Origin of the sequence: Metabacillus mangrovi (assembly GCF_009711125.1) — a bacterium.
GTDB lineage: Bacteria > Bacillota > Bacilli > Bacillales > Bacillaceae > Metabacillus_B > Metabacillus_B mangrovi.
Genome location: NZ_WMIB01000019.1, coordinates 1 through 56,544 on the forward strand (window position 1 = coordinate 1; position 56,544 = coordinate 56,544).

The 56,544-nt window shown below is 43.5% G+C and carries 63 protein-coding genes, 2 pseudogenes and 1 riboswitch (1 of these 66 only partly in view); of the genes and pseudogenes, 28 read left to right on the forward strand and 37 right to left on the reverse strand.

Going from position 1 to position 56,544, the window contains the following annotated elements:
- From GKZ89_RS15545 to GKZ89_RS15565, 5 genes and pseudogenes are all read left to right on the forward strand, one after another.
- Positions 1–213 (forward strand): annotated as a pseudogene (locus GKZ89_RS15545) (hypothetical protein); the annotation flags it as partial.
- An 83-nt stretch (positions 214–296) separates the two neighbouring features.
- A complete protein-coding gene (locus GKZ89_RS15550; RefSeq protein WP_155113331.1) occupies positions 297–467 on the forward strand; it encodes a hypothetical protein in 171 nt (56 codons plus the stop codon).
- A gap of 198 nt (positions 468–665) precedes the next feature.
- Entirely contained in the window at positions 666–1,172 is a 507-nt protein-coding gene (locus GKZ89_RS15555) for a GNAT family N-acetyltransferase (protein WP_155113332.1), read from the forward strand.
- Positions 1,173–1,219: 47 nt separating this feature from the next.
- A complete protein-coding gene (locus GKZ89_RS15560) occupies positions 1,220–1,459 on the forward strand; it encodes a hypothetical protein (protein ID WP_155113333.1) in 240 nt (79 codons plus the stop codon).
- Positions 1,460–1,490: 31 nt separating this feature from the next.
- Positions 1,491–2,048, forward strand: a complete 558-nt coding sequence (locus GKZ89_RS15565) for a DUF5412 family protein (protein ID WP_155113334.1) — start codon at positions 1,491–1,493, stop codon at positions 2,046–2,048.
- Positions 2,049–2,309: 261 nt separating this feature from the next.
- On the opposite strand, the gene GKZ89_RS15570 is transcribed toward GKZ89_RS15565, so the two are convergent.
- A complete protein-coding gene (locus GKZ89_RS15570; protein ID WP_241680289.1) occupies positions 2,310–4,073 on the reverse strand; it encodes a sensor histidine kinase in 1,764 nt (587 codons plus the stop codon).
- Complete coding sequence (locus tag GKZ89_RS15575) at positions 4,073–4,783, reverse strand: winged helix-turn-helix domain-containing protein (RefSeq protein ID WP_162356951.1); 711 nt, start codon at positions 4,781–4,783, stop codon at positions 4,073–4,075. The genes GKZ89_RS15570 and GKZ89_RS15575 overlap by 1 nt, the downstream gene beginning before the upstream one ends.
- Before the next feature lie 194 nt (positions 4,784–4,977).
- Between GKZ89_RS15575 and GKZ89_RS15580 the strand changes: the two genes are divergently transcribed.
- The 3 genes from GKZ89_RS15580 to GKZ89_RS15590 all read left to right on the forward strand — a co-directional run bounded on the left by GKZ89_RS15580 (position 4,978) and on the right by GKZ89_RS15590 (position 8,010).
- Entirely contained in the window at positions 4,978–5,940 is a 963-nt protein-coding gene (locus tag GKZ89_RS15580; RefSeq protein ID WP_155113336.1) for a CPBP family intramembrane glutamic endopeptidase, read from the forward strand.
- Positions 5,941–6,198: 258 nt separating this feature from the next.
- A complete protein-coding gene (locus GKZ89_RS15585) occupies positions 6,199–6,912 on the forward strand; it encodes a CPBP family intramembrane glutamic endopeptidase (RefSeq protein ID WP_155113337.1) in 714 nt (237 codons plus the stop codon).
- Between the two features lie 39 nt (positions 6,913–6,951).
- Entirely contained in the window at positions 6,952–8,010 is a 1,059-nt protein-coding gene (locus tag GKZ89_RS15590; RefSeq protein WP_155113338.1) for a DUF418 domain-containing protein, read from the forward strand.
- A 179-nt stretch (positions 8,011–8,189) separates the two neighbouring features.
- Here the strand turns inward: GKZ89_RS15590 and GKZ89_RS15595 are convergent, their stop codons facing one another.
- Genes GKZ89_RS15595 through GKZ89_RS15605 form a run of 3 tightly spaced genes read right to left on the reverse strand, consistent with a single transcriptional unit; the run spans position 8,190 to position 11,495 of the window.
- Complete coding sequence (locus GKZ89_RS15595) at positions 8,190–9,038, reverse strand: sialate O-acetylesterase (protein ID WP_155113400.1); 849 nt, start codon at positions 9,036–9,038, stop codon at positions 8,190–8,192.
- A 23-nt stretch (positions 9,039–9,061) separates the two neighbouring features.
- On the reverse strand, positions 9,062–10,654 hold the full coding sequence (locus GKZ89_RS15600) for a HEAT repeat domain-containing protein (protein WP_155113339.1): 1,593 nt from the start codon (positions 10,652–10,654) through the stop codon (positions 9,062–9,064).
- A 43-nt stretch (positions 10,655–10,697) separates the two neighbouring features.
- A complete protein-coding gene (locus GKZ89_RS15605) occupies positions 10,698–11,495 on the reverse strand; it encodes a phosphotransferase (protein WP_155113340.1) in 798 nt (265 codons plus the stop codon).
- 193 nt (positions 11,496–11,688) lie between these two features.
- Between GKZ89_RS15605 and GKZ89_RS15610 the strand changes: the two genes are divergently transcribed.
- Genes GKZ89_RS15610 through GKZ89_RS15635 form a run of 6 tightly spaced genes read left to right on the forward strand, consistent with a single transcriptional unit; the run spans position 11,689 to position 16,863 of the window.
- Positions 11,689–12,594, forward strand: a complete 906-nt coding sequence (locus GKZ89_RS15610; protein WP_155113341.1) for an efflux RND transporter periplasmic adaptor subunit — start codon at positions 11,689–11,691, stop codon at positions 12,592–12,594.
- Positions 12,595–13,287, forward strand: a complete 693-nt coding sequence (locus GKZ89_RS15615; RefSeq protein ID WP_155113342.1) for an ABC transporter ATP-binding protein — start codon at positions 12,595–12,597, stop codon at positions 13,285–13,287.
- On the forward strand, positions 13,277–14,449 hold the full coding sequence (locus GKZ89_RS15620) for an ABC transporter permease (protein WP_155113343.1): 1,173 nt from the start codon (positions 13,277–13,279) through the stop codon (positions 14,447–14,449). The genes GKZ89_RS15615 and GKZ89_RS15620 overlap by 11 nt, the downstream gene beginning before the upstream one ends.
- 13 nt (positions 14,450–14,462) lie before the next feature.
- Positions 14,463–14,849 (forward strand): hypothetical protein, encoded by a 387-nt coding sequence (locus GKZ89_RS15625; protein ID WP_155113344.1) that lies wholly within the window; start codon positions 14,463–14,465, stop codon positions 14,847–14,849.
- An 11-nt stretch (positions 14,850–14,860) separates the two neighbouring features.
- Positions 14,861–15,541, forward strand: coding sequence for a response regulator transcription factor (locus tag GKZ89_RS15630; RefSeq protein ID WP_155113345.1), 681 nt, complete (start codon positions 14,861–14,863; stop codon positions 15,539–15,541).
- A complete protein-coding gene (locus GKZ89_RS15635; RefSeq protein WP_155113346.1) occupies positions 15,538–16,863 on the forward strand; it encodes an ATP-binding protein in 1,326 nt (441 codons plus the stop codon). The genes GKZ89_RS15630 and GKZ89_RS15635 overlap by 4 nt, the downstream gene beginning before the upstream one ends.
- A 55-nt stretch (positions 16,864–16,918) precedes the next feature.
- On the opposite strand, the gene GKZ89_RS15640 is transcribed toward GKZ89_RS15635, so the two are convergent.
- Both GKZ89_RS15640 and GKZ89_RS15645 read right to left on the reverse strand, forming a co-directional pair.
- Entirely contained in the window at positions 16,919–17,773 is an 855-nt protein-coding gene (locus GKZ89_RS15640; protein WP_155113347.1) for a polysaccharide deacetylase family protein, read from the reverse strand.
- Between the two features lie 137 nt (positions 17,774–17,910).
- Entirely contained in the window at positions 17,911–18,567 is a 657-nt protein-coding gene (locus GKZ89_RS15645) for an LbetaH domain-containing protein (protein WP_155113348.1), read from the reverse strand.
- A 150-nt stretch (positions 18,568–18,717) separates the two neighbouring features.
- Here GKZ89_RS15645 and GKZ89_RS15650 point away from each other — a divergent pair, with 150 nt between their 5' ends.
- The 4 genes from GKZ89_RS15650 to GKZ89_RS15665 all read left to right on the forward strand — a co-directional run bounded on the left by GKZ89_RS15650 (position 18,718) and on the right by GKZ89_RS15665 (position 23,208).
- Positions 18,718–19,059, forward strand: a complete 342-nt coding sequence (locus GKZ89_RS15650) for a DUF2834 domain-containing protein (RefSeq protein WP_155113349.1) — start codon at positions 18,718–18,720, stop codon at positions 19,057–19,059.
- A gap of 124 nt (positions 19,060–19,183) precedes the next feature.
- Entirely contained in the window at positions 19,184–19,648 is a 465-nt protein-coding gene (locus tag GKZ89_RS15655; RefSeq protein WP_155113350.1) for a YehS family protein, read from the forward strand.
- 8 nt (positions 19,649–19,656) lie between these two features.
- Complete coding sequence (locus GKZ89_RS15660) at positions 19,657–20,364, forward strand: M48 family metallopeptidase (RefSeq protein ID WP_155113351.1); 708 nt, start codon at positions 19,657–19,659, stop codon at positions 20,362–20,364.
- A 301-nt stretch (positions 20,365–20,665) separates the two neighbouring features.
- Positions 20,666–20,772: riboswitch (SAM riboswitch) on the forward strand.
- 81 nt (positions 20,773–20,853) lie between these two features.
- Positions 20,854–23,208 (forward strand): M14 family zinc carboxypeptidase, encoded by a 2,355-nt coding sequence (locus tag GKZ89_RS15665; RefSeq protein WP_155113352.1) that lies wholly within the window; start codon positions 20,854–20,856, stop codon positions 23,206–23,208.
- A gap of 323 nt (positions 23,209–23,531) precedes the next feature.
- On the opposite strand, the gene GKZ89_RS15670 is transcribed toward GKZ89_RS15665, so the two are convergent.
- The 8 genes from GKZ89_RS15670 to GKZ89_RS15705 form a co-directional block, all read right to left on the reverse strand.
- Positions 23,532–24,044: a DinB family protein gene (locus tag GKZ89_RS15670; protein WP_155113353.1), complete on the reverse strand. Its 513-nt coding sequence runs from the start codon at positions 24,042–24,044 to the stop codon at positions 23,532–23,534.
- Between the two features lie 74 nt (positions 24,045–24,118).
- Complete coding sequence (locus GKZ89_RS15675) at positions 24,119–24,466, reverse strand: hypothetical protein (RefSeq protein ID WP_162356953.1); 348 nt, start codon at positions 24,464–24,466, stop codon at positions 24,119–24,121.
- Positions 24,467–24,600: 134 nt separating this feature from the next.
- A complete protein-coding gene (gene rluF / locus GKZ89_RS15680; RefSeq protein WP_155113354.1) occupies positions 24,601–25,308 on the reverse strand; it encodes a 23S rRNA pseudouridine(2604) synthase RluF in 708 nt (235 codons plus the stop codon).
- 71 nt (positions 25,309–25,379) lie between these two features.
- Complete coding sequence (gene map / locus GKZ89_RS15685) at positions 25,380–26,120, reverse strand: type I methionyl aminopeptidase (protein ID WP_155113355.1); 741 nt, start codon at positions 26,118–26,120, stop codon at positions 25,380–25,382.
- Positions 26,121–26,377: 257 nt separating this feature from the next.
- Positions 26,378–27,286 carry a Gfo/Idh/MocA family protein gene (locus tag GKZ89_RS15690; protein WP_155113356.1) on the reverse strand — a complete coding sequence of 303 codons (909 nt, stop codon included), beginning with the start codon at positions 27,284–27,286 and terminating at the stop codon, positions 26,378–26,380.
- 109 nt (positions 27,287–27,395) lie between these two features.
- Positions 27,396–28,364, reverse strand: a complete 969-nt coding sequence (locus tag GKZ89_RS15695) for a tRNA dihydrouridine synthase (protein WP_155113357.1) — start codon at positions 28,362–28,364, stop codon at positions 27,396–27,398.
- 170 nt (positions 28,365–28,534) lie between these two features.
- Positions 28,535–28,978 carry a hypothetical protein gene (locus GKZ89_RS15700; protein WP_155113358.1) on the reverse strand — a complete coding sequence of 148 codons (444 nt, stop codon included), beginning with the start codon at positions 28,976–28,978 and terminating at the stop codon, positions 28,535–28,537.
- A 130-nt stretch (positions 28,979–29,108) separates the two neighbouring features.
- A complete protein-coding gene (locus GKZ89_RS15705; RefSeq protein ID WP_155113359.1) occupies positions 29,109–30,206 on the reverse strand; it encodes a hypothetical protein in 1,098 nt (365 codons plus the stop codon).
- Between the two features lie 188 nt (positions 30,207–30,394).
- Here GKZ89_RS15705 and GKZ89_RS15710 point away from each other — a divergent pair.
- Positions 30,395–30,652, forward strand: a pseudogene (locus GKZ89_RS15710) (DMT family transporter); the annotation flags it as partial.
- Positions 30,653–30,865: 213 nt separating this feature from the next.
- On the opposite strand, the gene GKZ89_RS15715 reads toward GKZ89_RS15710, so the two are convergent.
- The 6 genes from GKZ89_RS15715 to GKZ89_RS15740 form a co-directional block, all read right to left on the reverse strand.
- Positions 30,866–31,432 carry a DNA-3-methyladenine glycosylase I gene (locus GKZ89_RS15715; protein WP_155113360.1) on the reverse strand — a complete coding sequence of 189 codons (567 nt, stop codon included), beginning with the start codon at positions 31,430–31,432 and terminating at the stop codon, positions 30,866–30,868.
- 35 nt (positions 31,433–31,467) lie between these two features.
- Positions 31,468–31,758 carry a Dabb family protein gene (locus GKZ89_RS15720; protein WP_155113361.1) on the reverse strand — a complete coding sequence of 97 codons (291 nt, stop codon included), beginning with the start codon at positions 31,756–31,758 and terminating at the stop codon, positions 31,468–31,470.
- A gap of 23 nt (positions 31,759–31,781) precedes the next feature.
- Positions 31,782–32,138 (reverse strand): nuclear transport factor 2 family protein, encoded by a 357-nt coding sequence (locus GKZ89_RS15725; protein WP_162356955.1) that lies wholly within the window; start codon positions 32,136–32,138, stop codon positions 31,782–31,784.
- Between the two features lie 118 nt (positions 32,139–32,256).
- Positions 32,257–33,168, reverse strand: coding sequence for a WYL domain-containing protein (locus tag GKZ89_RS15730; protein WP_162356957.1), 912 nt, complete (start codon positions 33,166–33,168; stop codon positions 32,257–32,259).
- A gap of 234 nt (positions 33,169–33,402) precedes the next feature.
- Positions 33,403–33,777: a YciI family protein gene (locus tag GKZ89_RS15735; protein WP_155113363.1), complete on the reverse strand. Its 375-nt coding sequence runs from the start codon at positions 33,775–33,777 to the stop codon at positions 33,403–33,405.
- A gap of 128 nt (positions 33,778–33,905) precedes the next feature.
- Positions 33,906–34,484 carry a LysE family translocator gene (locus GKZ89_RS15740; protein ID WP_155113364.1) on the reverse strand — a complete coding sequence of 193 codons (579 nt, stop codon included), beginning with the start codon at positions 34,482–34,484 and terminating at the stop codon, positions 33,906–33,908.
- A gap of 133 nt (positions 34,485–34,617) precedes the next feature.
- Between GKZ89_RS15740 and GKZ89_RS15745 the strand changes: the two genes are divergently transcribed.
- Positions 34,618–35,520, forward strand: a complete 903-nt coding sequence (locus GKZ89_RS15745) for a LysR family transcriptional regulator (RefSeq protein WP_155113365.1) — start codon at positions 34,618–34,620, stop codon at positions 35,518–35,520.
- A gap of 75 nt (positions 35,521–35,595) precedes the next feature.
- Here GKZ89_RS15745 and GKZ89_RS15750 read toward each other — a convergent pair whose 3' ends face one another.
- The 10 genes from GKZ89_RS15750 to GKZ89_RS15795 form a co-directional block, all read right to left on the reverse strand.
- Positions 35,596–35,970, reverse strand: coding sequence for a hypothetical protein (locus tag GKZ89_RS15750; RefSeq protein ID WP_155113366.1), 375 nt, complete (start codon positions 35,968–35,970; stop codon positions 35,596–35,598).
- A gap of 98 nt (positions 35,971–36,068) precedes the next feature.
- Positions 36,069–37,184: an Ig-like domain-containing protein gene (locus tag GKZ89_RS15755; RefSeq protein ID WP_155113367.1), complete on the reverse strand. Its 1,116-nt coding sequence runs from the start codon at positions 37,182–37,184 to the stop codon at positions 36,069–36,071.
- A 201-nt stretch (positions 37,185–37,385) separates the two neighbouring features.
- Positions 37,386–37,760 carry a YciI family protein gene (locus tag GKZ89_RS15760; RefSeq protein WP_155113368.1) on the reverse strand — a complete coding sequence of 125 codons (375 nt, stop codon included), beginning with the start codon at positions 37,758–37,760 and terminating at the stop codon, positions 37,386–37,388.
- A gap of 51 nt (positions 37,761–37,811) precedes the next feature.
- Positions 37,812–39,149 (reverse strand): NosD domain-containing protein, encoded by a 1,338-nt coding sequence (locus GKZ89_RS15765; protein WP_155113369.1) that lies wholly within the window; start codon positions 39,147–39,149, stop codon positions 37,812–37,814.
- A 423-nt stretch (positions 39,150–39,572) separates the two neighbouring features.
- Complete coding sequence (locus tag GKZ89_RS15770) at positions 39,573–40,193, reverse strand: DUF6037 family protein (protein WP_155113370.1); 621 nt, start codon at positions 40,191–40,193, stop codon at positions 39,573–39,575.
- A 221-nt stretch (positions 40,194–40,414) separates the two neighbouring features.
- The gene (locus GKZ89_RS15775; RefSeq protein ID WP_155113371.1) at positions 40,415–42,169 is read right to left on the reverse strand and encodes a UvrD-helicase domain-containing protein; all 1,755 of its coding nucleotides are present in this window, start codon (positions 42,167–42,169) and stop codon (positions 40,415–40,417) included.
- A complete protein-coding gene (locus GKZ89_RS15780) occupies positions 42,166–44,214 on the reverse strand; it encodes an ATP-dependent nuclease (RefSeq protein WP_155113372.1) in 2,049 nt (682 codons plus the stop codon). The genes GKZ89_RS15775 and GKZ89_RS15780 overlap by 4 nt, the downstream gene beginning before the upstream one ends.
- A gap of 507 nt (positions 44,215–44,721) precedes the next feature.
- Positions 44,722–46,131 (reverse strand): 23S rRNA (uracil(1939)-C(5))-methyltransferase RlmD, encoded by a 1,410-nt coding sequence (gene rlmD / locus GKZ89_RS15785; RefSeq protein ID WP_155113373.1) that lies wholly within the window; start codon positions 46,129–46,131, stop codon positions 44,722–44,724.
- Between the two features lies 1 nt (position 46,132).
- A complete protein-coding gene (locus GKZ89_RS15790; protein WP_155113374.1) occupies positions 46,133–47,017 on the reverse strand; it encodes a DNA-3-methyladenine glycosylase family protein in 885 nt (294 codons plus the stop codon).
- Between the two features lie 246 nt (positions 47,018–47,263).
- A complete protein-coding gene (locus GKZ89_RS15795) occupies positions 47,264–47,926 on the reverse strand; it encodes an HAD family hydrolase (protein WP_155113375.1) in 663 nt (220 codons plus the stop codon).
- Positions 47,927–48,308: 382 nt separating this feature from the next.
- Between GKZ89_RS15795 and GKZ89_RS15800 the strand changes: the two genes are divergently transcribed.
- A complete protein-coding gene (locus tag GKZ89_RS15800) occupies positions 48,309–48,764 on the forward strand; it encodes a DnaD domain protein (RefSeq protein ID WP_155113376.1) in 456 nt (151 codons plus the stop codon).
- A gap of 144 nt (positions 48,765–48,908) precedes the next feature.
- On the opposite strand, the gene GKZ89_RS15805 is transcribed toward GKZ89_RS15800, so the two are convergent.
- Positions 48,909–49,217 (reverse strand): hypothetical protein, encoded by a 309-nt coding sequence (locus GKZ89_RS15805; protein ID WP_155113377.1) that lies wholly within the window; start codon positions 49,215–49,217, stop codon positions 48,909–48,911.
- Positions 49,218–49,291: 74 nt separating this feature from the next.
- On the reverse strand, positions 49,292–49,873 hold the full coding sequence (locus tag GKZ89_RS15810; protein WP_155113402.1) for a LysE family transporter: 582 nt from the start codon (positions 49,871–49,873) through the stop codon (positions 49,292–49,294).
- Between the two features lie 115 nt (positions 49,874–49,988).
- Between GKZ89_RS15810 and GKZ89_RS15815 the strand changes: the two genes are divergently transcribed.
- Positions 49,989–50,543 carry a helix-turn-helix domain-containing protein gene (locus GKZ89_RS15815; protein ID WP_162356960.1) on the forward strand — a complete coding sequence of 185 codons (555 nt, stop codon included), beginning with the start codon at positions 49,989–49,991 and terminating at the stop codon, positions 50,541–50,543.
- Between the two features lie 53 nt (positions 50,544–50,596).
- Here GKZ89_RS15815 and GKZ89_RS15820 read toward each other — a convergent pair whose 3' ends face one another.
- Positions 50,597–51,043, reverse strand: a complete 447-nt coding sequence (locus GKZ89_RS15820; RefSeq protein WP_241680290.1) for a GNAT family N-acetyltransferase — start codon at positions 51,041–51,043, stop codon at positions 50,597–50,599.
- 94 nt (positions 51,044–51,137) lie between these two features.
- Between GKZ89_RS15820 and GKZ89_RS15825 the strand changes: the two genes are divergently transcribed.
- Entirely contained in the window at positions 51,138–51,275 is a 138-nt protein-coding gene (locus GKZ89_RS15825; protein WP_155113378.1) for a hypothetical protein, read from the forward strand.
- 163 nt (positions 51,276–51,438) lie between these two features.
- On the opposite strand, the gene GKZ89_RS15830 is transcribed toward GKZ89_RS15825, so the two are convergent.
- Both GKZ89_RS15830 and GKZ89_RS15835 read right to left on the reverse strand, forming a co-directional pair.
- Positions 51,439–52,539 carry a serine hydrolase domain-containing protein gene (locus GKZ89_RS15830; protein ID WP_155113379.1) on the reverse strand — a complete coding sequence of 367 codons (1,101 nt, stop codon included), beginning with the start codon at positions 52,537–52,539 and terminating at the stop codon, positions 51,439–51,441.
- Between the two features lie 3 nt (positions 52,540–52,542).
- Positions 52,543–52,869 (reverse strand): winged helix-turn-helix transcriptional regulator, encoded by a 327-nt coding sequence (locus tag GKZ89_RS15835; protein WP_155113380.1) that lies wholly within the window; start codon positions 52,867–52,869, stop codon positions 52,543–52,545.
- A gap of 110 nt (positions 52,870–52,979) precedes the next feature.
- Between GKZ89_RS15835 and GKZ89_RS15840 the strand changes: the two genes are divergently transcribed.
- The 4 genes from GKZ89_RS15840 to GKZ89_RS15855 all read left to right on the forward strand — a co-directional run bounded on the left by GKZ89_RS15840 (position 52,980) and on the right by GKZ89_RS15855 (position 55,072).
- The gene (locus GKZ89_RS15840) at positions 52,980–53,474 is read left to right on the forward strand and encodes a lactoylglutathione lyase family protein (protein WP_155113381.1); all 495 of its coding nucleotides are present in this window, start codon (positions 52,980–52,982) and stop codon (positions 53,472–53,474) included.
- Between the two features lie 89 nt (positions 53,475–53,563).
- The gene (locus GKZ89_RS15845; protein ID WP_155113382.1) at positions 53,564–54,040 is read left to right on the forward strand and encodes an AraC family transcriptional regulator; all 477 of its coding nucleotides are present in this window, start codon (positions 53,564–53,566) and stop codon (positions 54,038–54,040) included.
- A gap of 13 nt (positions 54,041–54,053) precedes the next feature.
- Positions 54,054–54,650, forward strand: coding sequence for a hypothetical protein (locus tag GKZ89_RS15850; protein WP_155113383.1), 597 nt, complete (start codon positions 54,054–54,056; stop codon positions 54,648–54,650).
- An 80-nt stretch (positions 54,651–54,730) separates the two neighbouring features.
- Complete coding sequence (locus tag GKZ89_RS15855; RefSeq protein WP_241680291.1) at positions 54,731–55,072, forward strand: GNAT family N-acetyltransferase; 342 nt, start codon at positions 54,731–54,733, stop codon at positions 55,070–55,072.
- 268 nt (positions 55,073–55,340) lie between these two features.
- Here GKZ89_RS15855 and pdaA read toward each other — a convergent pair whose 3' ends face one another.
- The gene (gene pdaA, locus GKZ89_RS15860) at positions 55,341–56,120 is read right to left on the reverse strand and encodes a delta-lactam-biosynthetic de-N-acetylase (RefSeq protein WP_155113385.1); all 780 of its coding nucleotides are present in this window, start codon (positions 56,118–56,120) and stop codon (positions 55,341–55,343) included.
- Between the two features lie 156 nt (positions 56,121–56,276).
- Here pdaA and GKZ89_RS15865 point away from each other — a divergent pair, with 156 nt between their 5' ends.
- Positions 56,277–56,544: the 5' portion of a hypothetical protein gene (locus tag GKZ89_RS15865; RefSeq protein ID WP_155113386.1), read on the forward strand. It continues 23 nt past the right edge of the window; the window shows 268 of its 291 coding nt (coding positions 1–268); it begins with the start codon at positions 56,277–56,279; its stop codon lies off the right edge, out of view.

Sequence of the window (56,544 nt, forward strand, 5' to 3'; positions counted from 1 at the left end):
GAAGAAGTTATCCGAACGTATCAGCTTAGAGAGAAATATCTATTGGACCTTAATACTCAGGTTAATGGAGCAAGAAATGCTGGAAGAACCGATGCAAAGTTTGAAATAGCCAAAAACATGCTCCAGTCTCAGAGTCTGTCTGTACAAGATGTTGCTAAATTCACTGGACTGCCCTTGGATAAAGTAATTCAGCTTGAAAAAGAAGTGCGTTAAGTGTCCAAAGCAGAGAGAAACTCCGCCGGCTGAGTGCTGATGAAGAAGTTATCCGAACGTATCAGCTTAGAGAGAAATATCTATTGGACCTTAATACTCAGGTTAATGGAGCAAGAAATGCTGGAAGAACCGATGCAAAGTTTGAAATAGCCAAAAACATGCTCCAGTCTCAGAGTCTGTCTGTACAAGATGTTGCTAAATTCACTGGACTGCCCTTGGATAAAGTAATTGAGCTTGAAAAGGAAGTTCGCTAATTAAATGGACAGCACAACTGGCAGCAGGAGAAAATCCTGCTGCCTTTTTTAACGTTGGTTTTCACTATTTACCGCTAACACCTACAAGCACTTTAAATGCTTTCCGGCTTTTCTTAACATTTAGAAAAATTTTAGTAGTAGAAAAATAATTCCTATGATAAATTAATTTTATCATATTTTTCCAAAAGGGGAATTCCTTTGATAACAGTAAAAAAAGCAGAGCAACGGCATGTGAATGGAATTGTTAAGGTTTGCTCAGAAGGAAACCGCGATACATATGGCATCACCCATTCAACGGAGTACATTGAAAGGGTAATTCAGGAATTCTATAACCCGGAGCGGGTTCTTCACGAGGTCACTCATACAGACAGCGGATGGGACGGATATTATGTCGCTCTTGAAGAAGATACGGTCGTTGGCGCAATCGGCGGCGGAATGATTGAGGAGGACAAAAGTGAAATTTATGTCCTTTACCTCAATCCGAATCGCCGCGGTGAAGGCATTGGCACCAAGCTCCTTCAAGCCTTTACTAATGTCCAGAAAAGCAAGGGCGCCAGGCAGCAATGGCTTTCTGTTTCAAAAGGAAATGAGAAAGGCATCCCTTTTTACGAAGCAAGAGGATTTCAATTTGTAAGTGAGCAGAAAAGCTATGCAAGCGAAGAGGATGAGAGCTACGTGTCTTTGAGGTATTGCAGGAAGATATAAGGACATATTGTGATTCTTACTTTTGGTGCATCTTGGAGGTGTAGATCGTGGACGAAACGAAGAATAGAAAACAAAATCCGTCGGGTGCTGCTGTTGGTTTTATTGTCTTCATCCCACTTTTGCTTGCCATCTTCATCCCAACTTTTGCATGGGCTTATATAACAGGAACTGTATTATATGGGTATAGCATCTATTTAAACAGATACTCGAAAACTGTGGTGTTAAGAGAACTTGCCCTTTTGTCCATGTTTTTTCTTTTTGTTTTCTTGCTGGATCGATTCATATAAAAGGCCTTCACGGCGGGAGGACACTCCAATTATGATTATTGCCATTCTCGGTCTACTAATCGCTTTGCTGACTGTTCTGTTATTCATCACCTTCTGTGTTAAAATAATTGGCTTCCTTCTAAAAAAGAACCCTTTTCCGAAAAAATTGCTTATCACTGCTTCAACAGGTGTTATCCTAGTATTTTCTCTACTATTTTACCAAACCTATTTCTTCACATTCAGCTCCATCGACCGGAGCAATATGGAGCAAGGCCCGGGACCCGTTCCGTCGCCAAGCGGCAACTATTCAGCCCATGCGTTTTATGAACCTTATGGCGGTGCGGCGGGCGGAGTGAATGTGTGGGTGGAGATTACACACCATCAGGAGAAAGAAAAGGTAAAAACCATCTATTTTGCTGATGCAAAAATCGATTTTTCGATGAAATGGATCGATGATGACCAGCTTTCCATTGTGAACAACGATCCGGATTATCCGGATGAGGACCGGAGCATTGTATTAAAGCCAGATAAAGAGATTTATGATGAAAGCGGGCTGGCCTGCCAGAGCCTGCTGATGAAGGATGAGTATGAGAGGTGCTATCAGGATTAATCTTATTCGAAAAAAACCCATGCAGAGTCACTTTCCGCTTGGGTTTTTCATCATTTTTGCTCCTTAATAAAAACACCCGCAAACGTCACAACCAACCCGACCACAAAAATAACCTGAGCAGTCATCGCGATTCCTCCGTCGTAATCCGCTAGGTTTTGGACAAACAGCCCCAGCAACAGAATGAATCTCCTTTTTCATGACTTGTCTATAAAAACGAACCTGCTGCGGAATTTCATGCTTACATTTCAACTCAGAGTCTGTCTATGACTTCCTCAGATGTCTTTCTCCCCGCTCCCCTCCCAAAGGAAATTCAAGCCGAAATACAGTGCCCTTATCTTTTACAGAAGACACATGAATGGTGCCGCCGTGAAGTTCGGCTATGGCGCGGGCAATGCTCATGCCGAGACCGGCGCCTTCTGTCTGCTCATCTGTGCTTGTGCCGCGGAAGTAGCGGTCGAAGAGGTACCGGACCGTTTCTTCGTCCATTCCGGCACCGTTGTCAGAGATCGTGACAATGGCTGATTCGCCGTGTCTGCTGACTGAGGCGGTGATGCTTGTTCCCTTTGGGTTATGCTTGATGCCGTTATAGATCAGGTTATCGAGCATCCGCTCAAACCAGCGCCGGTCTGCATGGATGTATAGATTTGAATCTGTGCCTTTAAAGGTAAATGGAACATCCTCAAGGGTTAGGTCGTTAGCAAACTTCAGCATGATGTCCCGTATAAGTTCATTCAGTTCCGCAGGCTTCAGCTGATGGGGGAGTGACTGGTTTTTGAGCTGGAAGGCAAGGGAGAAATCCTCGATCAGCGCCGTCATATAATCTCCTTTTTCCCTGATCATCTTTCCCATGTCCAGGAGCTCTTCATCGGTCCAGCGGTATTGTCCGCTTTCGAGCAGATGGGCATAGCCTTGGATCGTGGAAAGAGGTGTCCTGAGATCGTGGGAAATGCCAGTCATCCACTCTTCACGCGTTTTTTCCAGCCGGTCTCTTTCCTTCTCTGTTGCAGAAAGCTTTTCGGCCATTTCGTAGAAAGCACCGATCACTTCTTGATAAAGCTTGTACCTCAGGCGCAATTTTCCATTTCTCTTGAAAACCTTTTTCCGCTCTTTTTCTGTGAGTACTTCCCCGTACTTTCCGTGGCCCATTCTTTCAAGCCAGCTGGTGAAGAGAAGGAGGGGCTGGCTGTACCTGAAGCCCTGCCAGAAGGAAATGCCTAACGTTAAGGTGAGCAGGACAACTGCTGCGATAATGATGAGCTTTATCATTTCGGAAAAAATGGAGAAGGCCACTGGCTCTGCACCTTGCTTCGGTGTATTTAGAATCCAAGTAAGACCGGATTTCGGATCAATGAAGATCGTTGAGTGGGTATCGAATTTTCCCGGTGACGTTGTCCTGACTAGCACGTCCAGCGGCTTGTAGACCTCTTTCATCTTATCAGAGGTCGACTGGACCACTTTCCCCTCCTGGTTTATTACCTGGATGGACCCTTCCACCTTCTTTAATTCCTCTTTCAGCTGTTTAAGGTTATCACCGGAAATCCTGCCGTTGCTTGAATACAGTGAAAACCAGCGCTGAAGGCTTTCCCGCTCCTTGTTTTCATATCCGAGCATATAAAAATACGGATCTTTGAAGGTAGTGTCAACCTGAGAGTATACGTAGAATCCTTCATAATAGTTCGTTTTTTCAATCTGGAGAATCTCGGTGACTGAGTAGGAGTCAGGCAGGAGTTCAGGTGTATTTTCTGACCCGATGACGTCTCCTTCCATATCAACTACCTGCACCCATAGATTTCGGTCTTGCAGCTGTTGTTTCCACGTATCGCTGATGGTGGCCTTATTTTTCTCGATCTGCGTATCGATCGCAATGTTTTCAAGGGCACCGGCAGGGAAGTTTTGCTTCATTGCTTCTCTATTTAAATGCGTCAGAAGCACAAATAGAAGCACGAGAGAAATAATCGCAACAAATACAATGATGGAAATAAACTGAAGAGAGAAGTGAAAAGCCAGCCTACGCCTTAGTGACATCAGCCCTTTTTCCCCTTGACCAGCTTGTAGCCCAGACCACGTACGGTCACGAGCAGTTCAGGATGGCTCGGGTCTTTCTCGATTCTTTCCCGGATTCTTCGAATGTGTACAGTGACGGTATTGTCATCCACAAAGCTGTCAAAGCCCCATACCGCTTCAAGCATCTTCGTCTTAGACAGGACGGTATTGGGATGCTGGCACAGATACTGCAGCAGGAGAAATACCTGGGCAGGCGTCTGCACGGCCTCGCCATCGACAATCAGTTCCCCTGCCTCCTCATCCAGGATAAAGCGTCCGAAATCATGCTTCCTGCCCGTCTCTTTTAAGGAATGGGAAGGAGCTTGGTTCCGCCGGAGCCTCGCCTTAATTCTCGCTGCGATTTCAAGCGGATTGAAGGGCTTGGTTATGTAATCATCCCCGCCAATCGCAAATCCTGTCAGCACATCAAGGTCGGAGACGCGTGCTGTCAAAAAGAGAATATAAGCATCGGAGATTTCCCTGATTTTCGGGCAGATCGCAAAACCGCTCTGTCCGGGAAGCGTCACATCAAGAACTACAATATCAATGGGATTTCGGGAAACGCACTCAAGCGCCTCTTCTGCAGTAAAAGCTGAATGTATATGGGTAAATCCTTCTTTTCTAAGAACGGTTTCCATTAACTTCACGATTGATCTCTCATCGTCTACTAACAAAATTTCCGCATTCTCCACTTTTATCCACCTCGATGAATATCGTAGCACACAAACCTTACGAGCATATTAACAACTTTCCTTAAAGTTTATCAGCTAGTAAACTCCTGTTTCTTTAAGAGAAATAGAGGCAGTCTATACTGAGTAATAGAATTTAAATTTCCTGAGGGATCCCTAGAAGATTACTGAAAAAAATAAATCGGAGGATGAACCCTATGTCACAAGAAAAAAGAAATGAAGAGGAAAACAATGCGGCTGGAGGTACAGTTTTGAAGAATGCCCGGCCGGCCTATGATCGCACCAGACCATTCGGTGCCCACATCCGTATGAGCTGGTGGAAACCACTCGCAATCATCGTTGTCCCGTCGGTGCTGCTGATTGTCGTGCAAGTCTTGTTCCGAATGGCCGTTGGCCTAATTGAGGGCAGCGACGAACCGCTGTCAGCGGCCTATACACCGTTGAGGTTTCTATCCGACAGCTTGAGTATAGGGGTCACAGGAGTACTGGCGGTCTTGCTCCTGGCATGGTTGGCCAAAGTACCTTGGCGCAGCCTGCTCAGCTCACCGCGGGCATTCGACAGACGGCGCTTAGTTCAGTACCTGATCGGCGGGGCGCTGCTTGTGGGCGCTGGGATAGGTGTGATCGCGCTCGTCGCACCCGAAGCCCCGGGATGGACGGCCTTCGGTTTCACTGGCACAACAATGGCTATGCTTGTCGTCACCTTCTTCTTCACTCCGATACAGTCCATAGGTGAAGAACTGATGTATCGAAGCGCCGTCATGCCTGCAGCTGCGTCATGGGTCCGTCCAGTTCTCCCTGCCTTAGCCGTCGGGCTCTTGGTTTCCAGCTTTCACTTCGCGGTCATGCACGGTTCGACTGACCCCTGGCTGTTCGGGTACTTCTTCGTTGTCGGTACCTCGACAGCGCTAATAGCGATCATCAGCCGAGGCATTGAGGCATCGATCGCGTTCCACGTCGCCAACAACGTCATGATGTCAACCGTTAACTCGCTTATGGCGGGTGGCAAAGTATACGCCTTGGACCGTTCCACGGAAACCGGAGATCCATCCCTGCTTATTCTCGCCGCGGTAAACATCGCCATGGTCGCCTTTGTCTGGATGCGCGAACAGCGGGCGGGCACTGCCACGCATCAGGGCTTGACGAATGATCATTCTTAAAGTGACACATATTACGGGTCACCTATTAATGGAGCAGGTGAGGTTGCCATAACTGCAAATGGGGAATTAAAAATAATAAACATCCGGTGCCCTTTGTCCTCATTTGTATACACTTGACTGAGATTTCAAATAAGTGGATCCCCAAGGAGGTGTTGACAGTCTTTACGTTCTATAGAGTGTAACCGTATTAAGAAAATAATTCTAAAAATGGAATTGTTCACACACACGTTTTTTAATTCTTTCAAAGGGTGATGATTTATGTTGAATTCTCCCCAGTTAAATACATCAGGAAAAACGGTAAGGAACGACAAGGAGCCTGGATGGCCTGAGATTGGAATAATGGGCCTCGCCTATATTGTTCTTGTGCTTGGGATCGCCCAAATCATTAATATGACCACGGAGGATGCTTCGGTTATAAGCGGAATCAGTTTTGCTGCATTATCCGGTTTAGCCGGATTAGGTGCTTTCCTTGCGGCTTATGTTTTGCGGATTCGCTCATGGGAAGCTTTTGGCATACGGGGGACATCTGGAAGGTGGCTGCTGGCTGGCCTTGGTTTCGGGATCGGTGTTTTGTTGTTTACTCGTGGTTTTGCTTTGATTATGTACTATTTAGGGTTTAGCGGCAGCACCCAGGCGTCTTATGAATCTGCAGCGAGTGGAGGCACTCTTGCTTTCATCGCACAATTTTTAATGATTGCTGTATTGACGCCGATCGGTGAAGAATTTGCTTTCCGCGCCGTTTTAACCAATGCGCTGAAAAAGTATGGTCCATGGATCAGCATCATTGGCAGTGCTCTTATTTTTGCCACGGTTCACGGTTTGAATGAAGTATGGGTAGCTGCTTTCGTGACCGGTCTGGCTGCCGGTTATTTGTTTTACCGGACGGGATCAGTGTGGCCCGGAGTTATTGTCCATGCAACCTACAATGGATCAATCACCATACTGACTGCAGTTGTGGCGAATTATCTTTAACTTCTATCGTTGGAGAAATGAAAAAAGGGGTCAGTAATAATGGAACCAACTATAAATAAGGAACGAATGGATGTTATTGACTTAATTAGAGGATTTGCCTTGATGGGGCTTCCTTTTGTTAATGTGCTTGCTCTTTGGAGAACAAACGTTAATTTATCAGGAACACAACTGGATATTTGGGTTCAGCGTTTTCTGTATTTGTTTGTTGAAGGACGTTTTTACGCAATATTTTCCTTTTTGTTCGGATTGGGACTTTGGATTTTCTTATCCAGGGCAAAAGAAAAAAGGGACCATCCAACTGCCCTTTTTATTCGGCGTATGCTGTTTTTGTTTGCAGCAGGAGTAGTGCATCAGCTCATAAACCCTGGTGAAGCCTTGCTAGTCTATGCAATCATGAGTCTTCCTGTTTTTTTCCTTCATAGGATCCCAAAGTGGATTAACTTAGTGGCAGGTATAGCAGGGGTGATTATATTGAGTTACCTGGGGAACAAACTGCTGACAACCTTGCCCTTAATGGTGCTGGGTCTCGCATTCGGGCAATATCGTGTATTTGAATATTTATTAAAAAATCGTAAAATGTGGACGATAGCTGCTATTCTTTCATTTGCTGCCACTTGTATTCTATCCGTTTTTCTTTGGCAAGAAGCTCCTGACGATGGATCCGTAAAACGTCTGGAAGGAATTGAGTTATCTGAAGCACAAGTCGACTCGAACGTTGCCTTTTATGCCTACACAGAGTTGTCCTTAGCATTTGCTCCGTTTTTCTCTGTTTTTTATGTCAGTTTTCTTGTTTTGCTCTACCCTCTTGCAGGGAAATGGTTATCTCCTTTACATGCATTCGGACGAATGGCGTTTACAAACTACATTGGTCAATCCGTTATCCTGATTCTCCTTGCTCTGTTTATTCCAGTTAATTCGGTTGTACCATACACAACTGCAACAATTACGTGTCTCCTTGTAGTAATCGTGCAAATCATAGCTTCTTCGTACTGGCTTGCGTTTTTTAAATATGGGCCGTTAGAATGGCTGTGGAGATGTGGAACTTATGGTAGATGGCTTTCAATCCGAAGAAAAAGAGCGGCAGCCAATGCGAATTAAGAAACAATGGACGCAACTGTAAAGTGAATATTCTTTACCTTAATTAGCTATCGGGTCGCGTACGTTCAAAAAGAAAAAATAAGTCAAACAGAACTTCCGGTTTTATGGAAGTTCCGTTTTTCGATCAATATCAACAACTTTAACTGGTTTATGCTTTATAAGCTATTATCCACTTTACCTTACTTACTTTCATTTACATTAGAAAGATTAATAGAAAACTCCTCAAAGCTCAATTGCCCTAAGGCAAACTTCGTACTCTGGACAAAAATCTTTTCATTTTTAGTCAGCTCTCGGTTCGCTGCCTTTTCCATCCATTCATGCTCGTTGTCTAAAACATCAAAAACATGCTTTTGTTTTGAAAAAGCTTCATAGTATCGCAATCCAAATCTTCTTTGAGAGAGGGCATCAATATGAATGCCATCCGGATTTGCTGTTAAGCCCTTTGAGGTTACAAAGTAGCAATTCCCTTCAGTACGGGCAACTTCAGATATTACCTGATTGATTTGTTTATACTCAACGGCACTTTTTCCAAAACCGGTCTCTCCAAGAAAATGTCCCAGCTCCCCGATCATGATAGGGACATCCGGAGCCTTCAATTCTTCTCTCAAGTGTTTAAACAATGTAAGCAATTTATCTTTATACGTTTTATAACGTTCTCCGTAGCTGTCGCTTTCCCCTTGATGCCACAGAATTCCCGCTAGTTCACTTGTTTCCATAGCGAATTTTGCTTCTGAGATTGCATGTCTTGTTAAGAACCCATCCATTGACCACTCATCAATCGAGCTTCCACCCTCGGCACATGGTATGAGCCCAATGGACTCGCCTGGATGATCCTCTGTCCAAGCCTGGGCAAAAGAGGCTGCCGGACCGACACCAGATACGTGACGGTCCGGATTTATTGGTTCCGCCATCATTTGCCATCTTCCGTTTCTCAGCATATGTATTTGTTCATTATAAATTGGAGATACATCCTCAATAAATCCTCTGCCTGCCATATTTGACTGTCCGATTAACAATATTGATTTCATAGAAAAACCTCTTTCTGCTTTATTTAATACCCCTTCAAACAAAACTCAAGCTGCTCCCTCTCCCACTCCCTTAGTCCGCTTCCATATTTGCTTAGCGCGGTTCGGACGGAGGCCGCCTGCTCTTTGCTTGGAACGGTGAAGGATCGGTTGTAGCCCGCAAGCCACTTTGCTGCTTGCTGCTGGCCTAACCTGCTGATTGCAGGGTTGTCCTCGTTTACATAAAGCTCAAGAATATACCGGATAGACGCCCATTTTGATAGCGAGCACAGTAAGACAGCCGCCTGGTATCTGCTGTGAGGAGCGTCGGCCTCCTTGTAGATTCTGTATAGTTCTTCCGCTTTGTCCTCATAAAGTGCTGCCTGCAAGGACCGTCTCGCTTCCTTTGAAACTCCCGGATGATCATGGCTCAACAGGCTGATGAAGGCCTCCCGATTGGAGTCTGGATCGAGCATAGCGAGCGCACGGGCCGCTGCTTTGGTGATTCCCGCTTCATCCGACTTTACTAGCGGCAGAACCAGCACTGCATGTTCTTTGCGGCCAGTCTCTCCGATCCCTAACAGGGCTTCCCGGAGGTTTGCGCCGGACTGCTTCATAATAGCCTCCGTATAATAGGATGCAAAATCCGATATGTTCCGTTTACTTAGCAGATATCTTGCAAGAGACCTAACCGTTCCGCTTTTATCAAAGAGAGCTGCTTCAAGCTCTGTGAGGCTATGATTTGGAAAAATTTCAACAGCTTTCTGCAAAACCGCAGCCCGGATTCTTGGAAACTTATCTTTTTTAAATTCGGTGTAAAAACGCTGGAACACTGATTCACTGATTTCATTCATGATCTCCCCGAATAAAATCAGCCTTCCATGAGGTTCCGTTTCCCGCCTGAAGTAATCCATCAGATTCTCTTTATTGGCCTGTCCCGAACGAATGATCATGTCATAATAGACCAACCTTATTCTATGTTCTTTAGATTGTGTTCCTTCATGCAAAAACGGAAGCGCCTCCGGCCGGGAAAGCAGACCTGTTATTTTTTCAAAAAGCACATCATGATCCGCGCGATTGGCGTTCTTCAGCTTGAATATGACCGGTAAATTCGCAGTAAAAGCCTCGATCTGGCTGCCTTCAATCCGATCCTCTGTCAGCCGCCTGGCAAGGCTCCTAATCTCTGAAACCCAATCATTGCACCGTATAAGCAGGAATGGAAGCTCTTTTCCTGTATGGAATGAAGCCAAGAGGTTCATGGCTTCTTCCCGAACATATCCGTTTGGATGAAACGTACATAGCCCTGAAATTGAGATTTTCTCTTCCTCCGGCCAATCAGCAAGATGTAAATCTCCGGGGTACTCATTTCTCCAGCTGTCATGTTTATCGAAATACATCTCCCGAAAAAGCGGATCCAGCAGCAGTAACTCCTTATTTGTCAGGTTGGATACACATGTATGGATCGCCTCTACTGTTCTTGTCCTGTAGTCAGCGGAGCTCGTCAGGAGCATCGGGAACGCAGCAGGAAGCTTGGTATAATCACGTTCTATGAGAAGTGAATGCAGCAGAGCTTCCTTATCCTGATGGGAGAGGTGATCACCTGGCAACGTGCTGTTTTTTCTGAATGGGTTCCAGTTCATGTGGATACCTTCTTTCTAGAGGAGACACTTCCTGCCCCTGCTTTCAAACCCACTCTCTCCCGTGTTCGCGGATAAAGCGCAGGTCCTCTTGGTAGTGATCGTAATGTCCTTCATCGATCATTTTTTGAAAAGCTGCGTCGCCCTCTTTTGCCTTCCTTTGCATCGTTTTGCATAATCCTTCCACCCGCAGCAATACCATCTCAAGAATGCCTTTTTTCATCCCTTCCATTCCATAAGAATCAAAAAACAGATCCACTCTTTTCTTAATCAAGACATCATCTTTTTTCCGATCGTAATATACCGCTTCACCTGATTCCTTATGATAAAGCCTGCTCAGCGGCACACACGTGTAAAGCGTATAGGCGATATCCCAAATCCTCGGGCCTGGAGCCGCCATGTCAAAATCAATGATGCCAGCAGGCACTCCTTCATTGAAGATCAGGTTGTAAATCGCAAAATCATTGTGGCAAATCACTTCCAGCGGCTTTGGTGTGTTATCAATCGGCTGCCAGCCCTGATCAATGGGAAAATCACTTATCGCATCATGATAGGTACGGAGCATCCCCGCTATTTCTTTTAGCGCCTCATCCGACCACATGTATGTCTTCAATGGATAATTCCCTGCTTCCCCTTCGATAAAAGACAGAATCTCTCTGTCTTTCCCGTCAATGCCAAGAAACCTTGGCACACCTTCCACACTCTTCATTTCAAGATGGTTGAGTAAAGCATGAATCCGATGACTGCCGGGCTTCTGTTCACGCCGGACTGTATCCCCAACCTTGTATACGCCGGAGACGTTTCCGCCTGTCAGGTATTTCTCTCTGTCATTCTGACTCTCCATTAAAACTCCCCTTTTCCTGCATCTCTTTATTTTTCATATTACCAGAATTTCCTTGGCAAGTTTACCGAATCCATCAGTCTATCACTATCCCATGATCCCTCCAGAATTTCCCGGGAGCTTTCATAAAAAAATTCATAATCAGTTCATAATTCTCAAGTAGTTTTATCTCATCACATAGTTGGAGGGATAAAACATGAGTGTTAAAAAGAAGAAAAACAAAACAAAATGGGTGATTGGATTAACGATTGGACTTGTAGTGATGGGGGCAGCAGCAGCTCCGCTATTCATGCCGCCCGGTCAGGCAGCCTACAAAAAAGTGACGGTCGAGAATGGCAGCCTATCATCCTATTACACCTTTTCAGGAATTGTAGAAGCGAAGGAGCGTGAGACGGTAAGAACTGAGAAAGCGATGCAGGTGGAGGAAGTCAAGGTTGCGAAGGGCGACGCTGTAAAGAAAGAGGATGTCCTGCTCACGACGTCTGCAGGAGAAGAAATCACCTCCCCGATTGATGGAGAGGTATCTTCCTTAGCGGCGGAAGAAGACGGACAGATCATGGCGGGAGGAGAGCTTCTTGAGATCGTAAATTATAACGATCTGCAGACGAGCATGAAGGTGGATGAGTACGATCTGAAAAGTGTGGCAGAAGGCCAAAAGGTAGATGTCACGATATCCGCTCTGGATAAAACAGTGAAAGGTGAAGTTTCCTCCATCTCAAAAGAGGCAGTCAATGAAAATGGCGTGGCCTATTTCACAGCTGTGATAGATCTTAAAGAAAACAAGGACATTCGCGCAGGAATGAGTGCTGAAGCAAAAATCCAGAATGAACGGGCAGCAGATGTTCCTTCACTGCCTATGGACGCTGTCCTGTTTGACGGGAACGATCATCCGTATGTACTCGTCCAGGCAAAGGAAGGGCAGCCTGAAAGAAAATACATCAAAACCGGCATCAATGACGGGGTTCACGTAGAAGTAAAAGAAGGACTAACAGATGGGGATACAGTCGTGATCCAATCAGAAGAACAGCCGGCAGCACCTGGCGGATTTATGCCTCCAAGACCCGGAGGAATGGCTCCTTCCGGCACACAGGGGGGACAATAAATGAGTAAAACCATCCTGAGTCTGGAACAGCTCTCTAAATCCTACCAAATGGGGGAAGACGAACAAACGGTTCTGAAGTCCATAAACCTCGAGATTAAAAAGGGGGAATTTCTTTCCGTGCTCGGTCCATCCGGGTCCGGGAAGTCCACGCTCATGAATATCATCGGGATGCTCGATGAACCGACATCCGGCCGCTATTTTCTATCGGGGAGCCTGGTGGACCATCTTGGTGAAAAGGAGCTTGCCGCCATACGAAATAAAGAAATCGGATTTATTTTTCAGCAATTTCAGCTGCTTCAAAAATGGACTGCGCTTCAAAATACAGAGCTTCCGCTCATCTATTCAGGATTGCCTGCTAAAGAGCGGAGAAGCCGGGCAGAAGCAATGCTTTCCCGTGTAGGCCTTGGAGAAAAAATGCATAACCGTCCCAATCAGCTGTCAGGCGGACAGCAGCAGAGGGTGGCGATCGCAAGAGCTTTAGTGACACAGCCTTCGATCCTTCTTGCGGATGAACCGACCGGTGCACTGGATCAAAAGACAGGCCAGCAAATCATGAAGCTTTTCCGGGAGCTTCATGAAGAAGGAAAGACGATCGTCATGATTACACATGATCTAGACGTCGCTAAAAACGGGAGCAGAATCATCCGTATATTGGACGGAGAGCTTGGGGAGGTGAACCATCTTGATTCTTGAAAACAGTAAAATGTCATGGCAGAATATCGCGCAAAATAAAATGCGCTCCTTCCTGACCATTTTAGGCATTGTCATCGGAGTCGCATCCATTATCGCCCTTATAACGATTGTGAAAGGGGCCACAGGAGAAGTGACAGAGCAGATGTCTTCTCTTGGAGCAGACAAAATCACGGTTCAGGTCCAGGGCACCCCGCTAAAAAAGGGCCTGCTTGAAACGGATATAAAAAAGCTTGAAGACATTCAGCACGTTTCAGGCGTCTCACCTACCCTTTCCGGCAAATCTTCGGTCGTTTATTCAAAAAACGTGATGGAAGACGTCTCGATACAGGGGAAAAACCACATGCATTTCCGCAAAAATGATGACCTGATCGAGAATGGAAGAGCCATCAACAAACTGGATGTGGAAAGCAAAAACAAGGTCATTCTAATCGGCTCGGACATTGAAAAAGAACTGTTCGGGGGCAAAGATCCGATCGGGAAAACCATTCAGATAGCAGGCGTGAATTTTACTGTGATCGGCACACTTGAAGCATCGGACAGTTACTCCAATGAGTCATCCAATGACACGGTCATCATGCCTTATACAACAGCCATGGGCTTCCTTCAAGCCGGATCCGTTTCCAATGCGGATATTTACATGCAGGACGCCAAGTACTCAGATGAGGTAACAAGTGGTGTAGAAAAAGCCATGAATCAGGCATTCAACTATAAAAATGAAGGCTACTCGGTTATGAACATGGGTGATATGATTTCATCCATTAATGACATTACATCGATGATGTCCCTGATGCTTGGAGGCATTGCCTCTATATCCCTGGTTGTGGGCGGAATCGGAATTATGAATATGATGCTTGTTTCCGTAACAGAGAGAACGGCGGAGATCGGCCTTCGGAAAGCACTTGGGGCTGAGCCGAAACGAATTCAGCAGCAGTTCCTGTTCGAATCGGTTTTTCTTTCTCTGATTGGCGGAGCGATTGGTTTAGTGTTGGGCCTCGTCATCGCCGCTGTCGTCTGCAGCATTATGGGTACAAGCTTTACACTGTCCGCTTCCACGATTCTGCTTGCGGTCGGATTCTCTGCTGCCATCGGGGTCCTATTCGGTTTTGCACCGGCTAAAAAGGCTTCACAGCTTAATCCGATCGATGCGCTCAGAAACAGTTAATGGAGGAGATAAAATGAGAAACTCAAAATGGTTTTTTATCAGTTTGATTGGGCTGTCCATCACGGTCATGATTTTGTCGGCACTTCCCCTCTTCATGAAGCCCCCTGCTGAAGGTCCAATTCCGCAGGGCCTCCCTCCAATGGAAGAGTTGCCTGCAGGGGGGCTGAACGGGGCCATGTTACCTGAAAACGTTGATCCAGCAGAGGCAGAGCAGTTTATGAAGGAAAACGGGGTTTCGGCTCCTGAACTGAAACCAGGGGAGATGGGGTCTTCACCGCCCGAAAAGTTGAACTATGGAACCGCAAGCGCTATGATAATGGCAGCAATTGTCATCGCATTTAGTTCATTCCGGCTCTTTCAGCTGAGAAAACAAAAGCAAGACAGGAAAAACGTGTACTAGGCGGTGGAAACATGGCAACCATATTGGTTACGGAAGACGATGTGAACATAAGAAGGCTGATAAAGGATCACCTTGTGAAAGAAGGATACCGCGTGCTTGAAGCGAGAGACGGAGATGATGCGCTCCTAGTTATGGAAGGCCACCACATTGATTTGCTGATCACAGATGTGATGATGCCTTTAATGGACGGTCTTGAACTGACTCGAGATCTGCGGGAAGCGGGATATGAGTTTCCGATCCTGATGATCACCGCCCTGGAAACGCTGGAGGACAAGAAAAATGGGTTTTCCTCGGGCGGGGATGACTACCTGGTCAAACCGGTCGATATGGAAGAAATGCTGCTTCGGGTTGCAGCTCTTTTACGGAGGGCTAAAATAGCCTCTTCAAAGGTTCTTGAAATAGGCAACACTGTATTGAATCAAGAGCAGCTGACGGTTACGGCCGGGGACCGGGTTTTGGAACTGCCCGCCAAGGAATTCCAGCTTCTCCATAAGCTCCTGTCCCAGCCCCGGAAAATTTTCACCCGGCAGCAGCTGATGGATGAGATCTGGGGGTATGACGTCCAAAGCAGCGAACGGACGGTTGATGTGCATATAAAACGCCTCCGTGAGAAACTGTCAGAGATTGAAGACTTTGAGATTGTAACAGTATGGGGACTTGGCTATAAGGCTGAGAAAAGAGGCTGTTCGTGAGGAGACTGCTGCATTCCATATACGTAAGGTTTATTCTTCTCTTTTTTGGAATTCTGATTCTATCCGCTCTTCTCTCCCTTGGCATCGTAACGGTTTTTCAGCTGGAGGGTGTTAAAGGAATGGTTCAGGAACAGCTGGAGGATAAGATCACGGCCATTGATTCACTTGCCAGCGAAAGAGATGTTCCATTAACAGAAGCCATCCGTTATTTGGATGGACAGGAGCTGACCATCCAAGTATACAGGAGTCAGGAGGAGCTGCTGGAAGCAAAGCAGTTTACTGTCCTTGAAAAAGACCTGAAAAAATTGCATCAGGGCAGCGTAGTGACAAAAGAATTTAACAGCAATCCGCCTTTGCCTGTTGCTGCTGCTCTAATCAGCGGGGATTATGTCACAGTCTATCCAGACCTAGAAAACAATCAAATTGCACGCTTTCAAAAAACAGCACAAACCGTTCTTCTGACAGCCATTATCTTAGGCTCTCTTCTGATTCTTCCAGCTGTATCCATGATCGTCAAGCCGATCAAAAGGATCTCAAAGGCTTCTGTACAAGTTGCCAACGGAACGTTCGACGTCCAGATCCAGCACAAAGGAAAAGATGAGGTCGGAGAACTTGTGAAGAATTTCAACATTATGGTGCAGGAGCTCAAAGCGAATGAATACCTCCATAAAGAGTTTGTGTCTTCCGTATCCCATGAATTTAAAACGCCACTCTCTTCCATTAATGGATTTGCAAAGCTTCTGAAAACGGAAGGCTTGCCGGAGAAGGAGAAGAAGGAGTATGCAGACATTATCATGAAAGAAAGCGAGCGTCTGTCAAACCTGTCATCCAACCTTCTCAGACTTTCCAAGCTCGATTACCAGGCCGTTCAATATAAAAGAGACACCTTCAATCTGGATGAGCAAATCCGCCGTGTGATCCTGCTGCTGCAGGATCAATGGGAGAAAAAACAGATCCGTCTGCACGTTGACCTGGATCAAATCCAGTTTAGAGGGGATGAAGAACTGCTTCAGCAGGTTTGGCTTAATTTATTTGTTAATGCCATCAAGTTTACACCTGAAGCGGGAGTCATCCGCCTCACTCTGGAGGAAACGGATGACAGGATCATCTTTTCCATTGCCGATAACGGGATTGGCATCCATGAAAGGGATCTGCCGCGGATTTTCGAACGGTTCTACAAAGCAGACAAATCGCGGTCCGGCATTGGAACCGGGCTGGGGCTGCCAATCGTTAAAAAAATCGTCGAAATACATGAAGGAACGATCACGGTTGAGAGCAAGCCTGGGGAAGGGAGCACGTTCACAGTGGAGCTTCCGGTGTGAAACGTTTAATAAGAAGCAGGCTATTCTTTTTGGTAAAAAGAATAGCCTTTTCCCCTTAAAGCCTCCCATCCCCCCAAAAATTACTCACCACATGCTGCTTCGGATGATACGGCACCAGCGTATATCCCCTGCCCTTCAAATAATCAATGATCTGAGGCAGGGCTTTAACGGTTTGCGGCCGTTCATGCATGAGGATGATGATGGGTTTCTTCTGTTTTTCCACTTTTGGGACGGCGGTTTTGACATTGTTGATAATGGAGGTGTACTGGCTCGTTTTATAGCGCCAGTCATTCGTGTCGATCGTCCAGTCCCACATTTTGAACTTGTATTTCACGAGCCAGTCCCTGAACGGCTTTTTCATATAGGGCTTGCTTCCATACGGTACTCTGACGAGATAATGGTTCACCTTGACGACGGAATTCAGGGTTTTCCGTGTCGTTTCCATTTCCTTGGCGACGTTAATGGAGCTGCCTTTGTACACCTTTGTTGCATTATGAGTGACGCTATGGAGGCCGATATAGTGCCCTTCTCTATTCACTCGGATCATGCTCGTTTTATAGGCTTTAATGTTCGGTTCCACTGCAAAGAACGTCGCCTTGACCTTTTTGTTTTTCAGGATGGTGAGGATTTGAGAGGTGTATCTATTCGGGCCGTCATCGAAGGTGATGTAGGCAACTTTTTGGGCTTTGGCGGCAGGCTTTTTCGCCTGTGAGCCGATTTTGCCGGGAGCGGGATTGCTTTTACTGATTGCGAGAAACTGGTGGGCAGCGCTGAGGTTTGCTGTAATAACAGATTGGAAGCCGGGCATGTTCTGAATACGCGGTTTTTCCACTGCGGAGACCGGGCCGGCTGATGAAAAAAGCAGGGCCGCAGCCAAAAAGAAGAAGACGAAAATCCGGACAAGTTTCATGCTATTCCTCCCATTATCGAGAAATTTCTCTGCCTCTTTAATGTATTGGTGGAAAAAACAATTTAGTCCGGGAATTGGTGTTTTTCACCCTATCTTTAAAATAGAAAAAGCCTCCTGAGAAACGAAGGCTTTCCATTTTAATTATAAGCCATCCCGCAGGAACAGCGGTGCTCTCCGAACAGCAGATGATACGAGGCAGGAAATTCCTGGTTGACGCGCTGTACTTCCTCCGCGAATTCCTTGTTGTCCTTTGGCACCCTTGGCAGCGCATCGGCTTTTTCTTGGGAATCAATGTTTGCTCCAGGCGGCACGAAGCGGTTTGCGGCAACTTTCACGCCGTTTGTGACAACGGCGTTGTATGAAATAAATGCCCCCTGCCCGACAATGGCATTGTATACAATTGCTTTAAAGCCAACGAAGACCTTATCTCCTATGAAGCAAGGACCGTGGATCAGGGCTCCGTGGGCAACGCTGACTTCTTTGCCGATATAAATGGAATACTTCCGCCCGCCGGCCGAGATTCTCTTGTTGGCGATGCCGTGCAGAATCACGCCGTCCTGGAGGTTTGTATTGGAGCCAACATAAAATGGCGTTCCTTCGTCTGCGCGGATGCTGACGTTCGGAGCCACATACACATTATCCTTGATCATCACGTCCCCGATCACACTGGAAAAAGGACTGATGAACGATGTATCATCTATGGAAGGGTATTTCTGTACCGGATTCACTGTCGTAATCGGATTCGGACTGATGAATGGTTCAAAGCAGCATCCAGATTCATTTTTCTCCGTCATTGAATTCGCCCCTAAAAAATCATTTTCATGCCATTATATGGGGTTTAGAGATCATGGTGCGGCGGCTGTCGTGCTAGAACATGCAGAGAAGTTATCGCAGTAAACGTTTGTTCAATAAGAATTCTTTACTACAGAAGGAGACAAGATAAAATGAAAACAATTCTATTGCTTTTGGCCTCAATGGGGACAATCATTCCCTATTATTTTTTCACCCCATTTCTTATCAACAATGGATTAGATATCATGTCAATTGCTGAATTACTGTTTGTTAACCGCGTTTCGGCATTCTTTGCTGCAGACTTTCTCATTTCTTGTATTGTCTTTCTGACATTCTTATATACGGAAACAAAAAAGTACAAAATAAAACAATGGTGGATTTGTATCTTAGCAACCATAACAGTTGGGCTATCTTTAGCATTTCCGCTCTTTTTATACTTTCGATTACTGGCACTAGAGAAACAACAGGTCAAATCCAATCAGGTTCTGGATTAAGATTCCGTTGAATCAGACAATGAAATGAAAGATGCGCAGTTTATCCATTTCAAAACTTATTTTAACTAATTGATTTTAACGTGTTATTCTAAAAGAACGAAAAATGCGTAACCAGGAGATGACTATGAATAACAATGACCGGTTAATACGGCTGAGATATGCACTTGATATAAGGAATTCAGAGATGGAAGAGATTTTTGACTATGGCGGCGTGAACGTCTCCAGGGAAGAGATCGGCATGCTGCTGACGAAAGAAGACGAGGAAAACCACCTCAGCTGCAGTCCTCTTCTGTACGAGTCCTTTTTGAATGGATTGATCGTATTCAAAAGAGGAAAGCAGGAGGGGCAGCCGGTACAGCCTGCTATCTCACACGGACATCCCAACAACGTTTTACTGAAAAAAGTAAAGATCGCTTTATCTCTTACAACCGAGGAGATGATGGACGTTCTGGAGCTTGCCGGAGTGACCGTCACAAAGGGTGAACTCGGTGCGTTGCTTAGAAAAGAAGGCCAGAAAAACTACAAGGAATGCGGAGACAAGTATGCCCGCAATTTTCTAAAAGGTCTGGCAATCAAGTATCGGGGATAGTGAAAAAAATGATCCATACGTATTCAGGAGAGACTATCAGCTTCGACGTTCAATATAAGAAGCGTTCGGCCATCGGCATCTATGTAGATGTTTATGGAAACATAGAGGTCCACGCTCCGAAAGGCACTCCAGACATCGCAGTCCTGTTTGTCATCGAGGAAAAATGGGAGCTCATTCAGCAAAAAGTGAAAGAAAACAAGGAACGGCTGCTCGGCCCTCAGGTCAAGCAGTATGAACAGGGAGAAACTTTTCTTTATCAGGGAAAAGCCTTCTCCTTAAACGTGCAGCATGATCCTCAGGCCAAGCAGGATTCTGTCCGCATGGAAGGAAACGAACTGCATGTTGTGGTAACACAGCTTGAAGAGGAAAAAATCAAGCAGGCACTAAAACGCTTCTATTACCAGCAATGCAAGGCACTGGTGGAAAAGAGAATGTCCGTCCATCAAAAGCATTTTAAAACGAAACCGAGATCCATCCGCATCACCGACAGCAAAACGACTTGGGGAACATGCGACTCCGGACACCGGCTAACCTTTAACTGGCGCCTCGCCATGGCCCCGCCCCGAGTGATCGACTACGTGGTCGTGCACGAAATGTGCCACATGGTCCACCTCAACCACGACCGCTCATTTTGGCGGCTTGTTGGAAAACTGATTCCGGATTATAAGGAAGATGAGGGGTGGCTTGCTCGGTCGAGCTGGAAGATGACGGTGTAACAACAGTAAAATCCATTAAGAGTTTAACAGGTTCAATTTGCACTTTGAACCTGTTTTTTATTGATGCAGCGAAAAAAGATTTGCTGGGCAGGACCGGCTTGAATCCTTCTATATCCAGAAAAAATGGCAGCAGGAATGATTAAGATGAGGGATAAAAAAGATTGTGTTCATGTAATCTTTCTTCTCTAAATTCTGTTCCTATTTTACCGTTTTCTCCTAAACACAAAGAATCATTTTCCTATTTTCATATTGACGCGCTGTTAAAAACCTCTATAATTCAAACTAATTCAATACGAAAACTCTTTTATCAAGAGCAGGCGGAGGGACAAGCCCTATGAAGCCCGGCAACCGGTTGACCATGGTCAATACGGTGCTAATTCTTGCAGCGTTTACGCTGACAGATAAGAGAGAGGGATCCCTTTGTGTGCAAAGCCTCTTTCTTATCCGGAAGAGGCTTTTCTGTGTTGTAAAACCTTTAGGAGGAACGAAATGAAGAAGAAGCCGATTTTATCCGTTTTACTGAGCGCAAGTTTACTGGGAAGTCTTCTTCCCGCTCAAGCACTAGCCGGGGAGACCGAACGAAAGCAGAGTCTTTTCAATTCAGAACAATACGAATACATAACGTATGATGCTCTTAAAGGTAAACTGGAGTCCTATGAAAAGCAAAGCAGACGCGTTCAATTGGACATTACAGGAAAATCCTCCACCGGCAAAGATTTGTACACGGTCACCATTTCAGACAGTAAGTCTAAGCATAGTGAACTTAAGTACAAGGGATTGCGCAAGCTGATGAGCGAAAATCCTGAAAAAGCGCAGCGCTACCTGAAAGCCAATCCGGATATTAAGCCCCCGATTTTGATTCATGCCTCCATTCACGGAACCGAATTTGTCGGAACAGATGCGGCGCTCCGGTTAATTGAACGGTATGGATTTAAGAACGATCAGGAAACAAAGGAGATTCTGAAGAACTTCACTCTGATTATCAATGTGGACGCGAATCCTGACGGACGTGTCGATGCTACCCGCTTTAACGGAAACGGGATTGATCTGAACCGTGACTTCGTGACCCAGTCCCAGCCTGAAACGCAGGCGGCCGTTAAGCAAATCGCCGAGCTCAACCCTCTCGTTCTTCTTGACCTTCACGGATATGTCAGACAGCGCGGAGAAGCAAAGCATCCGGGTTTGATTCTTCCGGGAACACCCCCTCACAACCCGAATTATGAATACGATTTGCTTTATAAGTGGATGAATCAGCAGGCAGAAGCGATGGAATCGAATATTGTCAGCGAAAGAGATCACTATGAGACCGAATTATACAAAACACTGGAAGGCACTCACATCCCATTAAGAGATTCAAAATCCGGCTGGGATGTCTACCCTCCTATTTATACCCCGGCTTATGCTATGCTCCATGGCGGCCTGGGCTATACATTGGAAGCACCGACAAATGACTGGGACGGTGTGAAATGGCAGGTCGATGCTGTGAATGGGGCCCTGACATTCGCTTTACAAAATAAACAGGCCATGCTTCATGACCAGCTTGAAGTATTTGACCGCGGAGTCAAGGGCGAGCACCCTAACAATAAAGAGGGCTTTTATCCTGACAGCTACATCATCCCGGAAAATCAAAAGGATAACAGCGCGGTGCAAAAGGTGGTCAATCACCTACTTAAAAACGATGTGAAAGTGGAGCAAGCGGCTAAGTCATTTCACGCAGATGGAAAGCGCTATGAGAAAGGGACCTATATTATAGATCTTAACCAGCCAAAGGCAGGTCTGGCGAATGCTTTTCTATGGGACGGAGAGGATATTACAAACGACATGGATGCCATGTATGATATTTCCGCCTGGAATCTCTCTGAGCTTTGGGGCTTTGATGCTATCAAAAGTGAAGATGATTTGATCGTCCAAACAAAAGAAGTTCGGGAGGAAAGTGTCCGCGGAAAACTAATTGGCAAAGGACCCTACTCCATTCCGAATACATCGGTAAACGCGGTCCACCTAGTAAACTCTCTTATTGATCAGGGCATTTCCGTCAAAAAAGATAAGGATGGCCATTTTTACGCTGAAGGGAAAGGAAAAGCCATTCAAAGAGCTGTTCAGGTATCTGGATTAACCCTGCGAACCAAAGCAGTCCCTAAAGAAGCAACCCCTCTTAAAAAACACAGGGTTGCGTTTTTAAAGGATGGCGGCCTGGGTAAAGCCCAGTCCCATTCAGGCACAAAGCTCGCACTTGAGAGGCTTGGATTCCAAGTGTCGGAAGTTCATCCGAGAGAAGTAGCCAATAACGGCTTAAATGGATTTGATACCTTTGTTTACAGCGGAAGCGCAAGCCTTACATCCTATAAGCTCAGTGAAGCCAATAAAGAATTTGGTTTAACCGATGAAGAGGAACTGAAAAGGTTTAACGGACAGATCAAGCAGTTTGTCGAACAGGATGGCCATTTTATCGCAATCGGAGCAGGCGGTTCACAGGCTGCAAAAGCTGCAGGATTAACGGAAGTAGAGATCAATAAAGGCTTTTCCAGCAGCAACGGAATTGTAAAAGTGGATTATCTCCCATCCCCTCTTACTGCGGGGTACAGCAAGAACGATGCCGGTTTCGTATACGGACCCATCTGGTATTCCAGCACAGAGGGCACAAACATTGCCGCCTCTTTTGTGAACAATGACTCCTTCTTTACCGCCGGCCACTGGAAAGACCGCTCACCAGCGAAAGGCCAGCCAGTCATCGTGCAGGAAAAAGACAAGCCGGTTACCTTAATCGGCATTGAAGCAGGCTTCAGGGACCATACGGATTATTTATTCAGGCTGATTTCAAATGCCGTATTTGATCAAGAATAGACAAGAAAGAGCATCGGATGCCGGTGCTCTTTTTTCATAGAATAATAGGATCGAATACGGGTAAAACGGCAAACATAGAGGAGATTAAACGGAATAAGAACAAACCATCAGTTTCAAAATACATCCAGCAGCATCTGGCTATGAACGGACCTATCTCTTCTCGGTAAGGACGGCCATTGCCATCATACCAGGAAGCCCCATCATATCTACAAATAAAAAAGGATGGGCCCATCCTTTTTGTCTTTCAATAATAATTCAATCCATTGATGTTACAGCTTTCTCAGAAAGCCACTTTTCAGAAAACAGCAGGAATGATTTCCTGCTTAATTCCGAGACAACATCTTTCTAATCATTCTTATTTGGCCTCTATGATTAATTTCATCTTCAAATACGTGGAACCAAATAAAATAGTTATTAGATGGGTGATCATCCCATACTCTGTTCTCATACAGCCAGTCATCATCTAGCTTAGCAAATTCACGCAAGGTCCTGTTTCTAACTTCTTCCATTTTGGTTATGTAAAATTCTAAGGGGTAACCTTTAATAGATGCCCTTCCTTTATCTCCGAGACTGTAAGGTGCGCCCCATACCTCCATCTCCTGTTCATTTGGTCTCCTGCCATCAAAAATTTCAATTTGAAACCCTTTTTCAACAGCAGCCATATGCAATAATAGGGAACCGATACTATTGCTTTCCTTAGCAGGTAAAAAATCTAATTCTTTAGTAGATAAACCATTTACAGATTCTAAAGTTGTTTTTCTAGCGTAGTTCATTTGTGAGACAAGATGGCCTATTTGGGAGCTGAATCCCCTTAATTTTTCTATCTTAAATTCCATTGAACTTGCACCTCATTTATTCAATTAGAAAGCGTAAAACTATGCTTTTAGCAGAGTACTTTGTATGGTTTAACTCAAGAAAGTTTCCAAGCTGGAATCAAAGAATGGAAATTCAAAAAATAACTCATAGGTATATGGATAACCGTGTAGATCGCAAGAGTAATGATATAGGTTAAAAACCATTGAGAAACAGTCACGTTCAGAAATGAATAAAGTAAAAACATTCCTACTGGAAATGGAATGAATACAATTAACCACATGGGGCTTCCAAGCTTTTCAGTTAAAGCGCCTAACGAAACAACAGAAAGACCAATAAGCAGCGCCTGCCAAAAAGGCAATCCGTTTTTTAGAATGAAGCTGGCGATAAAATAAGAAAAACCATTCAACGTTATTGCAAGGATAAAATCAAAAAGATATTTCACTCTAATCCCTCCCCCCTCTTACTCACTCTTTTTCTAAATATTAACATAAAGTTCCATAACCGATTTATTATTTTAAATCCATACACTTCATATCAACATATAAAAAAGGATGGGCCCAGGCCCATCCTTTCTGTTTACCACTCTTGCGGATCATAATTCAACTCACTAAACAGCTGATTCTTTTCCTTTTTAGACAAATCCCGCCACTGCCCTGGTGGAAGGTTTCCGAGGTGAATGTTCATGATCCGGACCCGCTGCAGCCTGAACACCTCATAGCCGAGCTCTTCGCACATGCGGCGGATCTGGCGGTTGAGTCCCTGCTTCAGGATGATCTTGAAGTCGAATTTCGAGAGCTGCTCCACTTCACATGGAAGGGTCTTCGTTCCAAGGATTTTCACACCGCTGCCCATTTTTTCAACAAACTCCGGCGTGATCGGCTTATCCACGGAAACGATGTATTCCTTCTCATGCTCGTTTTCAGCACGCAGGATTTCGTTAACGATATCGCCGTCATTCGTGAGAAGAATCAAGCCTTCGGACTCTTTATCCAGGCGTCCGATGTTATAGATTCTCAAAGGGTGATTGACGAGATCGACAATGTTTCCTTTGACATTTTTCTCGGTGGTACTCGTGATGCCGACCGGTTTATTCAATGCGATGTACACATTGTTCCGTGACACTTGAATCTGATCGCCGCTCACGCGGACATCATCCCCGGGCTTCACCTGATCCCCGATCTTCGCTTTCTTGCCGTTGATCATGACCCGGCCTTCTTCGATCAGCCGGTCGGCGCCGCGCCGGGACGCCTTTCCGGAATCACTTATAAACTTATTAATACGCATGTTCATCACAGCCTTACGTTGGAATGGTATGTCTAAGCATACCGCACAATTTGATTCGTTTTCAAGGTCTCCTACTGGGTTAAAATAACCGGACCGTTTTTTGTCAGAATGATCGTATGTTCAATCTGAGCGACAAAGCTCTTTTCCGTAGCAAAGGTCCAGCCGTCATCCAGCTGGAACACTTCTTCCTCAGAGGTGGAGATAAACGGTTCGAAGGCGATGACCATTCCTTCTTTTAGTATTTCATTATCCCACGGGTCATTGTAATTCAAAATATGGTCAGGAGCTTCGTGAATTGTGCGTCCAATCCCGTGTCCGGTAAGGTTTTTGATAACGGTGAACCCATGCTGTCTCGCTGTTTCGTAGACCGCTTTTCCAATTCGGCTTTTTTTGGAACCGGGCTTTGCTTTTTCAAGTCCCGCTTCAAATGCCTTTTTCGCCACTTCACATATTTTCGTTAGAACTTCTTCGCCGTTTCCTACGACAAACGAGATTCCTGTATCCGCGAAATAACCGTTCTTGGAAGCAGATACGTCGATATTGACGATGTCTCCTTCCTGGATGACCCGGTTACCCGGAATTCCGTGCGCCACTTCTTCATTCACACTGATGCACGTGAACCCTGGGAAATCATATTCGCCTTTTGGAGCTGAAATGGCCCCTGCTTTTTCAAAGCGCTCTCCTGCCAGATTATCAAGCTCTTTCGTTGTGATGCCTGGAACCGTTTTTTGGACCAGTTCGTCCCGAATGGATGCGATAATTTTTCCAATTTCCTTTAAACCGTTAAAATCTTCTTCTGTTTTAGCAATCATGTTTTCGACCTCTTTTTCTTTTTAATAACGCTCTTATGAACTTAGTTGTCGATTTGCGCTGCAGGCGTTCGCTTATCCTTTGGCGGGCGGTGAGCCTCCTCTTCGCTGCGCAACTTTGGTGTCTCACCTGTCCCGCTGCTCTCAGCTCGGAGTCTCACGCCTTCCGCTCCAATCAACAGGTGTTAAAGTCAATGTCATCCTCTAAAAAAGCTTATTATAAAAATCATTATTCCATTGTTTAATCGAAAATACCCCGCTCACGCTTCAGGATCAATCTGCCTGACGATCTGCTCGCAAATTTCATGGGTGATGAGGGAATCCTGGATGGATGGATCGGGTGTGCGGTTTTCCTTCACACAATCAATAAAATGATCGATGATCTGATAAAACCCGCGTTTCAGCAGGGTCGGTTCCCAGTCTCCGAATTTCGTCACACTGGTCTCTTTATTATGGTAGTGAGTCGTTTCAACCAGACTATTCACCGTATATTTATGGGTGCCTGCTGAGTATTCGATGATTTCATCCGTTACCCCGCCGTTCCGGTTCATGATCCCGATAGCTGTGCATCCTTCCCCGATCAGCTGGACTACGATATGATCGAGCAACTCTCCGTTTTTCAGAAACTGCGTTTTGACATCCGTCACCTCTGTGTCCATCAGAAACCGGAGCGTATCCACTACATGGATAAAATCCTCGACAACAAATCTCCGGACATGATCCGGTGCAGCAAACCGGTTTTTCTGCATCAGAATCAGGCTCGCCTTCCCGTGTTTTCTCAGCTCCTGAACCCGGGGGATAAACCGCCTGTTAAAGCCTGTCATCGCTACTTTACCGCTGCTCTCAGCAAGCTTCGCAATTCTCTTCGTTTCCCTGTAATTCAAAGAAACTGGCTTGTCTATGTAAACGCTGATCCCGTTTTCCAGCAGCTTTTCAGCGATCTCCGCATGCGCTTCTGTCGCTGTACTGATGACCGCAGCATCGATCTTCTTCGTTACCAGCTCGTCCACTGTCTGAACCGTTTCGTTCAGCCGGTACTTTTGCGCCAGCTGCTTTAATGTATCCGGATTTCGCGTACAAAGGACAAGCTCGATATCCTCCCTTTCAGACAGAACGGGCAGGTACGCTTTTTTAGCGATGTCACCGAGTCCGATGATCCCTAGTCTCATGTGCGTTCCTCCTTTGGCGGTGTGGTAGGGTAAGTATAGCACGTGTGTTTCCTTGCTCTCCAATATAAAAACCCCTGGGATCCATTGTCCCAAGGGTAAACGTGCTAGTTTAAGCAGTCCCTTCCTGTTTAAACCCATCCAGCAAAGCCCGCACTTCATCGGTCGACTTCGTGTTCATCAGCTTGCTCCGCAGTTCAGCAGCTCCGGGGAAGCCTTTGACGTAAATTTTGAAAAAGCGATGAAGGCCCGTGACGGAACGCGGTACGGTTTCCGCGTACTGATCCTGAAGGTCCAGCTGCAGTCTCAGCAGATCCAGATACTCCTCACTGGTGTGCTCCCGCGGCTCTTTTTCAAAGGCAAACGGGTTTTTAAAGATCCCCCGCCCGATCATCACGCCATCAATGCCATACTTTTCAGCAAGCTCTAATCCTTTTTGACGGTCGGGAATGTCTCCATTGATCGTGAGCATCGTATCCGGAGCGATCTCGTCACGCAGTGCTTTGATCTCCGGAATGAGCTCCCAGTGTGCATCCACCTGGCTCATTTCGTCTCTTGTCCGCAGATGGATGGACAGGTTCGCAATATCCTGCTTCAGAATATGGGCGAGCCACTCCTTCCACTCATCTATCTCTTTAAAACCAAGCCTTGTTTTCACGCTGACAGGCAGTCCGCCGGCTTTCGCCGCCTGAATCAGCTCTGCTGCCGTATCGGGACGCAGGATCAAGCCGCTGCCCTTCCCTCTTTGTGCCACATTCGGAACCGGACAGCCCATATTGATGTCGATGCCCTTAAAGCCCATCTCCGCCATGCCGATGCTCATCTGGCGGAAATAATCAGGACGGTCTCCCCAAATATGCGCCACCATCGGCTGCTCATCCTCCGTGAACGTCAAACGCCCGCGTACACTCTCGATGCCATCCGGATGACAATAGCTATCCGAATTCGTAAACTCCGTGAAAAACACATCCGGCCGTCCCGCCGCACTCACCACATGACGAAACACCACATCCGTCACATCCTCCATCGGAGCCAGCACAAAAAACGGCCGCGGCAAATCACGCCAAAAATTAGTACTCATTTGTTCTTCCATTCCTCTCTATATGGGTGGATCATAAAGGTTTTATTTTAAAAAAACTTCTTTAACACTTATATCATGTGTTGGGAGGATTATCAATCCAGAGTAGCTGGCGACGGCAGAAAATAATGGCTATTCTGGATTATTTATAATGAAGGGTTTGCTTCCAAAGGTTAATCAGTCTGATAGGAAGCAAGTACTTCATCATCCAGTAAAATGATGTATTTATCGTAGTCTTCCAGCTTTATTTCCAGGCCGGTGGTGTGATAAGCCTTTCCGTTTATTCGATACGAATAAGACCAGGCATGCGCTTTTTTCAATTCGCCCTTTTTAAAAGATTTCCTTAAATTGTTTGTCACTTCTTTAACATCTTCCTTATAGGGATTTCCTATGTCCTTTTCCTCGATTCGCAGTTTTGAAGCCAGGCTTTCTCTTACCATTGGCTCAACCCCGGAATTTACATTCATGTAACGATAACCGAAGAAACAGACGGCAGTTGCTAAAACCAGCGCTAAAGCTATTCGAACTTTACCTTTTCTGAAAAATCCTTTTTCACTCACTTTTTTCTCTTCATTAAATTGGAATGATTTGCGATCCGATCCATTCTTTGATTCCATCAGTACCACTTCCTTTATTGGGTCTACTTGCTCCGTCTATTATAGAAATATGAAAAGAAGCTGCCCACACAGGTTTTAGGCGGGTCGAGGTACCTGTCACCTTGTCCCACACGGGGCTATTCGGTATGCTTCAAGAGGCCAATCCAAACAAATAAAAGTCTGGCTTCTCCTTATCTTTCTGCAAATCCACAATGACGGTCGGTGCCCCGGCTTGACCCCAAATGATTCCATTATAAATGATTTTAATGACGACATAATCTTTATTAAAATACTGAATGCTTGTGTTCGGTTTCCCGCTTGTTTTCAGATCAAGCTCCTTTGCAATGGCTCCATAATCCAGATTGAATGCTGCGTGATACTGGTCGTTGCTTTCTGCGTAATCCTTGATGGTCTGGATTTTTTGTTTTCCTTCTGATATTCCTTCAAAGGTGCCGTTGAGGTATACAAACATACCATCCATGCTTATAAGGTCTCCGTTTCTAACCTGAAAAACTGCGTTATTTTTCACGGAGAATATTTGATTTAAAAAAGATACGTACTCTTGCTTATCATCCTTTTTGAACAATAAGACGTATTTCTTCATCCTTTCAGAATGCGTGCCATTCTCGAACTCTTCTTTATTGATTACATCGGACGAAGAAAAGTTGTTAAAAGAAAATAAGTAGAAAACCATTTTTTTAATAGGAATTCGCATTTCCAGAACAAATCCCTGTTTATTGGAAGAAATCATATTGATAACCAATTCGTCCTGAGTGGTAATCTTGTTATTACTCAGCTGCTGTAAATTTAAAACCTTGCTCGCTGTAGATGTTTTTATATTAAGCTGGTTGTCGTTTTCTATGGATATTAGGGGCAATCTGTTATATATAGGGTTTTCTATAGGGTCCCATAAATTCTCTTTAAAAGTTCCCATGAGAGTATTGATGTCTTCAAATGCGTGATCCCCTTTTAGGATCGGGCTATACAGGTTTGTAAGATCCCTCTCAGAATAGGAGTAATAGTCCATATTTTTCTCATCATTTAAGTTTCTTCGACTAATAATATAAGAACCATCTGTTTTTCTCAGCAAGTTTTCCGATCCTTGAGTATTTCTTTCCCTTATGTAATCTGATAAAGCTGGACTTGTTTCTTTTGGAAAGTGTATGTAATAGGTTCCGCTAGAACTGAAGGAGCAGCTGCTTAAAAGAAATATTGAACTGACCCATAATAGTAAAGCACTTTTTTTCATGAGCATATTCCCTCTCCATAACATCAATTAAATTCCATATTTAGGTTCTCAAAGGGTTATACCCTATCTTCCATTTTAAGTAACAAACTTCATGCAGAAGCCAGATAACAAGCAAAAAAGCCCTGCAAAGATTTCCCTCCACAGAGCATTTCTATATATTGAGGTCGCAAGAATTAAAACAAGTAAAACTGTATTTAACGGTAATTGCTTCTTTTATTGCCTGGCTTTTTTATTTAAAACTAGTAGAAAAAATTGGAGGAGCAAAGAGCGGGTATATGGTAGCCCTATTCCCCGCCATTGGCGGAGTCGCTTCTGTTGTAATCGGGGAATCAACCCTATCCATTTTCTTGATAGCAGGTTGTCTATCCAGCTGTATGGGAGCTGCCATTGCTTTAGGATTTGGGAATCGAGTTAAGATTGATAAACCTTCTGTTGAGGTTAATTAAGCTGCATTCTTTAAACGGGGCTGGGATACACCCGCCCCTGAAAAAGCCGGCAACGTTTTACGACGGGTAAAATGCTGTTGGCTTTTCATTAAAATAAAGATCATTAGTTACCGTACAGAATCCCCTCGGGAAGAGAGTCTATATTCTAACAGGGGGGTACTCAGTATTGCATTTAAAGTGTAACTACAGCAATTGTCCATCACACTAACCAAATTAGCTTGTCCGATGATGAGTATGAAAAGGACAGGATTCAATATGGTCATCAACCATTCCTATTGCTTGCATAAAAGAATAAATAATGACCGGGCCAACAAATTTGAACCCGCGTTTTTTCAAGTCTTTACTCAACTGGATGGATAAATCAGTTTGAGCTGGAATATCTGCATCGAAATTTCTTTTATTTATTAACGGGGTGAATTGCACATATTGCCAAAGAAAGGTAGATAAACTCCCAAATTCCTTTTGAATGTTTAACGTTCGGATTGCATTATTCTTAACCGAGCGAATTTTAGCCAAGTGCTTTATTACCTGATACTCGTCTTTAATAGATTCTAGTTCTTCTTCGGTTAAATTCGCACAGTAGCTAATATCAAAGTTATGAAATGCTTTTTTATAACTTTCTCGTTTGGATAGGACAATATTCCATGATAATCCTGATTGGGCACCTTCAAGTGTGAGCATTTCAAAAATAAATCGATCATCATAGTTGGGGATGCACCATTCCCGATCATGGTATTCTTTCATAAGCTGATTATTCCCTGGCCATAAACATGTACTCAACTAGCCCACTCCTCCTCCAAAATACTAGAAAAACCTCATGAAGTCTCATAACAAACAGATGCCTGTGAATCAAGTACGCCGGATATAAACTTGGCAGCTTCCAAATGCTTAGGATGGGAAAGATATTTCCCCATATCTTCCCGTGTTTTAAATGTAGTAATAAGAATCAAATCATAGTCATCTTCTCCAAAACGAGTATTTAGCTCTACCTGTATTTTAAGCAAATACTTTATGCTGTTTTTCATACTTAGAAGAACGTTTCGTGTTTGCATGATTTGATCTTTGTCATTCTTTTTTAATCTTAAAAGCAGATTATTCACAATCATACGCTGCCTCCTTTACATCCTTATCAGACATGCTTACCATTTTCAGTGATCAAGAGACTTTTAATATAGCCATCGTGAATGTGAAAATGAAAATCCAACAGTAATGGATCCGGCAAACCCGTTTTGTCATAATCCCCAGAGAGCTTAAAGGTAACAATTGCTTCATCATCTTGTCGGGCTGCAACGGGATCAAGCTTTACATTAAATCCAAAGTGAGATTCGTCACTCCATTTTTTGATAGCCAGCTTACCTGTACGTTCTTGTCCTTCATCTACAACAATGGCTTCATTTGCGAAACAATCAACAAACGCTTTCGGATCAGGTTTGTTTGAGGCGGCAATAAATTTTTTAATGACTTGTGGGAGTTGTATTTTATCCACACTATTTTCCTCCTTTAGGTTAGCAGTTCTTTCTGGTTTGCTTACATCGGATTGCACGAATTCTACCTTGTTTGCTAACACTAGTATAAGACACGTAACCTGACAGCAATGCGTCCAGTTAGCTGAAATATTTTTGAGCCATATGTTTTATCCGTCTTCCCAACTCGGAGCGTATCTGTTTAGGTTCGATCACTTCAAGCAAACTCCCATAAGAAAGAAGGTAATTAAATATCCATTCCCCACCGGGAACATTTGCATGAATCGTGTAGGAGCCATCTTCCTCCACCGTTATATCGTCTGCATGAAAATCATCGTAAATGCGATAGGCTCCTTCACCTGCTATTTTCAGTTTGAGAGGGATCATATCTGTGTCTCTTTCATTCGAGTCTGCTTTAGCGTTTATCCTTTCCGTGTAGCCATTTACAGGAGACTTACTTATAATTGAAAGTTCATTCATACGTGTAATTTTAAAAGTTCTTACAGCATTCCGTTCAAAGCAAAATCCTTGGACATACCAAGACTTATCTTTAAATAAAAGTTTCGTTGGAGCGACTGTCCGGCTTCTTTTCTCTCCCGAAATACCAATATAGTCAAATTCAATGTGCTGCCGGTTGATTATCGCCTGTTTAAGCTGATAAAACAGCTCTTTTTGCCACTTCCCACTCCCCCACGGTGAGAAATCCACTTCAATCCAATCCACACGATCCTTCTCAAATAAACTGTTTAATTTAGATTGCACTTGATCCAGATCTGGAAACCGAACAGCAGATAAGCTCTGTAAAGCAAGCAGGATCTCATCCTGTTCCTTATCAGAAAGCAATACTTTATTTAAAGTAAACCTGTCAACTAAATACAGCCCCCCTCCTTTTCCTTGTTTTGCAAAGATAGGAATCCCGGCCTGGCTCAACGCCTCGACATCTCTATAAATGGTTCGTGTAGAAACTTCAAAATACTCCGCAAGTTCCGAAGCAGTAATTGATCCTTTTTCAAGCAAAATATATACGATATAAAACAGCCTGCTTTTCTGCACAAGATCACCTCTCATTCATGATAAGATCCATAACTCGACATTAGTGTGTCATATTATCGAAATTTGTAATGATTTCCGTGTTGAAAATCTTTACCTATAAAAAAAGACATCTATAAGATGCCTCATTACTTCGCCTATTTTTAACTTTAATTCTAACCGATCGGCTATTTTGTATTTGAACAATCAGCTGCGTACTTTTTTTGACAATAACGCTCCTGCCTTTTTTATCGTGACTCATTTATCATTCTTAAAGTAATGAACAGGACGAATTTCAATTCGCCAGTCAAACTCTTCTCCTTTGCTGACTTGCGTTGTCGGGTGAAGAGAGGCTAGTTGGATCGCTTCATCCATATTCTCTGCTTCAAAAATAAAAACGCTCCCAATCATTTCTTTTGCAGCTATATTTGGACCAACTGTTACGATTACATCACCATTCACACGGCGCAAGCTTTTAGTCTCTGACTCCAGACCCGCATCAAGCAGGACCTCACCACTATCGTAAAAATTCTCGATGTACGGCTGACATTCATCCATAACGGCTTCAATTTCTTCCCTTGGCCGTGCATCCATTTTGTCGGGATTATAATAGCCCATACATAAAAAGATCATGATCATCTCTCCTAGATCACTCAAATTATTTGTATCTACTGAGACAAAAAACCACAATTAACTAACATTTATTAAGTTCCATATAAAATGCCTTAATCCTTCTTAACTCAAAACCGTTTCATTTTGCTTCACAGAAAAATCGTAACCGCAGAGTACATCAAAAACAAACCCATCACCAGCCGGAACGGCCTGTCGTATTTGACGAAAAACGTTTTAAACAGCGAACCAAAGCCGGACCATAAGAGCAAGGCTAGCCAGCCAAGAAAAATGGATAAAAACAAATAAAAACCTACAGATTTAAGAGAATCGTTAAATGGTAAAATAAACGCACTCAGTACGGTTAGGAAAAACAAAATGCTTTTGATATTGATAAGCTGAAAGATAAATCCTGAAAGGAATGAGGTTTGCACCTCTCTGCCATCCTTCTTTGACCCCTTTGACAAGCTGACCTGCCAAGTTAAGTACAAAAGGTAGGCTGCTCCCGCCATCTTAAAATAAGGCTCCACAACTGGAATCCAGTTGTACAGACTTGTTGTAAATATTCCGCTTAATATCCCCAATACCGCAAATCCTGCCAAGATCCCGCATATAAACCGCCAAGATCCTATAAAACCAAATCTTCTCGCTTCATTCATGAGTAGGATATTACTGGGACCAGGAGTAATGGATGTAAGAATCACATAGGAGAGAAACGCTGCTATACTCATAATCTTCACCTTCTATTAGCTATTTTACGATTCACCAGCTTTATTGTATGATGAAACTATCGATTAATAAAATCGAAATTAAATTATCCATTATCATTTTTTTCGATACATCAAGCAGAAAGGAGAAAAAGGTATGGAAATCAGGCACATTCTTACGTTTCAATCGATAGTAGAAATTGGAAGCTATACAGGAGCGGCTGCAAAACTCGGATATACTCAATCCACCATCACTTCTCATATACAAGCACTGGAACATGCGATAGGCGGTGAACTTTTCACCTACACGAATCGAAATCTGCAGCTTACTCATTTGGGCAGAGAATTAATTCCTCTAGCAGAAGACTTACTTTCTGCTCACGATCAGATCAAGAGCATGAAGAGCACAAAAGAAGTGAAAGGCGTATTAAAAGTAGCTGCACCGGAGTCTCTAACCATCTCCAAATTAGCTCCCATCATCAAGGAATTCTCGCTGAACTATCCTCATGTTAAATTGATCTTAACGAACGGTACATGCAGTCAAAATCAGATGAATTTGATTAGCGGGCGGGTCGATGTAGCGCTCATGGTCTATCCGGAAGTAAAACATGAAAAATGCATACACTATTCTCTTGGGGAAGAAAGAATCGTACTTGTAAGCAGCAAGGAAGGCCCTGACCATTTAGATGAAAATAAAAAGGATGACGGCAACCACTATTTCATCACAAATGAAGAAGGCTGCAGCTACCGCACCATGTTTGAAAGGTATCTCATAAAACAAGGAATCCACCATTTTCAAACGATGGAACTTTGGAGCATCGAAGCCATTAAGCAAATTGTGATGAGCGGCCTTGGATTCTCTGCCCTGCCTTACATGACAGTCAAAGAAGAAATTCAGAGCGGCAAACTGAAAATCCTACAACACTCCGGAAATTTCGATCCATTCTATTCACATATGCTGATCAAGAAGAAAAAATGGCGTTCTCCAGCAGTAGAGGCGTTTGTTGAGGTTGTTCTGAATTCAATTGAGGATAGACAGGACGTTTATAAACTGGGATAAAGATTGGCGGCTTAAACAAAGGGGACGGTTCTATTGCTTCTGAAGCAGCAGAACCATCCTGGCACACGCAAATAGCTATCTCTTTTCTATAGCGAAACGCAAATTCGAAATAGTCCCGAGAAGCAAAAGCAACGAACATACCATTTTTTCAAAAGGTGTCCCTAGCAATTGAAGGATAAATCCAAATATCCAAAACACAACAAAAAACCAACAGATAACGGTTGTTACTCTTTTGAACGGATTAGGAATGATCCCACCGGCAAACAGCGTAAAAACTCCGCCAAAAACAGCAATAATGGCACTGATCACAGATAGCGGAACCTGAGCAGAGAAGGATTCAGACCGGCCGCCATTCACCCATGTGAAAGGAATCATGCCGTTTAGTACCAGGACATGGAGTAAGATTGTTAGAGAGTAAAAACTGATCCCCATGAAAACAGCTGTGTTCATGTTCATTTTTCTGAGGTAATCCAGCATCTAGTTTCACTCCATTTCCGTGTTGACTACCTATAAAAAAAGACATCTATAAGATGCCTCCTCATTTCCTCTTATTTAACTTTTATCTTAACCGATCTGCTATTTTTATATTTATCAGTAGTAATAACAGTCAGCTGCGTACCCTTTTTTTGAGGTTTAATAGATGCTTTGAAATATCTCTTTTTGTCTGCAGTTGCTTTTCCAATAACGGTGCTGCCCCTTTTAACGGTTATTGAGGCTCCAGATTCTGAGTATCCGGTGACAACCTTGGTTTTTGTGGTAATGTTATTCACTTTTAATGGAGGCGCTGTTCGATCCAGTACGGTCACTTTTGTCACTTTACTTGTATTCTTGCTTGCATCAGAAGCAGTAAAGGAGATGACGGTGCCTGCCTTGGTCGTTTTAATTGGCAGTTTGAATTTACCTTTACTGTCCGCTTTCCCCCTGTAAGCAGTCTTGCCATTAATCACAGCGGCAATGTTTGAATTGGCCTCAGCAGATCCTGTAATGCTGTAATCATTATCATCCACAGCATTCACTTTCGGTGCTGCAGGTGCTGTTGTATCCGGCTTTGGCTGGTTTTGAAGAGCGGCAGTAAAGACATAAGGTGTTGATGGATCTGCATCATCGGTTAAGTTCATTACCCCTGCAATATACGAACCTGCCGGCAGACTGAAAGCATATGCCCTTACATTATCAATGTCATCTTCCATTCCATCTATCGGATACAACGGGTTGCCATTTACATCGAAAAGCAAACTGATCGGCTGGATGGAACTGTATTCATCACCAGCTGAGGCAATGATCAGATCGTTCGTTTTGTTTTTCAGTTCAATGAAGTAAAAGTCAAGATCGTAGACAGAATCAAACGTTCCAACAACATAACGATTCAGAGGCAGACTGTTAGGAGTATCCATATAGTCGTTGGGTTCAATCTCATACAGGTAGTCATCGTTCATAGGATTTAGAGAGTGTGCGGCGAAGGGTTTGCTTTGTATAGGAGATGTAAGAGGCGTTTTAAGCTTCGGATTATTCGGTGTTTGGAGATATCTTTTTACAACCTCCTTCATGTTTCGATCTTCGAGATGAGTGGAAGGCTGTGCCGCTAACGCACTGCCAGGTGCCAGTAATGTTCCTGTTAAAACAATAGGGGCGACAATCACTTTTAGAGTCTTGATAATTTTCATGTATTCCTCCCATTTCCTTCAAGAAATTTCTTCCAAACAAATCTTACCCTAAATCAAGCCCCCATTCCATTACTTTCGCTCTACAAAAATCTCCAAATAGCAAGGACGATGGACTATAGGCAAAAATAAAACTACCCGTGTATTGGGTAGTCAAAATTGTACTCCATTAGTGATTACTAGAAACACCCTTCACATGGTGACTCATTTATCATTCTTAAAGTAATGAACAGGCCGGATTTCAATTCGCCAGTCAAACTCTTCCCCTTTGCTGACTTGCGTGGTCGGATGAAGAGAGGCTAGCTGGATCGCTTCATCCATACTTTCTGCTTCAAAAATAAAAACGCTGCCAATCCTTTCTTTTGTTTTTGTCAATGGACCATCTGTTGCGATTATCTTTCCATTCACACGGCGAAGGCTTTTAATCTCTGACTCCAGCCCCGCATCAAGCAGGACCTCACCACTATCATAAAAATTCTCAATGTGCGGCTGACATTCATTCATAACTTCTTCAATTTCCGCCCTTGGCCGTTCGTCCATCTTTTCAGGGTTGAAATAGCCCATACATAAAAAGATCATGAACATCTCTCCTAGATTACTCAAATTTTTTGTATCTATCAAAGAAATTATTTACGCTCTCGGCACCGGAGTCGCCCTAAACGCATTCACAGTCCTGTCCATCACAACCTGCGCATCGTTTCCTGAATCAAGAATGATATTTTGAAGCGATTCTTTTTCGACCAATACGGTTGTTACGGTTAGCGGCTCTGCTGCTTCGGTCGTGAGCAATGCTTCTACCTGCGCATCGTAGCAGGAATCGCTTGTGTTGGCATGAACCTCTGTTGCCACCACATGATTCGTGGAAATATAATTTCCATTACCCGAAACAATGCGGATGATGACAGGTGTTGCACCTTTCGGCTTGATGTTATGAATCACTTCAGAAAAGTGATTGCCAACCACAGAATTATGATGGCCGCTGATGTAGAGGAGACCATACAAATCATCCAGGCCATTGTCTATGTTCACGAAAGGAGTCCACGGTTCATGATCACGTAAAAAGTGATTGGATGAAACGAGGTTTTCCGAACAATTTCTCTTTAATACCACCATTCCCGGATAAAACGAATGAAGCCGGTTATTCGTGATACTGGAACGAGTCACACCATCCAAACAGATGCTGCTCGCACCTCGCGGGAAAATGTTGTTCGCTGTAATCAAAAGGCCGCCAAAGTTCTCAGCGTAAATGGAATAACCTTTAAAACCGGCTCCGATCAGGTTATCCGTGATTTTCGAAGCCTGCCCCCAGCCCCGCAGTTCGATGCAATTTCCGCATTCCGCTATGAAATTGTTATGAATAGACAGGGCATCTGCATGATAAATCGTGATCCCATGCTCTAAATACACAAATCCCATACCTGTAATCCGAAAGGAATCACAAGCACTTGCAACATAAATACCCGTTTTCCCGTTCGTATACGTGTTTTCCGGATTGGTCATCCCTGAACCATCTTCAATGAAATGCAAACCATCAATACAAAAGTCCGAAAACTCCACCGAACTGATTCGGGGATTCCCACTTCGTTCCACATAAAAGGCTGCACCTTTATGTTCTTCGTCATCTTCTTCCAGGGGAAGATCAACGAGTATGCGGCTCCCTCCAGGCCACAATTCATGCAAATCTGCCCATTCCTCTTCAGGAGTATTGAATCGAATACTCGAAGAAGTAAACCCATGCCCAGCCCCCATAATTTTAAGAAAACTGATATCGATCATGACCTGAGTGCTAAGATGATAATCTCCCGGCGGAATATAGATAACCGCACCCGGCTTGCCGCCTTTATTTTCATCTTTGTTTGTTTGGCGCTTTTTTATATCAGCGATTATGCTGTTTATCACTTCGCCAATATCCTCATACGGATTGCCGATTGGCCATTCTGTTACGTTGTAGTGGTTTTTACTGGGCATATATAGATTCTCCTGTCTGTTTAAGGTAATTTTGATAACGCTTACAAATGTAACCTGACTATGCGATGAGTTTTGTTCCTTTTCTCCTTTTATTGTAAAGCGCTTGAAAACCATTGGAAATTCCAAATTATTATGAATAAGTTATATATTTTTCAGGTTTCGTACATAAACAGTGGGTCTGAGGATATATGAAAGGCAACTACCCTAATCGGGTTAGTTGCCTTCTCTCATAATCAGCTACTGCACTTTACACTTTACACTCCACATGTATGACTGTATGTGGCAACAAATGAGATGGTGTTACAAGAATCAGCACGGTGATTCTTCAAGATCTTAGTTTCCCCTGAATCCTGACACGGACTTGCTATTATATACAGCGCTTAGGATATTTTCCATGTATTCAACATGGGGGTATATGAACTTTTATTTTGAGTTATTAGCCGCAAAATTCCTCAAGATTATGGGATCATCGTTTTCCTTACTTGCCTCGTTAGAATAACAAAAACTAATTCCTAATTCATTACGAAAATGTTTGAACAGTGATTCTCGTAACAATTTTGTTTTATCTGCATTAAATTCACTTCGTTCTCCACCATTTGGGTTTCTTCTTACCTTCGTACAATAAATCTTATTCGGGTCTTCCGAATCACTTTTGCTAAGAGATTGAACCATTGCAGTTTTTTCGGTTACTGAAAATTTATCAGGGACATATAAAGGAATAACACCTCCTAAACGCTCTGTGAATTGACTAAGAATATCTCCTAAATTTTCTTTATATTCTATTCCAAAATATTGACGTAAATCTTTTGAATCGGTGAGTAGTCTATGACTGTTTGCTTCTACCTTAAAATCATCTCCTAAGTTATTGGATTTCATAAAATGTAATTTTACCAAGGCGTAAGTATTTATTCTCTTTTCAGTGCCAACAAATCTCTTTACAAGTACAATATATTCAATTTTTTTGTAACTAAATATAAAACTACATATTGTCCATTTCTTACTCACCATGTCGTCTTTTAAAGATTTCAAGTTTTCAAGTGCCATAAATTCACCCTCCACTTTTCGTTCCCATCCAATCTTTACGCTCTATTTTCCCGAATCCATTCCATAGCTTAATTGATACCCTGACATCCACATCCCTTGCTAATAAGTGTATTTTAGACATTTCAAATCCAGTATAGTTACGATTTCTATATACTAGTTTTAATATTAATATTATATTATCTAATCCATTTTTTTAGCTTTCGAATGGAACGTATTGAAATTTAAACTAACTTAGGAACTTTAGATAAGTCTTCCACTTTGATATTGTATTTTTCCTCTATTAACTTTAGATGTTTCTTTTGCACTCTAGGAAAAGCAATGAACAATCTACTCTTAGCTCTGCTCAAACCAACATAATAAATCCTGTGTTCCTCATCATTTTCTATATTAGGATTAATTAGAAAATCCAACGAATTAGGGATTAATAAAACTGTTTCAAATTCGTCACCTTTTGCTTTATGAATAGTATGAATAGTACGATGTTCACTAATATCCTCTTTGAAATTTATGCATATTGAAAGATGTTTATATGAAGTAGTATTATAAAAATCTTTAGCTACACCAGCTTTGAAACCAGCCATTGGATTATGTAGTTTCAAAATATTATAGAAATCCATAATCGCTTCAGATTCATAGGTACTATATGTGTTTAATAATACCTGAAGTAACGAAATTGATTTGTTAACTTGTTCTTTCTCAGATAATCCAGTGAAAAGCATTCTCATTTTTTCTAATGCGTTTTTATAATCACCTATTCGCGCAAATTCCACTGCCTCTATAGAACTGATTATTATTCTAAGTCTAACGGAATTACTATCACACTCTTGAAATTTAATTAAAAGTTTAGAATCTATTCCATCTAAAGAAATCAACGTCTTCATTGCATTAGCTGTAGAGTTATCTCTAGAAAGTGTATGGATTACACTGTCTTCACCGTATATATCCTTAATTCTTTTATAAGCGTCTACAGTATCACCTATAAATAATGTAGGCAAATCTTCATCAACATTTTTATATTTATCTTGCATAATATCCATTCGAATTTTATTTAGCAGATCAATGATTTGGTTTGAACTACGTCTATTTTCAAGGATTTGATATTCTGCCATGTTTTCTAATTGGAACTTTTTAAATTCTTCAATGTTTGCACCTTGAAAGGCATAAATAGACTGAGCAGGATCACCTATAACACCAACTATTGATTCTTCGTCTGCTATCAACTTTATAATTTTAGTTTGGATAGGATTTGTATCTTGAACTTCATCTAAGAAGAAGTACGGAAATTTTGCTCTTAAGACTTTTAATATAAATGGATTCCTTGTAATTAGTACATAACTAAAGAACAAGATATCATCGTGATCAATCTTACCTCTTGCCCAATTTAATTTTTTATAGCTAAGTAAATCATCTTCTAAAATTCTCGCCACTTTACTTATAGACCCTGCTTTATCTTTTTTACCAACTAACTCAAGGTGCCCGTAAGTATTAAACTTATATTCTATATTGGAAAGCCACACCCACAAAGATTTTTTTTTATCATCTATAAATTGTAATTGTCTTACTGTATTAGGGTGCTTCAAATCAGTTCTACGACTATGATTTTCTAACCAATTTTCAACAATAGAACGTTGAGGAAACACAGTCTCATGTCCATTAATCTTTTCTACATTCACATTAAATTCATTAGCTATTAAAAATAAATACGGCTTAATAACATGTTTATACAAGAAACTATGAATCGTTGAAATTTCTACTCTATTAGCTATACTAGTACCTAGCCTTTTCATAATCGTTTCAACAGCGACATTTGTATATGTAATACAGGCTATTTTACGAGTTTTTTCTAATCGCAAAGATCCTTTAACTGTATTTTTAATATGGTTGACTAACCAGTGCGTTTTACCTGCACCTGGCCCGGCCGTAACTTTAAAATGTTGTTCTAATCCAATACAATTGCTAGATGAAATTGTAATCAATTTTTACACACCCACTCAATAGCTTCTTTAATATAGTCTGGTACCATAAAGTCTTTATAAGCTTCCGTACCTCGTTTAGCCAGATTGCTTTCCAATACATATGCTAATTCCAAAGCATTAACACCTTTACCAACTGAATTTAAATATCTAGCAGCTATTAATGCAATTTTTTTTTCATCATCTTTCCAATCTAAATATCCTTGTTTTAAGGCATTTATAATTCTAGCGTTTTCTTTTGAATTACTTAATAGACTATAAAGCTCATCAATTCCTTTTCCTTCCTTATATAGTTCCATCATATCTTTTATTTCTTCTTTGTTTGACATTGAATCAGTTACTAATTCTTTAAGTGTTGGGTTGTAACATGCTAATTCATATTCAAGGGTTTTACCTTTCATTTCATCTTGCAAATAGAATTTTATATTAGGTGGACATTCTAATCCTTGCTCATTAATTTTATATTCGTATTTTGAAGGCTCTATATTCATTTCAAATGGATAGCATTTTTTATAAGACCCTTTCTCAATTGTAAGGTCTTTTCTTTCTGGGTCCCTATCAGTAATACAAACTACTTTTCTATTTATTGCAGCTGGATTATTAGTGTTAAATAGATTTAAAAAATGATCAAAGTATTTTCCGCCTACATTTATTACTGCAACATGATTATCTTCTAGAGACATCCCTACATATTCGGCAAAAATAGACATTAATAATTGCTCCGCTAATCCTTCTACCAAAATAAGTCTTTCAGCAAAAAGCATATTAGATTTTGTAGCGTCTAAAAATCTTTGTACATACTTTTTACTTTCTTCGTTAGTTCCAAAAACCTTACCTGGATAACTAACTTGCGTTTCATAATCGGCCTTATATAAACAAATTAATTCGTCTAGACTTAATGCTCCCGTTATATGAGTTGAGTGGGTTGATACGAATATTTGACGTACTTTTGTATCTCTTAAATTCTGTTTTAAAAACTTTAATAGCTGCCTTTGCATTGAAGGATGTAAATGCGCTTCTGGCTCTTCTATTACAAGCATCGGAAAAACTTTAGCGTTATTTCCTAAAAACGTTTCGCTGGCATTCACTTGCATTTTTGCCAATAATAAAGACATGAAAATCAAATTATTATATCCAAGTCCATTATGTGTTATAGGCAACTGAATTCCTGTTTGATATTCAACAATTAGTTTAAGAGCTGAATAAAGTTCAATATCTGTGATGCTACCTGCAAAATTTGGCTCTGCATTATCGAAAGAGGCACCTATATCTTTTGAATAGGATAAAATTTGTTTCTTTCCTTCTGCCATCCTTTCATTCAATGAGTCCATTAAATTCCTTGCTTGCTCTTCAAATTTCCTTTTTTCGTCTTTGATTTTCAGTCTTTTACCATCGTCATCTAAGCCTTCATTAGATTTAATATCAAAGTCCATAAAGAATTCCAAAACGTTCTTTAATAGTGTATTTTTACCACTAAACATGTCCCTTTCGACATCCCTAATGGCATCTAAAAATTGAAAGTCGAACTTCTTCAAGTACTCGCCATCTACTGTAATTTGATTATCTAACTTTCCACCATAAATTTTGTATGTATATAAACGCAAAAAATTTCTATCTATAATCTCCCACGCTTCTAGTATAGAAGTTGTAGTAGATAGCATTCTTTCGTAATCCTCGTGGTGTTTAAGTGGGAGACAATATTCATAATGTATTTTTGCCTCATACGGCTCTTCCAACTTGGTTAGCCATTGACTTAGAACGACTAAGTCATCACCCATTAGATCTTCTTTCTCTTCTTGAGTAAGGGTGATTGAAATATTAACACTAGGCGGCTGAACTTTTAATTCTTCTAACGGAATGGTTTTATTAAAGTCATCTATAGTTAAATTCTTTTTTGTAGATGGATTAAATATCAATGCCATAGCCTTTAGTAAATTGGATTTCCCAGCATTATTATGACCGATAATTACGTTTATACCCTCGTTAAATTCAATTATGTTGGACCTGAAATTTTTATAATTTTTAACTTCTATATTAGAAATGTACATTCCTTCTAACATCTCCTTTTTAATATTCCACTTTTATTATAAATCACTTTGTAAATAAATGGTTATAAATAAAAGGAAGCATATCTTAGTTCCCTAAGACATGCTCCACTAATATTGCACACTGTATTTTGCAAGCTAAATTTGGTTCTTACGCAAGAATAGCGGTAGGAGTCCATTAATACTATCTGGATATAGTAATCAATGACGCCATCTAGTAAACCTCTCGAACTGATACTTAAAGAAACCACGCAATTGACATAAGTTTTTCTTAGCAAGCCATGTGCGGTCTGCCACATATCCATAATACCAATAAATTAGTAACCGAAAAAATATTTACATCAAACTTCAGTTTCGTAGTTTACTTATTGGACAGAAAAAAGTCTATAATCAATTTCATTTTAAAAGTGGTCTTGTGAAAACCGCACTTGCCAAACAGATGATCAATTTACATCAAGGATTGCTTTGGAAAACTATTGCAGGAACAAAAGAAGGCAATAGCCATTCGGGTTAATTGCCTTCTTCCAAAACAAGTTGCACCACACACTCCACATGCGCCGTCTGCGGAAACATATCCACCGGCTGCATATACTCCACCTTATATTCCTTAGCCAAGTACTCCAAATCCTTCGCAAGAGTAGATGGATTACAGCTCACATAGATAAATTTCTTCGGTTTTACTTTCTTGATTGTATCCAGCAGTGTCCGGTCACAGCCGGTTCTTGGCGGATCGACGACGACTACGTCTGGTTTCCAGCCTTCTTTCGTCCACTTCGGGAGCCAGTGTTCGGCGGTGCCGGTGACGTAGGTGGCGTTGATGTTGTGGTTTTTGGCGTTTTTATTGGCGTCCTGGATGGAGGCTTCGATGACGTCCATGCCTCGGATTTCTTTGGCGCCGTCGGCGAGCCAAAGGCCGATTGTTCCGACTCCGCAGTAGGCGTCGGCGATTTTTTCTTTACCGGTCAGTGCGGCTGCGTTTTTGACTTCGTTGTAGAGCTTGTTTGTCTGCTCCGGGTTCAGCTGGAAGAACGCTCTTGGCGACAGGCCGAAGGAGAGAGCACCGAGTTTTTCGTCGATCGTGTCTTTCCCTTTCAGCTTGACGGACTTGTCCCCGAAGATCATTGAGTTTTTGCCCGGATTAATGTTTTGCACGATTGATTTGACGTCCGGGTGGCGCTTCATGATTTCATCCGCAATCAGGTCTTTCCTCGGAAAGGCCTCTTTTTCCGTGACGATGACGACCTGCACCTCGCCTGTCTCGATGCCGGCACGGGTGACGATGTTTTTCACGAGCCCCTGGCGCTTCCGTTCATCATATGGCTCTACCTTGAAATCTTGCAGGATCTGCTTGACGCCCTGCGTGGCGCGGTCAGTGGCAGGTGTCTGCACCATGCAGTGGTCGATGGCGACGAGCTGGTGGGTGTTCAGTCCATACAGTCCCGCGACTACCTTGCCGTTTTGTTTGCCGACCTGGAACTGGCTCTTGTTCCGGTATTCCCATGGGTTGTCCATACCGATCGTCGGGCGGATCTCAAGCTTGGACAGGTCGAATTTCGTATGGCGTTCGAGTGCCTGGATCAGGATATCGCGCTTTTCCTTCAGCTGCTGCTGGTAGTCGAGATGCTGCAGCTGGCAGCCGCCGCATTTGCCGAAATACGGACACGGCGCTTTGACCCGGTGAGGGGATGCTTTCCGGATTTTCTTAATTTCCGCTTCGGCGAACTTCGCATGAAGCTTCGTTACTTTCGCGACGACCTCTTCGCCGGGCAGGGCGCCGTATACGAAGACGACCTGCTTTTTGAAATAGCCGACTCCCTCGCCGTTGATGCCGAGGCGTTTTATCGTTAGTGGAAAGGTCTGTCCCATTTCCATCGTGATGCCGGACTGCTGTTTTGGTTGATGTGTACGCTTGTTGTTCATGCTAACGCTCCGTTCTTTTTTCGATGCTGCGCCACAGGTAAAGGGACGCATAGCTTAAATAAGGCTCCCACTCCCTGCTGAAGGCGAGCATTTCTTCCTTTGTCGGCTTCGCATCCATCTGGAAATGCTGCTTCAGTGCATTCTGGATGCCGATATCGGCGAGTGGAAACAGATTCGGGCGGCCGAGGCCGAACAGCAGGATGTTCTGCACGGTCCACGGTCCGATTCCTTTTATTTTAATGAGTTGCTCATAAATTTCGTCGTCAGTTTGGTTGTGCATGTTATCGAGATCAATTTCGCCGTTTGCGACGAGTGCGGATATGGAGGTGATGTACTCCGCTTTCCGTCCGCTGAACTGCAGCTCACGGAGCTCCGTCACCGGGATGGCGGCAGCTTTTTCCGGATGGGGGTAAAACCAGACCCCGTCCACCTCTTCCCCGTATGTCTGCACGAACCGCTTCGTCAGCGTCATCGCGAACGCCATGTTAAGCTGCTGGTGGATGATGCATTTAATGAGGCTTCCGTACAGGCTGAAATCCAGAACGAGCGGCGTGCCTTCGTGCTCTGCGAAAATTTCAGCGATCGTTGACGGCTTAAAATGCTCCGCCACTGCTTGAAGCTGCAAGTCCCACTGGAAGATCCGGCGAACCTCCGCCATCGCTTCTTCTTTGACCGCCTCCGTCCTGCCGGTCACGGTAAAAGCCGGCTCCTGCTTCGTCCCCGTTGCCTGAACGGTAACCACATGCGGCTCAAAGCCGTTCAGCCGCAGCGGAACCTTCACATACCGCTCCGCCAAATCCAGCACATTCATCGAATCAATCGAAAGCCGCTCCAGCACCCGGTCAAAATCATAAGGCGCCGCCACCTGAACCTGTTCCTGCCACATCCAAAACCCCTCTTTTCGCGCGTGAAATGGTGATTGTATTATAGCATAGTTGGGAGGTGGTCTAAAAATTCGGGGGCACGAAGCTTCGGAAGTGTCGAATCCTCCCGAAAAATCGATATTCGGCGATTTTCGGAGATATAATTTTATTTTCGGAGATATAACTGGATTTTAGAAGATATATGGAAATTTCCGGAGATAAATCGGTTTTATCGGAGATATCCGGCGGGACGGAGCCAGATAGCCCTGCTAAGCTGAGCCCGCGATAATGAAAGGTATTTCCGCCAAATCTTCTATTATAAAATCCGCTTCTACATGGCTCCACTGGACATCTTTTTTCCAAATCCCCTTCATACCCACATTCCGGGCAGCTTTCACATCATTGTCCGGATGGTCGCCAACAAATACACATTGCTCCGCCAGGACGTTAAGCCGCTCAGCAGCCCGCTTAAATAGTTGAGGATCCGGCTTCTTCAACCCTTCCCACTCCGAAACCAAAATCACATCAAAATACGGCTCAATCCCGAGAGCCTTTATATTATCCATCTGAAATTGGCCATATCCGTTCGAGATGATGCCAAGCAGGATCCCCATGCTTTTCAGCTCTACCAGCATGGAAGTGAGATGGGCAAAAGGAACACAGTGATGCCTAAACTCATTTTTGTAATCCTGAAGAAGTTCCTCCGAAGTCAGATCCACTATACAAAACTCTTCAACTAACTGCTGATACACTTTATCCTTCCAGACGTAACCGCGCTGATCCAGTTCGATAAACCTGTTGATGTACGTCTCTTTAGGAATGTGCCCCACCTGGTTCTGTAACCTTTCGTATTGCCTGGCAACAAATGCTTTTACGGATTCATCCCGGTTTAGTAAGGTTCCATCCAGGTCGAAAAGAGCGGTTTTTATCATCTGAACACTTCCCTTTCATCTTAAGCTGTCACTTTTGGTTGGCTTTGTTCGTTTTGTGTAAGCAATTGTTAGAATAATTCTTGTAATGTATTAATAGATTTAGTGTATAACCATCAAAGGGAGGATAAGCTATGAAAAAGGTAGTAATCACTATTATAGTAACCCTTGTAATACTAAATATATTGTATTTTCTTACCACAAATCCTCTATAATCATAGTTTATGCCTCTCTATGGGGCTTTTTTTGTTTGTCTTTTTTTTTAAGATAGCAACACCATGCAAAAACAGACTGCTCCTTTCTCCATATGGCACTATCATGCAGAAGGGATAGTTGAACACTGCATCGAATTATTCGTTAACACCAAACATGAAAGGTGAAACGGATGAAAGAAAATAACAAAAATCGAACAGTCCAAGGTGAGACACCGGAAGAACGGTTTAAAGAGCTGCATGGAACGACGATTGAAGAGTGGCATGAACAGCAGTTCAAAGCCAAAACGGGAATGTCTTCAGAAGAGTGGTATATAAACAAAGTGAAATCCTCAACCCCTATTGACTTTATCGAAGAACATTACGGGATCATTACCGAGGATGATCGTAAGCTTATAAAAGATTTGCAGACAATGGGGTTAAACGATGAAGTCATTTATGTACTGCTCGATTATGAGAATATTTTCAGCAGCATTGGAAGGGTTCACCTATTGGTAAAAGAAATGGGCGAGCATTGGCTGAAGGAGAACATCAATACAATTGAAAAGGCAATTGCTTACGTGAAGGAACAGCAAAGAAAGGAACGGGCTTCTAATGCATCGATCCTCAAGCTTGATACCCTGAAATAGAGTTTTGACGAATCCTCCCGAAAAATCGATATGCAGCGATTTTCGGAGATAAAATTTTATTTTCGGAGATATATCAGCAGTTTCGATGATATATGGAAATTTCCGGAGACAACCCGGTTTTTTCGAAGATATCCCTGTCCAAGATTACAAACTCTCCCCTTTTTCCTTCGGTTTTCGCAGCATAGCGATAAAAAACACGATGCATCCGATCAGGAATAGGAGTGGAATTGCCTGAATGAACAGGATTCCAATGATGAATTCTCTTACTCCGCTTCCTGGTGCATCTGTTGCCATTACCCCAATAAACAGGGATACCGGGATGACCAGAATGTTCACTCCAATCCCTACTAACAATAACACCGTTCCTTTTACCCAATTAGGAACTTTTTTACTGATTAAAAGAAAAATCAAACCGAATACTGCTAGAAAGCCTAGAATCACGATAGCGGTCATTGTTTCATCCTTCTCTTTTTCTTCAATATTACCATTATATCCCTAAACAAAAACAGACCTTCATCAGGTCTGCTTTAAACTAAAATGCTCACCGCACTATACATCAACAGCAGCGCCATCAACACATTAAACTGCATCCGGTATTGCTGCAGGAATTTCTGGAAAACTGCTCCAAAGAAGGCCCATAGGATAGTTGCCAGAAAACCGAGGAAGGCCAGGAAGAGCGAGAAGAACAGGAAGCTTGCGGGTGATGCGTAGTATGGCAGGATAAAGGTTGAGATGACGGTGATTCCGTACAGGATCAGCTTCGGGTTGATGAACTGGAGCATCATGCCGGCGGTGAAGCTGATGTTTTTCGGGTTCGAGTCATTTTTTGATCCCGGTTTGCTTTTCAGGATCTGAAAGGCGAGGTAAAGCATGTAAGCGGAACCAATGATGGTCATGAAAAATTCGACTTTTGGCAGGTATGTACCAAGCAGCATGTTGAACGAACTGCAGGCGAGCAGGATCAGGAAACAGCCGGCTCCGACGCCGAGGCAGAATTTGAAGGTCCGTTTGAAACCGTATTGGTTGGCGAATGCCATTGCCATAATGTTATTGGGGCCTGGGGTAAAGGACGTTACAAAGGCAAAAAGAAGAAAAGAAACGACTGACAAAATCTTCATCCCCCTCTAGATGTGTGTTAAAATGACTAAAACGGTCACTATAACGATTACTACATATTGTACATTATAGTCGTTATATTGTACATCATTATATAGGAGTGTTTTTGTGGAGGAATTAAATCTCATTCTCGCAAGGAATTTGAAGGCGATCCGGGAGCAGCACAATCTAAGTCTCGAACGCGTGGCGGAGCTGACCGGCGTCAGCAAAACGATGATCGGCCAGATCGAGCGCGGCGGATCAAGCCCGACCATTACAACCGTATGGAAAATCGCAAACGGACTGAAGGTGTCCTTCTCCTCCCTCATCCACCAGCAGCAGCCCGACACGGAGGTCGTCAAAAAAGACAGCGTGAACATGCTGTCCATTGATAAAGGAAGGTACCGCGTATTCCCTTACTTTCCATTTGAAGATGAACGGCGCTTTGAAATGTACAGCGTGGAGATTGATCCCGAGGGCTACCTCGATTCTGAATCCCACAACCCCGGGACAGAGGAATTCATCACCGTGTTCGACGGCGAGCTAACGGTGAGGATCAAGCAGAACGAACACACGATCAAAGCCGGCGACTCCATCCGCTTCAAAGCCGATGGACCGCACAGCTACCATAATGACGGGGAGACACCCGTGCGGCTGAGCATGGTGATCTATTATCCGGAATGAGAGTGCACTAAAAAGCAGCAAGGAAAACGATGGCCGTTCTCCTTGCTGCTTTTTTATAAAGTAAGCTCTTTTTCGAGGACAATCTTTCGCTGTCCCTTTTCATCTGTATAAACATCGATAATATCAAACCCGCTTTTTATATTCAAAACCAGCATACTGCGCCACTTGTTCATCGTTTTAGTCTGAACCACCGTGTAGCCTTTCTCCTTTAAATAGTGATGCTGCTTCTCCATTAATCGAGAGGCTATCCCCCGCTTTCTATAATCAGCATCTATACCGCCAAGCCAGCTATAGAATGTATGCTGGTCAAGCTCATACCCGAGCTTGTATCCAACCACTTTTTCCCCATCCATTGCAGCCATGATCAGCAAATTGGGTTTACTCCGCATTTTTTGAACCAAATTATCTGATGATCCAAAGACCTCCTTATGAAGTTTTAAGATGGCATCCAATTCTTTCGTTTCATCTATTGAATCGCGGATCATTATTTCATACTTCATGTGGCTTTACCCCTTTCAAATTCTATTTCCTACTGAGAAATAGCGGCCCTGGAGACCGTTTCCATGCTTTCCGGTCTCAGGAGACGCTATTTTAATGAAAACGAGCCATTTTCTCCCGAACGGTCTCAGCGGACGTTATTTTCTTAGATTGAGCGGATTTTCACTCGGAAACCGGCAAATAGCTGCATCTGAGACCGATTTTTTGAAAAAGCAGGCTTTTGGAGCGAAATAGCGGCCCTGAAGACCGGCTGCAGTCCTATAAGTGACTTTTTTAGAAAGGAAACGCTGCAAAGCAAACAGGGGCTAAACAGGTAATAATCTAAAACATTTTACTATAGAGCCAAAATACAATAGCAGGAACTTAACTTTATTAAGGCCCTGCATTTCTACTCTTACTAAGATTGCGCATGATTCAATAAAGGTTTTAAGGAATAATAGACTTCACCAATTAGACCCTTCAATTGATGAACTCCTGAATCTGTATTTGTCATGATGATCATGCCGTTTCCTAGATATGGATAGGCTGCCATCATACATTGAAACCCTTTTCCCCAGCCAAATGACGAGATTTCAATTTCTTTGCCTGAACCGTCCAAGAACACTCCAAGTCCAGTCCAGCTTTTACATCCTTGGGCGCTAATCATTTCTTTTACACTGTTTGCAGAAATCCCAACTCTGCTTTTATTATGGAGTGCATTTATTGTTTCAAGAATGAATTGAGATAAGTCTGCAGTAGTGGTCCAAAGTCCAGAAGCTGCGGGATAAGGATAGATTGGATATTTTCCTTCTGTCACTTCACCTTCCTTGTTATGGCCAGAAGAAACATTCATGTTGATCTCTTCAGAGGTATTTTGTAAAAATGTGCTGTTTGTCATTTTTAAAGGATCAAACAGCAGTTCCTTAACAACCTTTATAAAAGAGTTCCCAGTCACATCCTCTATCAATTGCTGAATCATACAAAATCCTGCATCCGAATAGTAAAAATCGCTCTCTGGCTGATATTTCACGTCTATCGGTGTTTCACAGTATGGCGTCGTTCCCAATATTTCTGCCATTGAAGGTATCCCTATATTGGCGTTCAGCTCCATAAAACTTCCTTCAGGGTCCATTACTCCGGATTGATGGCTAAGCAAGTTTCGTAAGGTTATTCCTTTTTTATCCTTCGAATTATTGTAGGGGTACTTCCACGATTTTAATCGTGTATTCACATCCTCATCTAAATCGAGGAAACCCTCATCTGTTAACTTCAACGCAAGTAATGCTGTTACAAACTTACTGATTGAACAAGCATTGAAAACAGAATGATTGTCCACTTTGTTGTCGCTTCCTGCTTCTAACAGCCCGTGATTTTCTATTCCGCTAATTTGACCGCTTTCGATTACTGAAACGCTTAAACCATTAATGTTATGATGATTCATCCGCTCTTTGATAAAGTTATATGAGATGGAAACATAGCAACTCCTCACGTTTTCAAGACATCGATACGCATCTGTCATTGTTTATTCTTGCTCCGTCCCCCACCGGTGCATCTCCCTCAGCACCGGCATCAGCGTCTTCCCAAGCTCGGTCATGCTATATTCAACCTTCGGCGGAACGGTTTCGTATTGAATCCGGCTGATCAGCCCGTCTTCCTCGAGCTCTTTCAGCTGCCCGCTCATTACTTTATCGGCGACGCCGGGCATGAGGGCGCGGATCTCGTTGTAGCGCAATGTGCCGTCCACTCCGAGATGCCAGAGGATCACCGTCTTCCACTTCCCTCCGATTTTCCTCAATGTATATTCAATCGAGCATTTCAGCTTTCCGTCTTCATTTACCTGCACAGTCATACACGTCCTTTCTTACCTCTAGGTAAGTTTCCCACAAAAAAGTGCCTTCTTACTAAAATTTCTGCCGCTGTCTATAATAAAACCATACTCAATCTCAAGGAGGAAATTCAATGCTTCCGTATCCTAAATCTTTTTCACATATTGGCCTGTCTGTTCCTGATCTGGACAAGGCTGTTCAATTTTATACCGAGGTGCTCGGCTGGTATGTCATCATGGAGCCGTCTGATGTCGAGAACGACGACTCACCTGTGGGGCAAATGTGCCGCGACGTGTTCGGCAATGACTGGGACAAATTCCGCATCGCCCATCTCGCAACCGGAGATAAAATTGGGATCGAACTGTTCGAATTCCCGCAAAACGAGAAGCCGGAAAACAACTTCGAATTCTGGAAAACCGGCATCTTCCACTTCTGCGTCCAGGACCCGGACATCGAAGGCCTTGTTGAAAAAATCAAAGCCCACGGCGGCAAGCAGCGCATGCCGATCCGCGAATACTACCCGGGTGACAAACCATACAAAATGGTCTACGTCGAAGATCCATTCGGCAACATCTTCGAGATCTATACGCACAGCTATGAGCTGACGTATTCGCAAGGGGCGTATTAAATTTACGAGCAGTCCAATATGGGCTGCTTTTTTTCAACTTCCTCATTGGATATTTATGTTAAAATCATAACCAGAATGGGGGAAATCAAATGAAGGTCATGCTAAAAGAAATGCCGCAATCCGAAGTTGCATACATACGCCGTACCGGAAGTTACTTCGAACCGCAGGAGCATTGGGGGAAATTGATTCATTGGGCCATCAGCAACGGGCTGTATCCGCCCGCCCAATCGTTTATCGGAATCTCACTGGATAACCCGGACACAGTTGAAGCCACAAACTGCCGTCACGACGCGTGCGTGACGATTCCGGAAAGCTTTGAAAAAGAAAAGCATCCAGACATGCAGTTCATGCGGCTGGATGGCGGTCAGTATGCCGTTTACTCTTTTTATGATGCTCCAGATCAGCTGAATCAGGCTTATCAGTATGTTTTTGGAGAATGGCTGCCGGACAGTGAGTATGAGGCAGACCCAAAGAGGCCCACACTCGAATACAACCTGAACAACCCTGCAGAGGATCCGGAAGGGAAATGCAAAGTGGACTTATATGTACCTGTGGCAGCTAAATGAGGGGGGAAATCTGATGCTTTTTCATTACCACTACTGGACACCGCATGTCGAAGAAACCGAGAAGTTTTATAGAGAAAACGGATTTCGCATCTCCCAGCGCGTCGGCCGATATCAGGGGGAATTTCAGGAATTTAACCCGCCGCTCGAATGGAATGATTTCCGCGAAAAAAACATCCTGTTCAGAATTATTGAAGCAAGGCGTGGTGCAGTGAACATCACGTTTGGCTTCGGCAAAAAAGTCATGTTTGATCATATCGGCTATTTGGTCACACCGGAAAATCATGACCGAATCTGCAAAAACGCCCGGAACATGGGCTGGGATGTGCAAGTCAGCGAAAGACGCACCTTTATCGCTACCCCGTATTCTTTTCGGATCGAGCTGCAGACTTCTAAGGACGCCATTGATGGAATCACAGAAGAAGCTGAATTGCAAAAGCTTACTATTGTTACGAAGCGAAATGGATTAGAGAATGACCTGTCCCTTTTATTTGGACAGCCTGTTTCGCACATTGTTTCTGAAACGGGGGAGATGGTAGCGATTAAGGAGGCATTCATTAAAGGAATGCCTGATGTTACTGATCCTAATGGTGTGAGGATTTATAAAAGATAAACACGCTGAGCCTGGAGGAGTATTTAATCGGCTATTACATCGTAATTAATTTACCAGTTTTTAATAACGAAGTACCTGATTTGAGGGAGCTTGTTGGTTGGGGAAGAAGAGATGATGATTACCCTATATTGTTGGAACGATGCAATTTTTGGGCCGGGGTTAGAGATGAGCATGAAAAATTAATTGCGTTTGGATATGTTTGTGGGATGGGGCTGGAACACGGTTATCTGGAAGACATAATTGTTCATCCCGAATACCAGGGACAGGGAATTGGTGTAAAGCTAGTAACAGAATTATTATTGGAGTCTAAACGTTTTGGATTAAGCATGGTTACAGTCACATTCGAGGAAAATAAAACACAGTTTTATAATAGGTGCGGATTTATAACCGGCTCAGGTGGAGTATGGCAAACGAATATTTAAAGACTTTGCCCTTTATATAAAAAAATGCTTGAATTTAACAGCACCAAGCATTTTTTCTTTTGGACTTTGTTAAAAAATGACGTTAATTTTATACACCTGTTGGTTGGAGCGGAAGGCGTGAGACTCCTGCGGGAGAAGCGGGACAGGTGAGACCCCGCAGTCGCGAAGCGAGGAGGAGGCTCACCGCCCGCCCCGCGGAAAGCGAACGCCTGCAGCGGAAATCAATAGCCAAGTACAACAGCTTTCTTTTAAATGTATAGCTGTTTTATTATAACGGCAGCTCCGACCTCTCCACCATCAAATCATCCAGACTCCTGAACCGGTATCCTTCCTTTTTCAAATCCATTATCACTTTATCCAGTGCATCCGCATTGTCCTTGGAAACAGTGTGCAGCAGCAGGATGGCACCGGGGTGGATCTGCTTCATGATGTTGTCATATGAATAGCGCCAGCCTTTTTGTGCATCTGTGTGCCAGTCTACGAAAGCGAGGGACCAGAAGACTGTCTGGTAGCCGTATTCATTGGCGAGCGACAGTACCCGCTCACTGAAAACCCCCCGCGGCGGTCGGAGGTAGTGGGCGTCCTGACCGGTCAGTTTTTTCACCCGCTTGCTCACGTTATCCAGTTCTGCTCTTAGACGTGCATCCCCTACAGCAGTGAGATCGGGGTGGAACCAGGAATGATTTCCGACGATGTGCCCGTCGTTCGCCATCCGCTGCACAAGATCCGGCTGGTCTTCGAGGTAATGCCCGGTCACGAAAAACGTGGCCGGTACATGCTGCTTTTTCAGCACATCGAGAACCTTTGGTGTATATCCCGCTTCATATCCGTTATCAAACGTCAGATAAATGTCCTTTTTTTCTGTATCTCCAAGGTAAAACGAGCCGTACTTCGCAAGCAGTTCATACCGCTCTCTCCCCGCCTGTGCCGGTACATGATTCCTGCTTTTCGCAAACCCCCAGTTGATCGGCGCATTTGAGACAGCCTGGGCCGCTGCAGGCATAAGCAGCAGAAAGACACAGATGACACCCAATATTGGTTTCCGCATCCAGTACACTCCTTTTTCGAACACTTTGTCTTATAGGATGTACAACCTGTCCCAAAACATTTACAGAAAAAAGATAAATGTTGTCCCACCTTCTGCATAAAATGATGGGGAAAAGGAGAAACCGAAGAGGGAGCAAAATTTAAAGCGAGGTGCAGCATGTTGAATCTTCATTTTGACCTTCCTGTTTTATTGCTTGCGGCAAGCGGAATGGCTGGCATCCTTCTGATAGTGGCAGGATTTCGTCTTTATGCAAAAAACGAGCGGACCAGCGCCATCCCCGTTGCCTACATCGGCCTGTTCCTGGCATCCATCCCCATCCTGGACGCCGCCTCCATTGTCAAAAGGACGTCAACCTTCTGGGATCTCACCCAGCTCGTCCTCCTCAGCGCAGCCGTACTTTGGCTCTCATTTTTCAAACCGAAAG

Coding starts and splice junctions, on each gene's coding strand:
- map (WP_155113355.1), bottom strand. CDS start 26,120: ATGATTGCTAAAACAGAAGAAGATTTTAACGGTTTAAAGGAAATTGGA.
- GKZ89_RS15615 (WP_155113342.1), top strand. CDS start 12,595: ATGAGTAAAACCATCCTGAGTCTGGAACAGCTCTCTAAATCCTACCAA.
- GKZ89_RS15605 (WP_155113340.1), bottom strand. CDS start 11,495: ATGGAGAGTCAGAATGACAGAGAGAAATACCTGACAGGCGGAAACGTC.
- GKZ89_RS15720 (WP_155113361.1), bottom strand. CDS start 31,758: ATGATTGTGAATAATCTGCTTTTAAGATTAAAAAAGAATGACAAAGAT.
- GKZ89_RS15700 (WP_155113358.1), bottom strand. CDS start 28,978: ATGGAATCAAAGAATGGATCGGATCGCAAATCATTCCAATTTAATGAA.
- GKZ89_RS15570 (WP_241680289.1), bottom strand. CDS start 4,073: ATGTCACTAAGGCGTAGGCTGGCTTTTCACTTCTCTCTTCAGTTTATT.
- GKZ89_RS15845 (WP_155113382.1), top strand. CDS start 53,564: ATGAAGGTCATGCTAAAAGAAATGCCGCAATCCGAAGTTGCATACATA.
- GKZ89_RS15630 (WP_155113345.1), top strand. CDS start 14,861: ATGGCAACCATATTGGTTACGGAAGACGATGTGAACATAAGAAGGCTG.
- GKZ89_RS15840 (WP_155113381.1), top strand. CDS start 52,980: ATGCTTCCGTATCCTAAATCTTTTTCACATATTGGCCTGTCTGTTCCT.
- GKZ89_RS15670 (WP_155113353.1), bottom strand. CDS start 24,044: ATGGAATTTAAGATAGAAAAATTAAGGGGATTCAGCTCCCAAATAGGC.
- GKZ89_RS15705 (WP_155113359.1), bottom strand. CDS start 30,206: ATGAAAAAAAGTGCTTTACTATTATGGGTCAGTTCAATATTTCTTTTA.
- GKZ89_RS15835 (WP_155113380.1), bottom strand. CDS start 52,869: ATGACTGTGCAGGTAAATGAAGACGGAAAGCTGAAATGCTCGATTGAA.
- GKZ89_RS15595 (WP_155113400.1), bottom strand. CDS start 9,038: ATGAAATCAATATTGTTAATCGGACAGTCAAATATGGCAGGCAGAGGA.
- GKZ89_RS15695 (WP_155113357.1), bottom strand. CDS start 28,364: ATGAGTACTAATTTTTGGCGTGATTTGCCGCGGCCGTTTTTTGTGCTG.
- GKZ89_RS15690 (WP_155113356.1), bottom strand. CDS start 27,286: ATGAGACTAGGGATCATCGGACTCGGTGACATCGCTAAAAAAGCGTAC.
- GKZ89_RS15800 (WP_155113376.1), top strand. CDS start 48,309: ATGAAAGAAAATAACAAAAATCGAACAGTCCAAGGTGAGACACCGGAA.
- GKZ89_RS15740 (WP_155113364.1), bottom strand. CDS start 34,484: ATGAGTATAGCAGCGTTTCTCTCCTATGTGATTCTTACATCCATTACT.
- GKZ89_RS15610 (WP_155113341.1), top strand. CDS start 11,689: ATGAGTGTTAAAAAGAAGAAAAACAAAACAAAATGGGTGATTGGATTA.
- GKZ89_RS15590 (WP_155113338.1), top strand. CDS start 6,952: ATGGAACCAACTATAAATAAGGAACGAATGGATGTTATTGACTTAATT.
- GKZ89_RS15745 (WP_155113365.1), top strand. CDS start 34,618: ATGGAAATCAGGCACATTCTTACGTTTCAATCGATAGTAGAAATTGGA.
- GKZ89_RS15760 (WP_155113368.1), bottom strand. CDS start 37,760: ATGATCTTTTTATGTATGGGCTATTTCAACCCTGAAAAGATGGACGAA.
- GKZ89_RS15850 (WP_155113383.1), top strand. CDS start 54,054: ATGCTTTTTCATTACCACTACTGGACACCGCATGTCGAAGAAACCGAG.
- GKZ89_RS15820 (WP_241680290.1), bottom strand. CDS start 51,043: ATGAAGTATGAAATAATGATCCGCGATTCAATAGATGAAACGAAAGAA.
- GKZ89_RS15645 (WP_155113348.1), bottom strand. CDS start 18,567: ATGACGGAGAAAAATGAATCTGGATGCTGCTTTGAACCATTCATCAGT.
- GKZ89_RS15665 (WP_155113352.1), top strand. CDS start 20,854: ATGAAGAAGAAGCCGATTTTATCCGTTTTACTGAGCGCAAGTTTACTG.
- GKZ89_RS15585 (WP_155113337.1), top strand. CDS start 6,199: ATGTTGAATTCTCCCCAGTTAAATACATCAGGAAAAACGGTAAGGAAC.
- GKZ89_RS15580 (WP_155113336.1), top strand. CDS start 4,978: ATGTCACAAGAAAAAAGAAATGAAGAGGAAAACAATGCGGCTGGAGGT.
- GKZ89_RS15625 (WP_155113344.1), top strand. CDS start 14,463: ATGAGAAACTCAAAATGGTTTTTTATCAGTTTGATTGGGCTGTCCATC.
- GKZ89_RS15750 (WP_155113366.1), bottom strand. CDS start 35,970: ATGAACACAGCTGTTTTCATGGGGATCAGTTTTTACTCTCTAACAATC.
- GKZ89_RS15660 (WP_155113351.1), top strand. CDS start 19,657: ATGATCCATACGTATTCAGGAGAGACTATCAGCTTCGACGTTCAATAT.
- GKZ89_RS15565 (WP_155113334.1), top strand. CDS start 1,491: ATGATTATTGCCATTCTCGGTCTACTAATCGCTTTGCTGACTGTTCTG.
- GKZ89_RS15765 (WP_155113369.1), bottom strand. CDS start 39,149: ATGCCCAGTAAAAACCACTACAACGTAACAGAATGGCCAATCGGCAAT.
- GKZ89_RS15735 (WP_155113363.1), bottom strand. CDS start 33,777: ATGATCTTTTTATGTATGGGCTATTATAATCCCGACAAAATGGATGCA.
- GKZ89_RS15790 (WP_155113374.1), bottom strand. CDS start 47,017: ATGTGGCAGGAACAGGTTCAGGTGGCGGCGCCTTATGATTTTGACCGG.
- GKZ89_RS15780 (WP_155113372.1), bottom strand. CDS start 44,214: ATGTACATTTCTAATATAGAAGTTAAAAATTATAAAAATTTCAGGTCC.
- GKZ89_RS15655 (WP_155113350.1), top strand. CDS start 19,184: ATGAATAACAATGACCGGTTAATACGGCTGAGATATGCACTTGATATA.
- rlmD (WP_155113373.1), bottom strand. CDS start 46,131: ATGAACAACAAGCGTACACATCAACCAAAACAGCAGTCCGGCATCACG.
- rluF (WP_155113354.1), bottom strand. CDS start 25,308: ATGCGTATTAATAAGTTTATAAGTGATTCCGGAAAGGCGTCCCGGCGC.
- GKZ89_RS15795 (WP_155113375.1), bottom strand. CDS start 47,926: ATGATAAAAACCGCTCTTTTCGACCTGGATGGAACCTTACTAAACCGG.
- pdaA (WP_155113385.1), bottom strand. CDS start 56,120: ATGCGGAAACCAATATTGGGTGTCATCTGTGTCTTTCTGCTGCTTATG.
- GKZ89_RS15600 (WP_155113339.1), bottom strand. CDS start 10,654: ATGAACTGGAACCCATTCAGAAAAAACAGCACGTTGCCAGGTGATCAC.
- GKZ89_RS15770 (WP_155113370.1), bottom strand. CDS start 40,193: ATGGCACTTGAAAACTTGAAATCTTTAAAAGACGACATGGTGAGTAAG.
- GKZ89_RS15830 (WP_155113379.1), bottom strand. CDS start 52,539: ATGACAGATGCGTATCGATGTCTTGAAAACGTGAGGAGTTGCTATGTT.
- GKZ89_RS15825 (WP_155113378.1), top strand. CDS start 51,138: ATGAAAACGAGCCATTTTCTCCCGAACGGTCTCAGCGGACGTTATTTT.
- GKZ89_RS15755 (WP_155113367.1), bottom strand. CDS start 37,184: ATGAAAATTATCAAGACTCTAAAAGTGATTGTCGCCCCTATTGTTTTA.
- GKZ89_RS15650 (WP_155113349.1), top strand. CDS start 18,718: ATGAAAACAATTCTATTGCTTTTGGCCTCAATGGGGACAATCATTCCC.
- GKZ89_RS15640 (WP_155113347.1), bottom strand. CDS start 17,773: ATGAAACTTGTCCGGATTTTCGTCTTCTTCTTTTTGGCTGCGGCCCTG.
- GKZ89_RS15805 (WP_155113377.1), bottom strand. CDS start 49,217: ATGACCGCTATCGTGATTCTAGGCTTTCTAGCAGTATTCGGTTTGATT.